Genomic DNA, 55,424 nt, shown 5'->3' with positions numbered 1-55,424 from the left:
CCGGCCGCCTTCAGCCCGGCCACGGCAGACAGGCGTTCGGCCTCGCTGTCGCGGCGCTGCTGGTCCAGGCGTGCCTCGGCCGCGCGCTGGTCGGCATTGGCGGCGCGGATGCCACCGCGGTTGCGGTCGAACAGCGGGATGCTGAGGCTGACCCCGAGGTTGTAGGCACGCTCGCCGCCTTCGCGGAAGCGGGTCTGCGCGGCAGTGACGCTCAGATCGGGCAGGGCGCGCTTGCGCTCCACGTCGACCAGCTTGCCGGCCGCATCGGCTTCGGCTTCAGCGATGCGCACCGCCAGCGCCACGTCGGTGGCGCCACGCGGCAGCGGCGGGGCACGGTCGAGCAGGCTGTTGTCGATCGACTGCACCGGCGCATCCAGCAGCGCGGCACCGGCCAGGCGGGCCAGCGCGGCGTCGCGGAACGCCTGCGCCTCATCCAGCGCAGCGCTGGCATTGGCCACTTCGCTCTGCGCCTGCACCGCGCGCAGCTGCGGTTCGCGGCCCTGCTTGACCATCGCGTTGACCGCATTGGCGTCATCGCGGGTGAGGTTCAGCGCCTCTTCGGCCAGGGCGTAGCGGCGCAGTGCACTTTCCGCCTGTGCGTAGACCACCGCCAGCTGGCTGGCCACGTCGCTGCGGCTTTGGGCACCACGCAGGTTGGCGGCCTGTGCCTCGGCACGGGCGGCACGGACACGCGCGCCACGCTGGCCCCAGACCTCCAGCGGCTGGGACAGGGTGAGCACGGTATCGGCCTTGCCCATGCCGCCATAGGAGCCGGTGCCCCAGGCGTTCTCGGCGGAGTAGGAAAGGGAAGGGTTGGGCAACGCACGGGCCTGGTCGGCGCGCGCGTCGGCGGCCTCGGCCAGCGCCGTACCGACGCGGGTACCGGGCAGCTGGTCCAGGCGTTCAAGCAGGGTGTCGTAGGAAGGGGCGGCTTGCGCCATCACCGATGCCGCCGGGGCCAGGCCCAGCAGCACAGCGACGACCAGCCCGGCCGCACGCGGCGACCGAGGTGTCAGGATCGACATAGGGGGATTCCGGTTGTGAGTGAAACGGGAGCCCGCAATCGCGGGACGCGCTCAACTCACGCCCGGGGAGGACGCGTCAATTCATCCTGGGCGACCGCATAGGTCGCCGCGTCGCCGGCATTCATCCAGCGCGCCGGCAGTGGCGCACCGAAGGCGGCGAGGGTGCTGGCCGGCAGGCTCAGATTGGAGTGGTGGCAGTGGTTGTGGCCACAGGCACCGACGTGCTTGCCGTCGGCATCGCCATCGGAATCCGGTGCGGACTCCACGTGCACCGTGCTGGCGTGCGGTTCCACCGTGCAGGCCAGCGCGTCGGCCACCGGCACGACCACGAATGCGGCCATCAGCAGCATCAGCAGGTACGAGCGAAGGTGGCGGGAGATCCGGCGCATGAAGGGGAGGCTAGCAAGCGGTTTTCGCCGGATACAATATCAATGGCCACCTCGAGAATCCGTCGGAGCCTCCCGTTCAGGTGGGTCGGGCTGGGGTCGGATCCCTTTCCTCCGGAAAGGGCTCTGACCCCGACACCTTGCTGCCGGCCAGCGGCCGGCACTACCGTTCTGCAGGCAGCTTCGCGATCACCTTGATCTCGAACTGGAACCCATACAGCCAGGTCACGCCGATTCCGGTCAGGGTCGGGTGCGGTGCTTCGCCCCAATACTCGGGCACGATCGCCCACGCCTTCTCGAAGTTCTTCTCGGGATCGACCAGGAACACGGTCACGTCGACCACGTCATCGAAGGTGCAGCCGGCGGCAGCCAGCACCGCGTTGAGATTCTCGAAGGCGCGGCGTACCTGGGTTTCAAAATCCGGCTCGGGTGAGCCGTCCTCGCGGCTGCCGACCTGGCCGGAGACGAACAGGAAGCCATCGGACCGGATCGCCGGCGAGTAGCGGTTGCGCTCGTACAAGGCCTGGCGGCCGGCGGGGAAAACGACATCACGCTGTGACATGGGGAAGATCCCGTGGGAGAGAACGCCCATCCTCCGCGCCAGCGCTGTCTGGATAAACCGCGATGATCGGCCTAGATTGATTGCCGATCCCAAACAATCATGGCCCGCCATGGACCGTTTCGAGGCGATGCGGGCCTTTGCCCGGGTGGTGGAAACCGGCAGCTTCACCCGCGCCGCGCAGACCCTGCAGATCAGCCGCACCACGGCCACCCAGCTGGTGCAGCAACTGGAGGCGCACCTGCGGCTGCGCCTGCTCAACCGCACCACGCGCCGGGTCAGCGTCACCGCCGATGGCGCGGCCTATTACCCGCGCATCGCCCGCCTGCTGGCCGAGCTGGAAGAGGTGGAGGGCGGGCTGGGCGACGCGGCCACCCAACCGCGCGGACGCCTGCGCGTGGATGTGCCCGGGCCGTACGCGCGCTTGCGGCTGGTGCCGGCGCTGCCGGATTTCCAGGCGCGCTACCCGGAGATCCAGCTGGACATCGGCGTCAGCGACCGCGAGGTCGATGTCATCGCCGACAACGTCGACTGCGTGATCCGCGGCGGCACCCCGGCCGACCCGGCACTGGTGGCGCGGCCGCTCGGCGCGCTGCCGATCGGTTTCCACGCCAGCCCGGGCTATGTGCAGCGTTTCGGCCTGCCGACCGACCCGCGCGCGCTGGAAGGGCCCGATCACCACATGGTCGGCTTCCTCAGCCCGCGCAGTGGCCGGGCGCGGGTGTTCAGCGCACAGCGCGGCGATGAGCGCGTCGAGGTGCAGGGCCGCTACACGGTCGGTTTCGACGACGGCAACGCCTATCTGGCGGCGGCGTTGGCGGGGCTGGGCGTGGTGGCGTTGCCCAGCTACATGGCCGAACCGCACGTGGCGCGCGGCGAGCTGCTGCCAGTGCTGCAGGACTGGCAGCTGCCGCCGATGCCGATGCATGTGATGTTCCCGCCGAACCGGCACATGAGCCAGCGGCTGCGGGTGTTCATCGATTGGGTGGTGGAAGCGTTGGGGTAAGTGCATCGGTCGCGTGCGAAAATCCGGCTGCACGTACTGGAGAACGCACACCCTGATGAGTCGCATCGTCGCACTGGATACCGAAACCACCGGCATCTCCCACCGCCTGGGGCACCGGGTGATCGAAATCGGTGCCGTCGAACTGATCGATGGCCAGCTCACCGGCCGCCAGTTCCACACCTACCTGCAGCCGCAGCGCAAGGTCGATTGGGGCGCACAGCGCGTGCATGGCATCAGCGATGCGATGCTGGTGGGCAAGCCACTGTTCTCCAGCAAGGCCGCCGAACTGCTGGACTTCCTGCGCGGCAGCGAAATGGTCGCGCACAACGCCACCTTCGACGTGGGTTTCCTGGACAACGAGCTGCGCCTGGCGGGCATCCCCGGCACGCTGGCCCAGCACTGCCGCATCACCTGCAGCCTGAAGCTGGCGCGCGGGCGCTGGCCGGGCCAGGGCAACAAGCTGGATGATGTGCTGCAGCGCCTGCGCATTCCCGGCAACCGCGGCCTGCACGGCGCGTTGAAGGATGCCCATCTGCTGGCCCAGGTGATCCCGCATCTGCGTTGAGCCGGCCCGGCACTACCGGCGGCCGTCGCGTTCAGCCCCAGCCTGTGGGTAACTTGCGCAAGTGCTTGAACCCGTGCATAATGCGCGGCTCGCTGTGTCCGGTTTTCTACCGGGCGGCGCCCCCGGGAACACGTCCCCGGCCGCCCAACGCCAGCGTAACCCTTTGATTCTCTTGACGTGTGGTGGGCAACCATCGAGGCCGCCGTCTCCCGGGCTACGGGCTGACAACTACTACTATCGAGGTGCGCAATGTCCCGCGTATGCCAGGTTTCCGGCAAGCGAGTGCAGACGGGTAACAACGTCTCGCACGCCAACAACAAGACCCGTCGTCGTTTCCTGCCGAATCTGCACGAGCGCCGTTTCTGGGTGGCCAGCGAGAACCGCTGGGTCAAGCTTCGTGTTTCCGCGCATGCACTGCGCACCATCGACAAGAACGGCATTGATTCCGTTCTGGCTGAGCTGCGTGCGCGCGGCGAAAAGGTCTGAGGAGTAAAGCATCATGGCAGGCAAGCGCGATAAGGTCCGTATGATTTCCTCGGCCGGTACCGGCCACTTCTACACGACCGACAAGAACAAGAAGAACACCCCGGGGAAGATGGAATTCCTGAAGTACGATCCGGTCGTGCGCAAGCACGTCCTGTACAAGGAAGGCAAGATCAAGTAATCCGCAAGGATTGCTGGTCCCCGCGAAGAAACCCGCCCTTGTGGCGGGTTTTTTCATGTCTGGCATCCAGATGTGGATGCCGACCGTTGGTCGGCACACTCTCTCCACCCCCGGTAGGTGCCAACCCTGGTTGGCACACTTGTCCCACCCCCGGTAGGTGTCGACCTTGGTCGACACGCTGGTTCAAGGCAGTCGAGCGCGGCTCGACTCTACAAGGGCCGGTGGGCAGAATGGCCCATCACCTCCCGACGGGCGACGCGATGCTGTTCGAGTGGTTGCTGGGTTCCTACCTGCTGCTGATCGACTGGCTGATCCGGCTGGTCGCGCTGTGCTGGATCCCCACCCGCACCACGCCGGGGGCGGCGCGCAGCTGGCTGCTGCTGGTCGGCTTCGTGCCGCTGCTGGGCCTGCCGCTGTACCTGCTGTTCGGCCACCCGTGGCTGTCGCGCGAGCGCATCCGCCGCCAGGCCGAGGCCTCGCAGGTCATCCGCGAGGAACAGGCGCTGCAGCATCGCCTGCGCTGGGCTCCGCAACCGGACACCGCCAGCGCCGAGATCGTGCCGCTGGTGCAGCGCCAGGGCGACTTCATGCCGGTGCACGGCAACGCGGTGGACCTGCTGACCGACTACGACGAATCGCTGCACACGCTGATCGCCGACATCGACCAGGCCGAAGACCGCGTGCACCTGCTGTACTACCTGATGTTCGACGACGCGGTGGGCGAGGCGGTGGTCGAGGCGCTGCAGCGCGCAGCGGCGCGTGGCGTGCAATGCCGCGTGCTGCTCGACGCGGTGGGTGCCAAGCGCGGCCTGCGCGCCTATCGCAAGCGCCTGGAAGCGCGCGACATCGAAGTGCGCGCGATGCTGCCCGGTGGCCTGCGCTGGCGCCGCAGCGGGCGCATGGACCTGCGCAACCATCGCAAGATCGCGGTGATCGACAACGAAGTGGCCTATGTCGGTTCGCAGAACCTGGCGGGCCCGCAGTTCGTGCCCGGCCACCCGAACCGCGAACTGGTGGCGCGCGTGCGTGGCCCGGCGGTGGCACATCTGGAAGCGGTGTTCGCCAGCGACTGGTACATGGAAACCGGCCAGCGCCTGGACGTGATTGCCGACGTGCCCGAGTGCAGCGACGACATCGCCACCCAGCTGCTGCCCAGCGGCCCGGCCTATCCCTACAGCAACGCACGTGATGCGGTGGCGGCACTGATCCACCTGGCGCGGCGCCGGCTGGTGATGGTCACCCCGTACTTCGTGCCCGACGAAGCCACGCTGAGCGCGCTGCGTATCGCGGCGTTGTCCGGCGTGGACGTGCAGCTGATCCTGTCGGCCAGCAACAACCAGCGGCTGACCTCGTGGGCACAGGAGGCCTACTACGACGAGCTGCTGCGCTGTGGCGTGCGCATCGCCCTGTACGAACCGCAGTTCCTGCACGCCAAGCACATGAGCGTGGACGAGGACATCGCCGTGCTCGGCTCGATCAACATGGATATCCGTTCGTTCGCGCTGAATGCCGAAATCGGCCTGATCTGCTACGACCGCGCGCTGGTGCAGCAGCTGTGCGCGATCGAGGACGGCTACCTGCGCGAGTCGCGGCAGCTGGACCTGCAGCAGTGGCGCAGCCGCCCCACGTGGCGGCGCAGCCGCGAAGGCATCGCACGCTTGGCCGATGCGTTGATGTGAGGCAAGGCCGGCCGCCCATTTCGGCAATCCGGCCTGTCATCGCCGATGGCCTACAATCGGCACATGACTGATTCACCGCGTAATGGCGAACTGGACCTGGCAATCATCGGTGGTGGTGCGGCCGGCGTGCTGGTGGCGATCCAGGTACTGCGCCAGGCCCACGCGCCGCTGGCGCTGGCCATTTTCGAACCCGCCTCGCAGCTGGCGCAGGGCATCGCCTATGCCACGCCGTGGCCGGAGCATCTGCTGAACGTGCCGGCGGCGAAGATGAGTGCGTTTGCCGACCAGCCCGGCGATTTCCTCGACTACCTGATGGCGGCCAATGCCTACCCGGGCGAGGCGCGCGAGGTGCTCGGCGAGCGTTACGTGTGCCGCCACTACTTCGCGGCCTACCTGCAGCAGCGCCTGCAGGACGCTGCCGCAGCCAGCCCGGCGCAGCTGCAGGTGATCGCGCAGCCGGTGCTGGGCCTGCAGCCGGATGACCACGGTTACCGGCTGCAGCTGGGCGATGGCCAGACGCTGCACGCCGCACAGGCGGTGCTGGCCACTGGCAACAGCATGCGCCCGCTGCCGGTGGCCGGTGCTGATGCGCTGCCCGCCGATGACGTGATCGAGGCCTGGGACTACGACGGCGTACGCACCCTGGCCGGTGAACAGGCCGTGGCCATTGTCGGCTCCGGCCTGAGCATGGCCGACACCGTGCTGGCGCTGGTCGCCGCCGGCCACACCGGCCCGTTGCACGTGATCTCGCGCCATGGCCTGCTGCCGTTGCCGCATGCGCATGGTGGCCTGCCCACGTTCGACCCGGCCACGCTGCTGCCGATGAACCTGCGCCAGCGCCTGCACGCATTGCGCGGGTTCGCACGCCAGGCGCAGGCCGACGGCCTGCCGTGGCAGGGCGTGATGGACCGCATCCGCCCGCACGGGCAGGCGCTGTGGTGCAGCCTCGATGAGGCCGACCAGCGCCGCTTCCTGCGCCATGTGGTGCGCTATTGGGACGTGCATCGCCACCGCATCGCCGAAGAGGTGGATGCGCAGCTGCAGACACTGCAGGACAGCGGCCAGCTGCGTATCCACCGGTCCCGCCTGCAGCGCGTCTGGCGCGACGGCGATGCGCTGCAGCTGTCCGGCCGCGATGCCTCGGGCAATGAACAGCAGTGGACGATCAGCGGGGTGATCAACGCCACCGGCGTGGAAACCCGTGCCAGCGCGCTGCGCAATCCGTTGCTGCAGCAGCTGCAGGCCGATGGGCTGGCCCGCCCCGGCCCGCACGGGCTGGGCCTGGACAGCACGGTGCCGGGCGACCGCCTGTGTGCGGCCGGTGGCCAGCCGCAGGCACGGCTGGGCGTGCTCGGCAGCCTGCGCATCGGCAGCCTGTGGGAAAGCCTGGCGGTGCCTGAACTGCGTCAGCAGGCGCACGCACTGGCAACCCAGGTGGTCGCAGGAGCCGCGACGGCGATGCCGTAAAATGGGGGCATGGATGTCTCCCACCTGCTTGATGGCCTGAACCCGGCCCAGCGCGAAGCCGTCTCCGCTCCCCCCGGCCACCACCTGGTGCTGGCCGGTGCCGGTTCCGGCAAGACCCGCGTACTCACCCACCGCATCGCCTGGCTGCATGAAGTCGATGGCGTGCCGACCCACGGCATTTTCGCGGTGACCTTCACCAACAAGGCGGCCGGCGAAATGCGCCACCGCATCGACGCACAGCTGCCCAATGGTAGCCGTGGCATGTGGATCGGCACCTTCCACGGCCTGGCCAACCGCCTGCTGCGCCTGCACTGGCAGGACGCGAAGCTGCCGGAAGGCTTCCAGGTGATGGATTCGGACGACCAGCTGCGGCTGGTCAAGCGCGTGGTGCAGGCGCTGGAACTGGACGACGGCAAGTACCCGGCCAAGCAGATCGCGTGGTGGATCAACGCGCAGAAGGACGAAGGTCGCCGCCCGCAGCACATCCAGCCCGAGCCGCACGACGCCTGGCTGGAAACCATGCGCCAGGCCTACATCGAGTACCAGGCACGCTGCGACCGCGCCGGCCTGGTCGACTTCGCCGAGCTGCTGCTGCGCGCGCACGAACTGCTGCGCGACAACCCGGCCCTGTTGGCGCACTACCGCGCCCGTTTCCGCGAAATCCTGGTGGACGAGTTCCAGGACACCAATGCCATCCAGTACGCCTTCGTGCGCGTGCTGGCCGGCGATTCCGGCCACGTGTTCGTGGTCGGCGACGATGACCAGGCCATCTACGGCTGGCGCGGCGCCAAGGTCGAGAACGTGCAGGGCTTCTTGCGCGACTTCCCGGGCGCGCAGACCATCCGCCTGGAACAGAACTACCGCTCCACCGCCAACATCCTCGGCGCCGCCAATGCGGTAATCGCGCACAACCCCGACCGCATCGGCAAGCAGCTGTGGACCGACAGCGGCGACGGTGAGCCGATCGACCTGTACGCGGCGTACAACGAGATGGACGAGGCACGCTACATCGTCGAGCGCGCGCGCCAGTGGGTGCGTGACGGTGGCAGCTACACCGAAGTGGCCGTGCTCTACCGCAGCAATGCGCAGTCGCGCGCGCTGGAAGAAGCGCTGCTGAGCGAACAGGTGCCGTACCGCGTATACGGCGGCATGCGCTTCTTCGAACGTGCCGAAATCAAGGACGCGCTGGCCTACCTGCGCCTGCTGTCCAACCGCAACGACGACGCGGCGTTCGAGCGCGCGGTCAACACGCCGACGCGTGGCATCGGCGACCGCACGCTGGACGAAGTGCGCCGGGAGGCGCGCGCGCAGGGCATTTCGCTGTGGGAAGCGACCATGCTGGTCACCCAGAGCAGCGCGCTGGCCGCACGTGCACGCAACGCGCTGGCCGGCTTCCTGGTGCTGGTCAACGAGCTGCAGGCGCAGACCCTGCACATGACCCTGGCCGAGCGCGTGGACCACGTGCTGGCCCGCTCGCAGCTGCGCGAGCACTGGAGCAAGGAAAGCCGCAACGCGCTGGACTCCGAATCGCGCACTGACAACCTCGACGAACTGGTCTCGGTGGCCTCGCGCTTCGTGCGCCGCGCCGATGACATCGAGGAAGTGGGCGAGGACATGGACGAGCTGGTCGCGTTCCTGGCCTATGCCGCGCTGGAGGCCGGCGAGGGCCAGGCGCAGGCGGGCGAAGAGGGCGTGCAGCTGATGACCCTGCACTCGGCCAAGGGCCTGGAGTTCCCGCTGGTGTTCCTGGCCGGCCTGGAAGAAGGCCTGTTCCCCAGCGCACGCTCGCTGGAGGAAAGCGGGCGGCTGGAAGAAGAGCGCCGCCTGGCCTACGTGGGCATCACCCGCGCGCGCCAGAAACTGGTACTGAGCTACGCCGAATCGCGCCGCATCCATGGCCAGGACAACTACAGCCTGCCGTCGCGCTTCCTGCGAGAGATCCCGCGCGAGCTGCTGCATGAAGTCCGCCCCAAGGTGCAGGTCTCGCGGCCGGCCTCGATGGGCGCCAGCCGGGTGATGGGCCATGCCTCGATCGAGGCACCGCCGATCAAGCTCGGCGCGCTGGTTACCCATCCCAAGTTCGGCGAAGGCATGGTGACCGACTACGAAGGCAACGGTGCTCACGCCCGCGTGCAGGTCGAGTTCGCCGACGCCGGCAGCAAGTGGCTGGTGATGGCGTATGCCAACCTGACGGTGATCTGATCGCCGTCGAGGGGTCGGATCCCTCCCGCAGGGAGGGCTCTGACCCCGGTGTGGGCAATCGCCGCCGAGCATGGCTCTGCTTGGAAAAAAGCTGTGGAGCGTCACTCGGTGGCGAATTTCTCCACCGCCGCAATCACGCTCGCGCGGTCCATCAGCTCTTCATCCTGACGGTTACGGATCAGCGCGTAGCGCCCTTCCTCCGGCGACAACATCTCGATCACCTCGTTGCGATAGTTGGTGATCTCGATGAAACCATTGCTCACTCCGCCAAGGTTGTTGATCTCGGCTATTAGTGTCTCCAGGCTCACGATGGCGCCGTCCTTCTCCGTTCCGCCGCCAGTGCGGGGATTGTCGAAGTACACGCTTATCTTCGGCTGCCTGGTCCTTTGCCAGTTGTTGACGTCAACGATGTGATGTGTGGACCACTTGAAATCCTCTGCTGATTCGTTGCCGTTGAACTCACACTGGAAGATCGGCAGGCACAGGAACAGACCCGTGCGCTTCTCGATCCGATTCAGAAGCCCGTGATAGGTGCTGGGAACCGCCATCGCATGAGTGAACCCATAGGCGTTGGAAGGAATTTTGAAGATCGTCGGCCCATCATGTGAAAGACGGGGTGGCGCGTTCAGCACAACGCTGGCAGCGAATTCCGGATCATCGAGATTCCTGGACGCAATCGCGAGGTCATGCCCCTTGGCGTTCCTTATGCAGCAATAGAGCACGTACGTCGCGACTACATACTTGCTGAAGTAGCAGCCGTGGACTTCGGCCACCTCTCCGAACGTCGTTAACAGGTCATCCTTGGTGATCATGGGAATCTGGATGTTGGAAAAGTCCATGATGGCCTGGCGAAGATCTTTCGACCATGCAACTCGTCTGAAAGCACCCGGGTGGGATCAGAGCCCTTTTACGATGGATGAGGGACTCGATCCCGATTAGGCTGAAGGCATGGTCAGAAGCAGCTCTATGCGCTGTTTCTGCAATGATTCTTATGGTTTCTGATGATCTGCAGCGATAGCTTTGAGGGTCCACCAGCCACTCTGAGCGAGTATTCGCCATGACTTTGAATAACCATAGGCATCTGGATACTCGCCTTCTTACTGAATGCGATGCATGGAATGGGGGTGAGGGTGAGTACATGGGTGCACCGCTTCTCATTCGCTATAGATCGCAGCTCACCCGTAATGTAGATCTATCCAATCATCCGCATCTCATCATCGCCCAATGGAGCTACTCCGAGCACCCGAGCGGCATGCCATCACCGGATGAATTGATAGCCATGAACAACTTCGAGGCCGCCTTGGTCGATGAGGTGGAGCGCGACGTCCTCGGCGTGCTTGTTGCAGTCATCACAAACGCCGGTGTTCGGAAGTGGGTCTTCTATGCGAAGAATGCCGAACAGTTTGACCAGCGCTTCAACACTATTGCCATCAAGCATCCAAGTGAGACATCCGCACCGGAGATCTGGTTCGATCCTGGGTGGAGCCACTTCTTTCAGGACATCGTTCCGGAGGATGGCCTCTAAAAGACGGGGTAGCAAGCGAGAGAGTTATGCCGATTCGCCGAAGTACTCCGTGGGGTCTCCGTGGGGTCAGAGCCCCTTTCCCGTTGGAAAAGGGATCCGACCCCGATTAGGCTGCGGGCATGACCCGCAACGTGCTCTTCCTCTGCAGCCAGAACCGCCTGCGCAGCCCCACCGCCGAGCAGGTGTTCGCCGATTGGCCAGGCATCGAGACCGCCTCGGCCGGGCTGCTGGCCGACGCCGAGGAGGTGCTCAGCCCCGAGCTGCTGCAGTGGGCCGATATCGTGTTCGTGATGGAGCGCACCCACCGCAACCGTCTGTCCAGCCGTTACAAGGCATGGCTGAACGGCAAGCGGGTGATCTGCCTGGATATTCCGGACGACTACGACTACATGGACCCGGTGCTGGTGGAGTTGCTGAAGCGCAAGGTCACGCCGTTCCTGCGTTGAACGTTGGTGGTGTGGAGCCGGGCATGGCCCGGCTCTACAAGCAGGAAGGACAGTGCCTCAGTCCTGCGCCTTGGAGGCGGCTGCCGCATCCTGCGCGGACATGTTCTGCTTGAAGCTCGCCGTGAAATCAGTGACGGCACGCTCCAGCGCTTTCTCCCAGTTCTCCGGCGAAACCACCTGGAACACGTTGGTGCCATGGCCCTTGGCGGTGAACGAGCGGGTGCGGTCTCCGTCGTGGGTGGTCACCTCGACGGACAGATCCGCGACCATCTGCTGCGCCCACCCTGCGGCGCGCCAGAAGTTGAAGGGTGCCCGGACCGCAAACTCGTTCATCGATGCTTCCAGGCGAAGGCATTGCGCATCGCACTGGTCGGCGGTGCGATAGCCCATGTTGCGCAGCGCCTGGATGATGATCTCGCGGGTCTTTTCAGACGCCGTGGTGGATTCCAGTACGAGGTTGAAGCCATTGCCCTGGCGGATCTCTCCGCCCACATTCCTGGCCCTTTCCGATGCGGGGACAAGCGAAAGGAATTCCGACCGACGATTGTCGCGTACGGGGGCGACCACGACCGTGGTGCCCTGCTCGGGATTGACCCGGATGTCGGGCACGTTTACTCGGACCACTTCCGTGCGGATGCCGCAGCCGGTGAGGAGCAGCAGCAACGAAAGGCCAATGATCGACTTCATGTATTCCCCCTGTTGGAATGGTGTCCTTGCGGCGCGCATTATCGCGCGAGCCACCCCACCGCGGGCGGGTTTCCGGCCGGAAAGGCGGTCGAGCATGGCTATGCCGGTCGTCCTGGCCGGCACCCTTCGGGCCGTCGCAAGCGACGTTGGCAGCGGCTCCTGCCGCCACCTTCGACTCTACAATGGGGCCTGACATCTTCCAGGAACGCCCCCATGACCGACCCCACGCTGCACGTGACCGTGAAGTTGAACGCCCGGCTGCAGCCCGAGCATCGCCACGAACTGTTCGAGGATCCGCTCGATGCGCTGCTGCAGGCGGCGCAGGTGGGCGAGCTGACCGGCGGCGGCACCGCGATGTCCGACCTGGGCGAGGTCGAGTACGGCGATATCGAAGTGGCGCTGGTCGATGCCGATGGCGTGCCGAAGCTGATCGATCTGCTGGAGCAGCTGGGCGCGCCGAAGGGTTCGCAGCTGCAGGGCGCAGGCGAGGCTGACCGCAGCTTCGGCGTGACCGAAGGCCTGGGCATCTACCTGGATGGCCTGAACCTGCCGGACGACGTCTACGAACAGTGCGATTCCAACCACGTGTTCGAGCAGCTGTCCGAGAACATCGACGGCCTGGGCGAGATCTGCAGCTGGTGGCAGGGCCCGACCGAGACCGCGCTGTACATGTACGGCGAATCGTTCGAAGCGATGCGTGATGCGATTGCCGAATTCGTGGGCAGCTATCCGCTGTGCCAGAACGCACGCGTGGTGCAGATCGCCTGAGACGTTCAACTGTGGAGCCGAGCATGGGCTCGGCTCTACAGAAGCAGGTTATCGGCCGGCTGACTGCCGGGCGTTGTCGCGCTGGGCAAGATCCTTGCCCAGGTAATAGCCGCCACAGAACAGGGCGAAGGTGGCGGCGAGGCTCCACAGGATGATCCTGAGGGTGCTTTGTGATGTCGGCTTGCTTTCCTGCATCAACGTTCTCCCGGGGCGGCCCGATACCGCTTGGTCAGCATGCGCCGCGGTCAGTGGGTACGCAAGCTGGCGGTGCGCACAGGCCGCTGCGCGGCGCCGGATTGATCCTGCTCAAGGCGCGCCCTGCACATCCGGTGTGCAATGGTGTTGTTCCCATCTGGCAGACCGCCACGGAGCCCCACCATGTACAAGCGCATCCTGATTGCCACTGACGGATCCGAGCTGGCCGACAAGGGCCTGGCCAAGGGCCTGGAGCTGGCCAAGGACCTCAATGCCGAGGTCGATATCGTCACTGTTTCCGAGCCGTGGGCCGTCGGGATGTACGACGCCATGGGCTGGAGCGTGGGCTACATGAACAGCCCCGAGTACAAGGCCGACCGCGAGGAAGGCGCACAGAAGGTGCTGCAGCCGGCGCTGGCCAAGGCGGCCGAGCAGGGCATCACCGCCAACCCTGTGCATGTGCTGGACCGCTACGCCGCCGACGGCATCATCGAGACAGCAGGGGAGCGCAACAGCGACCTGATCGTGATGACCTCGCACGGCCGCCGTGGCGTGACCCGTGTGCTGCTGGGCAGCCAGACCGCCGAAGTGCTGGCGCGCAGCACCCTGCCGGTGCTGGTCATCCGCTGATCCACACCCACTGATTCAAGCGTTCCCGGGGAGGGGACCCGACGCCGGCCGCAGGATGCGCGCCGGCGTTGTTTTTTGGGGCCGGGGGGCCATCCACGTGTGACGTGGATCCACGTCCGTTGTCCCGGTAGATCCACGCCATGCGTGGATGGGCCGTGCCGATCGCCTTGATGGGGTCAGAGCCCTTTCCTGTGGAAAGGGATCCGACCCCCGGTCACATCACCAGCTGTACAGCTTCCAGTACACCGGCGACACGCCGTCCTTGTCGTTGTCCATGCGGCCGTCGCCGTTCTTGTCGTACATGTAGAACGGGGCACCGCGCGACGGGGTCACCTTGACCATGCGCAGCTGGCCGGACACGCGGTATTCCTCGATGGTGTCACCGTTGTCCATGGTGCGCTTGGACACATCCGCGCCCTTGACGTCCACCGGGGGAGCGCCCGCGCCACCCATGCTGGCGCAGCCAGCGAGCAGGAGCAGGGAAGCCAGCATCAGGGTCTTCATCGGCGGGGGCCTTTGCCTGGAAAGAGCCCTGATTATGCCCCATCGCGGTGTACGGGCCGTGTCGCCGCGATGCAGGCACGGGCGCGTAGAATCGACGCATGAGCAGATTAGTCCTGATCGACGGGTCCAGTTACCTGTACCGCGCGTTCCACGCGCTGCCGCCCCTGTCCAATGCACAGGGTGAACCCACCGGCGCGCTGTTCGGCGTGGTCAACATGCTGCGCTCGACGCTGAAGGAGCGCCCGGCCTACGTGGCGTTCGTGGTCGACGCACCGGGCAAGACCTTCCGTGACGACCTGTACGAGCAGTACAAGGCCAACCGCCCGCCGATGCCCGATGAGCTGCGCAGCCAGGTCGAGCCGATGTGCCGCATCGTCGAGGCGCTGGGCATCAGCATCCTGCGCATCCCCGGCGTGGAAGCCGACGATGTGATCGGCACGCTGGCCCTGCAGGGCGTGGCGCAGGACCTGAAGGTGACCATTTCCACCGGCGACAAGGACTTCGCCCAGCTGGTGCGCCCGGGCATCGAGCTGGTCAACACCATGACCGGCAGCCGCATGGATTCGGACGCGGCGGTGATGGAGAAGTTCGGCGTGCGCGCCGACCAGATCATCGACCTGCTGGCGCTGATGGGCGACACCGTCGACAACGTGCCGGGCGTGGAGAAGTGCGGGCCGAAGACCGCTGCCAAGTGGCTGGCCGAGTACCAGCACCTGGACGGGGTGATGGCGGCCGCGCCGACCATGAAGGGCAAGATCGGCGAGAACCTGCGCGCCGCGCTGGAGCGCCTGCCGCTGAACCGCGAGCTGGTGACCATCCACACCGACGTGGAGCTGGACGCCAGCCCGACCACGCTGGCCCTGCGCGAGCAGGACGTGCCGGCGCTGACCGAGCTGTATACGCGCTACGGCTTCACCCAGGCGCTGAAGGAACTGGGTGCGCCGCTGCCGGCGCCGGCAGCCGCCAGCGAGGCCACCCCGAGCCTGCGCGGTACCGCCGCCGGCTTCGCCCGTGGCAGTGCCGAGGCACCGGCCGCCGGCACGCTGGATCCGGCGCTGGCCGCACCGGGTGAATACGAGACCGTGCTGACCAGCGCGCAGCTGCAGGCCTGGGTCGAGCGCCTGCAGCAGGCCGATCTGATCAGCTTCGATACCGAAACCGATGCGCTGGACGCGATGCGCGCGCGCCTGGTCGGTGTCAGCCTGGCGGTCGAGCCGGGCAAGGCCGCCTACATTCCGGTCGGCCACGATTACCCGGGTGCGCCGGCCCAGCTGCCGATGCAGGAGGTGCTGGATGCGCTGCGCCCGGTGCTGCAGGACCCGGCGAAGAAGAAGCTGGGCCAGCATGGCAAGTACGACCTGCATGTGCTGCGCCGCCACGGCGTGGACGTGCAGGGCTACCACGACGACACCATGCTCGAGAGCTTCGTGCTCAATTCCACCGCCACCCGCCACGACATGGATTCGCTGGCCCTGCGTTACCTGGGCTACAGCACCATCAAGTTCGAGGATGTGGCCGGCAAGGGTGCCAAGCAGATTCCGTTCTCGCAGGTGGGCATCGACGAAGCCAGCCGCTATGCGGCCGAGGACGCCGACGTCACCCTGCGCCTGCACCACGCGTTGCAGCCGCAGCTGCTGGCCGAGCCGGCGCTGGACAGCGTGTACCGCGACATCGAGATGCCGCTGGTGCCGGTGCTGACCACGATCGAAGCCAACGGCGTGCGGATCGACACCGACGAACTGCGCCGGCAGAGCCAGGACCTGTCCTCGCGCATGCTGGCCGCACAGCAGAAGGCCACCGAGCTGGCCGGCCGCAGCTTCAACCTGGATTCGCCCAAGCAGCTGCAGGCGGTGCTGTTCGACGAGCTGAAGCTGCCGGCGGTGGTGAAGACCCCGAAGGGCCAGCCCAGCACCAATGAAGAGGCGCTGGAGGCGATTGCCGACCAGCACGAGCTGCCGCGGGTGATCCTGGACTACCGGGGCCTGGCCAAGCTGCGCAGCACCTACACCGACAAGCTGCCGGAGATGGTCAACCCGGACACCGGCCGGGTGCATACCAGCTACCACCAGTCCGGTGCCGCTACCGGCCGCCTGTCCTCGTCGGACCCGAACCTGCAGAACATCCCGATCCGCACCGATGACGGCCGCCGCATCCGCCGCGCGTTCATCGCCCCGGAGGGCTTCCAGCTGCTGGCGGCTGACTATTCGCAGATCGAGCTGCGGATCATGGCCCACCTGTCCGAGGACCCGGGCCTGGTGCGTGCCTTCGAGCAGGGCGCCGACGTGCACCGCGCCACCGCCGCCGAGGTGTTCGGGCGCACGCTGGAGGAGGTGACCCCGAACGAGCGCCGTGCCGCCAAGGCCATCAACTTCGGCCTGATGTACGGCATGAGCGCCTTCGGCCTGGCCCGCAACCTGGGCATCGACCGTGGCCAGGCGCAGGACTACGTGGCGCTGTACTTCAGTCGCTACCCGGGCGTGCGCGACTTCATGGAGCGGATGCGCCAGCAGGCCCGTGACCAGGGCTACGTGGAAACCCTGTTCGGCCGTCGCCTGTACCTGAACGACATCCACGCCCGCAACCAGGGCCTGCGTGCCGGTGCTGAACGTGCGGCGATCAACGCGCCGATGCAGGGCACCGCCGCCGACATTATCAAGCGCGCGATGGTGGATGTGGACCAGTGGCTGCGTGACAGTGGGGCACCCGCGCGGATGATCCTGCAGGTGCACGATGAACTGGTCTTCGAAACCGAAAGCAGTTTCGTTGAAGACTTGCGTTTGCAGGTGGTGGAGCGCATGTCGCAAGCGGCCAAACTGCGGGTGCCGCTGGTGGTCGATACCGGCGTCGGCAACAACTGGGACGAAGCGCATTGACCACGTTTCAAGCCGAAAACGACGTGAACCTATTCATTCATCAGATGTTTCTGACTCGATCATGAATGTTGCCCTGATTGAAGCTCATTAAATTGGGCCCCTTCACGAACCGTTAGTGTTCGGAGTGCTTCTATAACTCTCGACAGGCGCAATGCCTGTTGTGGATCTCTCCCATCCCCTGGAGCAGATCTCGGAACGGGGACTCCTCCCCAAGTGCCCGTTCCCCGGCCCCGTTGACCTCCCCCTGGTCAGCGGGGCTTTTTATTTGTGCCGCCGGAACCTCTCGGATGGGGTCAGATCCCTTTGCCCGGTGGGCAAAGGGATCTGACCCCAGGTGCTAGGCTGGGCCACTATCCAGCAGGGGAACCCGCAATGCCCGATCTGTTCGCACTGGCAATGCCGTGGTGGGAGTTCATCCTGCGCGCGGTGGTGGTGTATGTCGTGGTGCTGGGCATGGTCCGGTTGAGCGGCAAGCGCCCGCTGGGGCAGATCACCCCGTTCGACGTGCTGCTGGTGGTGCTGCTGGGCAATGCGGTGCAGAACGCGCTGCTGGGCACCGACACCTCGCTGGGCGGCGGCCTGCTGCTGGCCGCGACCCTGATCCTGCTCAACTACGGGGTGGGCTGGGTCAGTACCCGCAGCCGGAGGGTCGAGCGCCTGGTGGAGGGAGAACCAGTGGTGATCGCACGCGATGGGCGCCTGTTCGACGCCGTGCTGCGTCGCGAACAGGTCACCCGCTCGGATTTCGACGCCGCCCTGCGCCAGCAGGGATGCCTGGGCGTGGAGGAGGTCGAGCTGGCCCTGCTGGAGATCAACGGGCACATCACCATCATTCCCAGGAAGAGCGCCTGACCTTGTAGCGCCGAGCCCATGCCTGGCTGCCTTGCGCCCGGCGCTTCAGGTGCCGGGCGTCAGGGAGCGGCTTCAGCCTTCAGCGCCGGCCAGTTGCGCGTCGCGTCCACATCGCAGGCGACGTGGGTGCCCTTGCCGTCCTTCGCGCAGATCGCCGCCATGGCCTGCGGCACCTTCGGGTCCGCCGTGTGCGCATACACCGCGGCCAGTGCCAGGCAACCTTCGCGTACGCCCGCACTGCACAGCGTCTGGAAGTAGGGCAGCGATGCGGCCCATTGCTCGTCGTTGAACAGTGCCTCGCCGGCAACCTTGCAGCCCAGCAGCTTGCCATCGGTGCAGCAGGCCTTGGCGCCGTCCTTGCGGCCCAGACTCGGGCAGTCCAGCGGCAGCGGGATCTCCACGAAGGCCACCGGCGGTGCGCAGCTGGCATTGCCTGAGCCCGGCTTGCGCTGGTAGTAGGCGAAGCGGTTGCCGCTGTCGATTCCGATCAGGTTGCCGTTCTGCAGCGCCTGCAGCACAAAGTCGCTGCCGACGTCGCGGCGGATCAGGATGCGTCCGCCTTCCAGGCTGGCGCGCAGGCGCTGGCTGCGTCCCTCGACATCGACCACGCCGCCGTCGAGGAAGTTCAGCTGCGAGAGCACGCTGTGCTCGGCTTCGTAGCGGCCGCAGGGCAGGGTGATGGCCGGCACCGGTGCCAGCGCCGTGGCCGGCACCGTGTCCAGCACCGCGAGACGTCTGGCGGTCTCGCACTCGGACGCCTCCGCGCGCTGTGCGCAGGCCAGCTGCACCGCGTCGCGGGCCTGCAGCGTGCGCCCGGCGCTCCACAGTACATCGGCTACCTTGCTGCAGAACGTCTCACCGTGCTGCTGCCGGCACAGCGCAGACAATTCATCGAGCTGCGCGGCCGGCAGCAGTGGCGCCATCGCGTGTTCCAGCCCGAACACCAGCTTGCCCATCTGCTCCCAGGCCACCACTGAGGCCATCGCTTCGCATCCTTCTGCGTCGAACGATGGGGAATCTTCCTTGCAGAGCTCAGGCATCGGTGGCTCTGCCCGCGTGGCCTTCGGGGCCGCGTCCTTGGCCTGCTGCTGGTAGGTTTCCAGCAACTGCACGCAGGCCGCGCCCACGCCTTCGGCGCACCAGGCGTGCAGCTTCGGCGGCGCGGCCTCGGGCAACGCCTCCAGGCAGTCGGAGGTATTCATCACGCAGCCGCCCTCGATTGGTTCCGGCATCGCCTTGCAGGCCGCGGAGCGCTGGCGGGTGAACTCGCCATAGGGCGTGACGATGTTGCGATCGTCGTTCTCGAAGAACCAGTTTTCCAGGCGGCCGGTGCTCAGGTTGCCGGTGCCGAGCACCTCCTGCTCGCGGGCCACGCGCAGTTCTTCGGTGGCCTGGTAGGGACCGGACAGGTATCCGTGGCCCTCGCTCTCGAGGGTCAGCGTGGTGGTGCCGCTGCTGTTGGTGTAAGTACCACAGGCCATTGACTGCGCCGCTGCCGGCAGCGCGGCCGAGGCCAGTGCAAACAACAGCAGGGAGCGCCAGCCCGCAGCGCGGGGACGGAAGGAAACAGCGACAGGCATTGGGGGATCATCCTTGAAGGAGGCAGAGCAGGACCTGTCCGGTGCTGGACGCACCACAGGCGGGGAAGGCACCACGCGTCAGGCGTGGCGTCGGAAGATCAGAGCCAGTCGCGCGGCACCAGGTAGTCGGCCAGGCGCGCCTCGGCGCTGCCGGCCTCCGGGCTGAAGCCGTACTCCCAACGCACCCGTGGCGGCAGGCTCATCAGGATGCTTTCGCTGCGGCCACCGCTCTGCAGACCGAACAGCGTGCCGCGGTCATAGACCAGGTTGAACTCCACATAGCGGCCACGACGGTACAGCTGGAACTCGCGTTCGCGCTCGCCATGGGCGGTGTCCTTGCGCTGCTGCACGATCGGCAGGTAGGCGTCGAGGAAGCCATCGCCAACCGCGCGCAGGTATTCGAAATCGCGCTCGAAGTCGCCATGCAGGTCGTCGAAGAACAGGCCGCCTACGCCGCGCGTTTCATTGCGATGGCGCAGGAAGAAATACTCATCGCACCAGCGCTTGTGCGCGGCATAGCGTTCGTCGCCAAACGGTGTGCACAGGTCGCGTGCGACCCGGTGCCAGTGCTGCACGTCTTCGTCGAACGGATAGAACGGGGTCAGGTCGAAGCCACCACCGAACCAGCTGGCCACCACTTCGCCGTCGCGCTGCGCCTGGAAGAAGCGCACGTTGGCATGGGTGGTCGGCACATAGGGGTTGAGTGGGTGGAACACCAGCGACACGCCGGTAGCACGCCAGGAGGCGCCGGCCAGTTCCGGGCGGTTGGCCGAGGCCGACGGCGGCAGGCGGCTGCCGGCCACGTCGGAGAAGCCGATGCCGGCCTGCTCGAACACTGCGCCATCGCGCAGCACGCGGGTACGCCCGCCACCGCCCTCGGCACGCTGCCACAGGTCTTCCTGGAAGCGGGCCTGGCCATCGACGGCCTCGATCGCCGCACAGATGCGGTCCTGCAGGTCGGTGAGGTAGGCGCGCACGCGCTCGAATTCGTTCATGGCGCGTACTTTACCGCAGGGCCCGCCCGACGCAGCGGACAGGCCCTGGCGGGCTCAGCGCTTGCGGTTGGAATTGCGCGGCGCCGGAGCGTCGTCCACGGCCGCCTCGTCAACCGCCTTCTGCAGGGCACCACCCAGCGTGATCAGCTCCCAGTTCTGGGTTCCGAGCACGTCGCAGGCCACATGCAGGCCGCTGCGGTCGGCCTTGCACAGCTGCTCCAGGGTTGCCCGTGCGTCAACATCCGCACCGTTGCCCTGAGCGGTGACCAGGTTCTCGCAGCCCTCGCGGACGCCAGCGCGGCAGACCGTGGTGTAGTGCTCGGCGGCCTGCAGCCAGTTCCCGGACAGCGCAAGGCGGTTGCCGAGAATGTTGCAGCCCTGCAGCTTGCCCTGGGCACAGCAGGCTTCGGCACCGCCCTCGTTGGCCAGTGCCAGCGGGCAATCCTGCGGCAGTGGCAGCACCTTGAACTGCTTCGGTGCACTGCAGCGGGTCGGGCCCTCGCCGGTGGGACGGAACACCTGGAAGCGGGTCCAGTTATCCAGCCCCAGCAACTGCCCGCCCGGCAGCGGGCGCAGCACGAAGTCACCGTCCCTGTCGTGATGGATGCGGATGTCGCCATCTTCGACACGCGCGCGAAGATGGCTGCTCCAGCCAACGCCAACCAGGCCGGCATCGCCGAAGTCCAGCGTGTCCATCAGGCCGCCGTCTGCCCGGTAGTTGCCGCAGGGCAAGGCCGTTGCCGGTTGCGGCTGCAACGATGCGCCCACCGCCTGCAACGCCGGCAGGCGTTCGCAGGTGGCGGTGTCATTGCCAGGTGTGCAGGCCGCAGCCAGCGCTTGCACTGCCTGCAGGGGATCTCCCGCCTCCCAGGACAGCTCAGCTACGCGGGTGCAGAAGCCGCCATGCGGTACCTCGCGGCACAGCCGCAACAACTGTTGCCGCCGCTCGACCGGAATGATCACCGGCACGGTCGGCGCCGTCATCGTCACCATGGCTTCGGTCATGGCTGCCGTCATCGCGGCCTTGACCAGCTGCTCCTGCACTGCCGGGTCGGCCTCGAGTGCGGCGGCACACGCCGGGGTTCCCTGTTCGAAGCCGCCGTTGTTGCAGGCGGCGGGGAGTTTGATGCCGGACAGGGCGGCGTCGAGCGCTGCCTTTGCCAGAGACGGATCGGCCTCGACCGTGGGTTTGGCCTCCTCATGCCAACGATCAGCCAGTTGCAGGCACATGCCAGGCACGCCTTCCCGGCACCCTGCTTCCAACGCGGTCGGGGTCGCTTCGCGACGGTTGTCCAGGCACGCCGCCGCATCAGCCAGGCAGCTGCCTTCAGCCGGTATGGCCGCTGCGGCGCACTGTGCGGGGGTCTGCAGGAGGTAGACCGTGCCATCCACCTCGACCGTGCGGCCACGATCGCGCACCTGCAGGGCACTGGGCAGGCCGTACTCCAGGTTCACCAGTTGCAGCGTTCCATCGATCTGCTGGAACACGACCGGAGACGGCGCACTGCCGAAGTGCTTCTGCTCGCCGCGGTTGGGTGAGCTGATGCGCAGCGTGCCGCTGCCTTCGTCGGCCTTGAACAGGCCGCATTGCGGTGACTGTGCGACGGCCGTCGGCGCGGCCAGCAGCAAGGCCCAGGCCAGCCAGCGGCGGCGCGGTGCGGGTGAATGCATGTCGTCTCCTTGACGATCGAACGGGAAACTCCCGGCGCTACGGCGAACCATGGCCCTCGCGCGGGGGCGTGCAGTGTGCCGTGCCTGGCACGGGCTGGTAACGCTGGTAGGCGGTCTGGATGTCCATGCCGAGCAGGTCGCCGTTGCCGAGCTGGCGCAGTACGAACGTTTCGCCGTTCTGCTGCAGCTGGACGGCGCCTTCGTGCAGGCGGGCCTGCGTGCCATCGCCGAAGTCGAACCTGTCGAACTGGCCGCCGTCGGCCTGGTAGCGGCCACACGGCACCTGCTGCAGCGGCACCAGGCGCAGATCGGCGCCGAGTTCACGCAGCGGCGCGGTACGTTCGCAGGCACTGACGCGGCCGCCATCGCAGGTGACCTGCAGGGCCTGCACCGCCAATGCGGGCTGCAGCGCGATCAGCTGCTGCGCGGCCACTTCGACGCAGAAGCGGCCACCACGGTGTTGCAGGCAAAGCTGCTGCAGCTGTTGCAGTGCCGCCAGGGGCAACGGCGGTCCCTCCGGTGCCTTCTCGGTCCGTTCCAGGCGCTGATCAACCCGTCGCATGGCGGCAGCCAGATCATCGTCGGTCAGCGCTTCGCAGGCCTGAGGATCGTGGGTGGGGGCGTGCTCGCGGCAGGCTGGCGGGCGCTCGAAGCGCGCACTGCCGGCGCCATTGGTCGCTGCCGCGGTGTTGCTTTCGATCCTCTGCTGCAGCAGCGCCGAGCAACCGGCGCCCACACCCTCGTCGCAGGCGCGCCGGGCCTGGCCGGGCGAGGCCGTTGGCAGCTGCACCATGCAGTAGCTGCCAGCAGCGCGGCAGCTGCCGGCCACAGCGCTGGGTTCGGCAGCGCAGGCCCTTGGCTGGCGCAGGGTATAGACCACGAGCGCGTCGTCCTCGATGCGCCGCCCATCGGCGCTGATCCGGATCGGCTCCGCCACGCCATCGTCGAGCATGACCAGGCGGGTCTGCGCCGCACTGCGATCAACCCACAGCGGCTCCGGCTCACCGATGCCGTTGTGGCGGTAGCCGCTGCTGTGGGTGGTGAACACGAGGGCCATGCCGTCGTCGACACTGCGGTATTCGCCGCATTGCAGGGCATCGGCGCTGGCAGGCAGCGCGGCGAACAGCAACAGGGCAGGGAAAAGAGTCAGCAAGCGCATGCGACGGTCCTTGTCGAGCGGGAATCGGATAGGGCTCACTGGAAGCGGGAGCGGATGTCCGGCCGCAGCAGGCGCCAGGCCAGCCAGCCCTGCAGGCCGAGGAACAGGATGGAGGTGCCGACCACGATGAAGGTGACCATCCAGCGCCGTGGCTGCAGCTCCTGCTGCAGGGCCGGGTCATCGGCCAGCAGCGCGATGAGATCGCGCATGCAGGCATCCAGCCACCAGGCGATCGCGAAGTTGGCCAGGGCACCCAGCAACAACAGCGCCACGAAGCTCCACAGGCCCCAGCGGCGTTCGCGCAGCAGGCCCCAGCTGGCTGCGGTCGAGACCAGGCAGACCAGTGCGGTGATCATCGAGGCGGCCACCGGGTGGGCCAGCAGCCAGGTGACGCTGTGCATCCGGTGGGCCTGCGCCATTCCGGCCAGTGACTGCCACAGCGCGGTGCCGTGCAGTGGCCACAACAGCAGTGCCTGCAGCACGAAGTAGAGCGTCAGCAGCAGGCACAGCCAGAACGAAGCCTGCGCCATCGGCCGCACCCAGGCATGAGTGGCGGGAGCGGCGGGCGTGGGAAGCGGCGGGAGCGGCACTGACATCCGATGTCCTTGCAGTCGGCGCCCGCCTGCTCAGCGGGCCGTCACCCGGGTGGCGACCGCCGGCAGGATATGGTGTTCGCTCAAGGGTGCCAAGGGCAGGCCATGCGGCGGTTGCAGTGGAACCCAGGCCAGTTCGGCGATCTCGGCGCGTGCCTGTGGCCTGCCGTCCACCTGCACCCACCAGGCCTGCGCCTGCACGCGGTGGCCGGGCTCATTCACTGCCCAGTCCTCGAATGTACCCAGCGCGATGGCCGAAGCGATGCGCAGCTGCACGCCCAGTTCCTCGTCCAGCTCACGGGCCAGTGCCTGCAGCGGTGCTTCGCCGGGTTCGGGCTTGCCACCGGGCTGGATGAAGCGGCGGGCGCCGTGCTTGCGCACCAGCAGCGCCCGGCCGCGGTCATCCAGGATGACCGCGGCCACGATCCGTATCGTGGCCGCGGCGTTGCTCACTTCAGGTTCTGCTCGAACAGCTTGAGGATGCGCTTGTACTGGTCCAGCCAGGAATCAGCGCGGACGTAGCCGTGGCGCTCCAGCGGGTACGGTGCGATCGACCAGTTGTCCTTGTGCAGTTCGATCAGGCGCTGGGTGAGGTGCACCGAGTCCTGGAAGAACACGTTGTCATCCATCATGCCGTGGGCGATCAGCAGGTTGTCCTGCAGGTTCTGCGCGTACTCGATCGGCGAGGACACGCGGTACGCCTCCGGATCGATGTCCGGGGTGTTGAGGATGTTGCTGGTGTAGCCGTGGTTGTAGTTGTGCCAGTCGACCACCGGGCGCAGCGCGGCGCCGGCCTTGAACGTGCCCGGTGCACGGAACAGCGCCATGAAGGTCATGAAGCCGCCGTAGGAACCGCCGTAGATGCCGGCGTGGTCACGGTCGCCCTGCTGGGTGTCGACCAGCCAGTCCAGGCCATCCTTGTAGTCTTCCAGTTCCGGGTGGCCCATGTTGCGGTAGATGGCCGTGCGCCAGTCGCGGCCGTAGCCCTCGCTGCCGCGGTAGTCCATGTCCAGCACGATGTAGCCCTTCTCCACCAGCAGGTTGTGGAACATCTGCTCGCGGAAATAGGCCGGGTAGCGCTGGTGCACGTTCTGCAGGTAGCCGGCGCCGTGCACGAACATCACGATCGGGTACTTCCTGCCCGGTTCCTTGTTTTCCGGTTCGTAGTACTTGGCCCAGACCACGCCGGCGCCATGCTTGGACGGCACTGCCACCAGCTTCGGCTGGATCCACTCACGCGCCTTGTAATCGGCGGTGCGGGTATCGGTCAGCACGCGTGCCTGGCCACCGGTGCTGGGCAGCACCGCCAGCTGCGGCGGCAGGTAGGCACCGGAGTAGCGCACCAGCAGCTGCTGGCCGTCCGGCGACAGCGAGAAGTCTTCCACGCCGTTGAGGCTGGTCAGCTCGCGCACCTGGCGGTTGCCGGTGTCGACCGCGCAGACTTCGTAGTCATGCGGCGCCTGCTGGTTGCACAGGAAGTAGAAGCCCTTGCCATCGGCCGACGGCACCGGCGCCGAGGTTTCCCATTTGCCGCTGGTCAGCGCCTGCGGCTTGGCGGTGCCGGCCTGGGTGTACAGGTGCGAGAAGCCCGATTCCTCGGACAGCAGCCACAGCGTGCGGCCATCGGCCATCCAGCCGAAATCGTTGAAGCCCCAGTTGATCCAGGCGTTGTCGGTCAGGCGGTGGCGGTTCTGCACGCGGCCGTCGGCGGCGTTGACGCTGATGATCCAGCGGTCCTTGTTGTCGTTGGCACGCAGCATCACCGCGGCCTGCTGGCCGTCGGCGCTCCAGCGGATGCCGCCGCCCATGAAGTCGCTCATCACCTGCACGCTGCGCTCGCCCTTCAGCGCATCCTTGCCGGCCTTGCGGCGCAGCTCGGCCAGCGGGTCGGTGCTGATGCCCGGCAAGCCGGACAGCGAGATCTTCTCGGCCTTGCCGGTGCGCACGTCCACGTACCACAGGGTGTGCGGTTCGAAGCCGTTGCGGCCGACGCGGGTGCGGGTGTCCTCGGTTTCCTCGTAACCCGATTCGGTCACGTACAGCGGCATCTTGCTGGTGCGGCCGTCGTCGAAGTCCTTCGGCTTGGTCACCACGATCAGGTGGGTCAGGTCCGGCGACAGCACGCTGTCACCGATCTCGACGTCGGCGCCCAGGTACACCGGGCCCGGTGCGCGGGTCGGGTCGGCCTGGCGCCAGCGCTGGTCCTGGTCCTTCAGTGCCTCGCGCTGGTCGCGGTCGCGGCGCAGGGTTTCCAGCGTGCGCAGCTGCTGGTCGCGCAGCACGTCGGCCTTCGGCGCCGTGCGCGGATCCTTCTCGGCCTTCAGGCTGGCCACCTGCTGCACGCCGCTGGCGGCGGTCCAGTGGAACCAGTTCTGGCCGACGCGCCAGATCACGCCGTTGTCGGCGGCGAAGTTCACGTTGCCCGCGCGCTCGTTGCTGCGGGTCAGCTGGGTCAGCGCGCCGCTGCGCAGGTCGCGCACGAACACGTCGCCATTGCGGACGAAGGCGCTGCGGCTGCGGCTGCGGTCGTAGACCGGCTCGGCCACGTCCAGGGTGCCGCGCTGGTCATCGGCCACCTGTGCGGCCACGCCACCGGCAACCGGCTGGCGGAAGGTATCGCGCACCGGGCTGCCGTTGCGCTTGAGCTGGTATTCCACCTGCTGGCTGTTCCACGACCACCAGGCCTTCTCGACCGGCGGACCGATCCAGTCCGGGTCGGCCATGGCCTGTTCGATGGTGATCGGCGTCGGCGCGGCATGCGCAGCCGGTGCGGCCAGCACGGCCGACAGCAGGAGGGACAGGGGCAGCACTCGGGACATGGGCGGACGGCACCAGAAGAGGAAACCGGGCAAGCGTAGCAGCCGCAAGGACCCGGGGCAGGGGCCACAGGTCATGGCAGCGGAATCGGCAAAATGCTGCAACCGGTTGCCGTGGTCGCGCATCCATTCTCCTGAACCCGCATCATCCACCGAACAGGAGCCCGACCATGCAGGAACTGATCCCGATCACCCTCTTCATCTGCATCGCCTACGCGATCCACGCCATTGCCGATGCGCGCGCGCGCAGCAAGCTGGTGGCCCCGCACGTGCCGGAGGAAGTGATCCGCTCGCTGGCGGTGCTGGAAGAAGAGCGCCGCCGCCAGGGCGCGCTGCGCTGGGGCATCAGCCTGGTCTGCCTGGCCCTGGCCATGGCCCTGCTGGAAGCCATCGGTGCCCGTGACCTGACCTTCGGCGCCGCCGCCGCGCTGGTCGGCAGTGCTGGCCTGGGCCAGCTGCTGGCCTGGCACTTCACCCGCCCCGCCGCACGCAAGGGCTGAGCCGGCGCATGCCACGGGCACAGGGGGCGCCCCGCAGATGAGCCTGCTCGGCGAAGCATTGTCGGCACTGCGGGGCCGTCGCCGCCACGATGCATCAGCGGCGGCACCGCCCGCCGAGCCGCTGGACGCGGACCAGGCCCTGGTGCGGGCCATCATCGATGGTTCGCAGGCGGCGTTTTCGCGGCTAGTGGAGACCCACCAGCGCACCTGCGCGCATGTGATCGGACGCATGGTCGGCGACCGCGACCAGGTCGCCGACCTGCTGCAGGAGACCTTCCTGGCCGTGTTCCGCCAGCTGCACCGGTTCCGCTTCGAATCCTCGCTGCGCACCTGGGTTTCCCGGGTGGCCTACACCACCGCGCTGCAGCACCTGCGCCGGCGGCGGCTGGAGGCGCAATGGATGGTGGCGGTGGAGGTGCCGGAGGAGCTGGGGATCGGCGATGAAGGCCCCGGGCCCGCCGAGTTGAGCGAGGCGCTGCAGGCCGGGCGCCAGCTCGGCGCGGCGCTGGAGCGACTGAGCGCACCGCAGCGCCTGATCGTCGGCCTGCATTACCTGGAGGATTTCGACCTGGCCGAGATCGAACAGGTGACCGGGCTGGCACGCGGTACCATCAAGAGCCACCTGCACCGCGCGCGCCAGGTCCTGAAGCAGGAACTGACGCGGCATGCCACCGCCGGAGAGCTGCTGTGAACCCACCGACCGACCCTCGCGATGCGGAAAAGCGCGCGCTGGCACAGGCGCTGCGTGAACAGGCACGGCACGAAGACACGCTGGATGTAAGCGAGGCGCTGCAGAAGCGCATTGCCGCTGAGTCGCGCGACGGTGGCGTGGGCTATGTGGTGGTGCAGGTGCTGTTGTTTGGCGCGCTGCTGGCTGCCGCGGCCTGGTATTTCTGGCACTGAGGCGCCCTCCGGGGGGGGGGCCTGGTCGATGCTGACCTTGGTCGGCGTCTGGGCGTGTGTGCCAACCCAGGTTGGCAGCTACCAGAACGGCTGACCCCTGCGACAAAGTGAAGCAGCGCGTCACCCGGTCGCATCCCATCTTAACGAAATCCTCCTAAAGTGGTCCGGTATCCCACCGGTCGCAGGCAGGAGGCGTCCCTTGGACGCGTTGTTGTTGTCCCGGATCCAGTTCGGATTCGTCATCAGTTTCCACGTGCTGTTCCCCGCCTTCACCATTGGCACGGCCAGCTGGCTGGCCTTCATCGAATGGCGCTGGCTGCGCACGAAGTTGCCCGTGTGGCGCGAGCTGTATTTCTTCTGGCAGAAGATCTTCGCCGTGTCGTTCGGTATGGGCGTGGTCAGCGGCATCGTCATGGCCTTCCAGTTCGGCACCAACTGGCCGCGGCTGAGCGAGGTGGCCGGCACGGTCATCGGCCCGCTGCTGACCTATGAAGTGCTGACCGCGTTCTTCCTCGAAGCCAGCTTCCTCGGCGTGATGATGTTCGGCTGGGGCCGGGTTTCGCCGCGCCTGCATTTCCTGTCCACCTGCATGGTGGCGCTGGGCACGCTGTTCTCCACGTTCTGGATCCTGTCGTCGAACAGCTGGCTGCATACGCCGGCCGGCTACGAGATGGTCAACGGCATCGTGCATCCGGTGGACTGGTGGCAGGTGGTGTTCAATCCCTCGTTCCCGTACCGCCTGGCGCACATGGCGCTGGGCTCGTTCATCACCACCTGTTTCGTGATTGGTGGCGTGGGCGCGTGGTACCTGCGCAAGGGTACGCATGTGGAAGCGGGCCGACGCATGTTGGTCGCGGCGGTGGCGTTCGCCGCACTGACCGTGCCGGTGCAGATCTTCGTCGGCGACATGCATGGCCTGAACACGCTCAAGCACCAGCCGATGAAGATCGCGGCGATGGAAGCGCACTGGCATGCAACCAGGGAAGGCGAGGGCGTGCCGCTGGTGGTGTTCGCACTGCCCAATGAAAAGGAAGAGCGCAACGATTTCGAAGTGGCCATCCCGAAGCTGGGCAGCGTGATCCTCACCCACTCGCTGGATGGCACCTTCGATCCGCTCACCTCGGTACCGGCCAGCGAACGGCCGCCGGTGACGCCGGTGTTCTTCGCCTTCCGCATCATGGTCGGGCTGGGCACGCTGATGCTGTTGCTGGCCTGGGTCTCGGCCTTCCAGCTGTGGCGCAGGAGGCTGCTGGATTCACCGTGGCTGCTGCGGGGCTGGAACTGGATGCTGCCGAGTGGCTTCATCGCGCTGCTGTCGGGGTGGTTCGTCACCGAGATGGGGCGCCAGCCGTGGGTGGTGTACGGCGTGCTGCGCACCGCCGATGCGGTCGGCCCGCAGAGCGCGTGGATGACCGCACTGTCGCTGGGCGTCTACGTGGTCGGCTACGCCTTCGTGTTCGGCTGGGGCATCTGGTACCTGGTGAAGATCCTGCGCCACGGGCCGCAGCCGTATGCCGAGGGGCCGTCGCTGGACCATGGCAGCCACACTCCGGCACGCCCGCTGTCGGCGGCCGACGAACCGCTGGAGGACCGCTGACATGGACCTGATGACCTGGCTGCCGGTGGCGTGGTTCGCGGTGATCGGCTTCGGCGTGCTGATGTACGTGGTGCTGGACGGCTTCGTGCTCGGCATCGGCATCCTTGCCCCGTTCGCCGAGGACGAGCAACAGCTGGACTTGATGATGAACACCGCCGCGCCGATCTGGGACGGCAACGAGACCTGGCTGGTGCTCGGTGGCGCCGGCCTGCTGGCGGCCTTCCCCAAGGCCTATGCGGTGCTGCTGTCGGCGCTGTACCTGCCGGTGCTGCTGCTGGTGGTGGCGCTGGTGTTCCGCGGCGTGGCGTTCGAGTTCCGCTTCAAGGCACATCGGTCGCGCCGGCTGTGGAGCGTGGCGTTCGGGCTCGGTTCGTTGCTGGCGACTTTCGCCCAGGGCGTGATCCTGGGCACGCTGGTGCAAGGCATCCCGCTGGTGGACGGTACCTACCAGGGCGGTGCGTTCGCCTGGTTCAGCCCGTTCGCGATGCTGACCGGTGCCGCGCTGGTGGCCGGCTATGCGCTGCTGGGCAGCACCTGGCTGATCCTGAAGACGGAAGGGCGCGTGCAGGCGCTGGCGCGGCAGATGACGCGGCCGCTGGTGGTGGCGGTGATCGCGGCGATGGGCCTTGTGAGCAGCTGGCTGCCGTTCCTCGATTCGCGGTTGATGGACCGCTGGTTCAGCGACGGCAACTTCTGGTGGCTGTCGCCGGTGCCGCTGCTGACTTTGGCGGTGGCTGCCGCGCTGTGGCGCAGCGCGACCCATCCGCGCCGCGACCTGCCGCCGTTCCTGCTCAGCCTGGCCCTGTTCGTGCTCGGCTTCCTCGGCCTGGTGCTGGGCATGTGGCCGTACCTGCTGCCGCCGTCGATGACGCTGTGGCAGGCCGCCGCGCCGGCCTCCTCGCTGGGCTTCACCCTGGTCGGGCTGGTCGTTCTGCTGCCGGTCATCCTCGGCTACACGGCATGGTCGTACCGGGTGTTCCGCGGCAAGGTGCACGCCGACACCGGTTACCACTGATCGATTGAATGCGGGGCCTGCCGGTACCGGGTCCCGCGTTGGGGAATGTGAAACCTGCACACCCCGTGCAGGACGTGCTAGCGTGCGCTCCTTTCCGGCGGCCAGGGGGGCAGCCGGCGACGTCCTGGACGGACGCACGGCTGCAGGAATGGGGGGCCGCCGCGCGTCGCCGTAATGGCTCGTGCCTATCGTTCTCCCGTTGAAGCACCATCGCTAAATGATCGAATTCTCCATCGTCGACTGGGCTGCCTGGGCGCCCGGCCTGAGCGAGCGTAGCCAGTGGCTGGGCTGGGCCGATGCGCCGTATCCGCCACAGGGCGAAGACACGCCGGCGCTGGCCGAGATACCGGCCATGCAGCGCCGCCGCATCGAGCGGCTGGGCCGGATGGCGATCCAGGCTGCCTGCTGGTGCGAGGATGGGCAGGGCGCTGACAGCCAGGTGCCGCTGGTGTTCGCCAGCCGCCATGGCGACGTGGCCCGATCGATGGATCTGCTGGGGGCGCTGGTCGGCGAGCAGCCCCTGTCGCCGACCGGATTCGGCCTGTCGGTGCACAACGCGATCGCGGCGCTGTACTCGATCGCCCGCGGCCACCGCGGCAACTACCTGGCGCTGGCGGCCGGCCAGGCCACGGTCGAGACCGCCTGCCTGGAGGCGGCCGGGCTGTTGGTCGATGGTGCCCGCGAAGTGCGGGTGGTGGTCTATGAATCGCCACTTCCTGAAATTTACGCGACGTTCGCCGACGAACCGGACCCGTTCTTTGCCTGGTGCTGGCGCTTGACCGCGCCGACGCCGGGCCGGCCGACCCTCTCGCTGCAGTGGGAGGCGGCGCCGCATGCCGCGGCCACAGCACCGGGTACGCTGCCGCACGCGCTGGACCTGCACCGCTTCCTGCTGTCCGGCGCGCCGGCGCTGGAGCACGTGGCTCAGGGCCAGCGCTGGCGCTGGGGGCGCCGTGGCTGAGGCGCTGCGCCGCCTCGATCATGCCTGGCGGGTGTTCGGCACCGGCCTGAGCTTTGCCGCATTTGGCGTGGGTGGCCTGCTGCTGGGCGTGCTGGTGATGCCGGTGCTGCTGATGATGCGCGACCCGGTGGTCCGCCGTCGACGGGCCCGCCGCGTGGTCCAGGTCGCCTTTGCCAGCCACCTGCGCCTGATGCGTGCGCTGGGGGTGATGACCTACCAGATCGAAGGCGGGGAACGCCTGCAGCGCGACGGTTTGCTGGTTCTGGCCAATCACCCGACCCTGATCGACGTGGTCTGCCTGATCTCGCTGCTGCCCAACGCCGATTGCGTGGTGAAGCGGGCGGTGGCCTGCAACCCGTTCATGCGCGGCCCGGTGCGGGCGGCCGGCTACATCGCCAACGATGACGGGGCGGGCCTGGTCGACGACTGCGTGGCGGCGGTGCATGCCGGCGGTACCCTGGTGATCTTCCCGGAGGGCACCCGCAGCGTGCCGGGCCAGCCGCCGCGGCTGCAGCGCGGGGCTGCCAACATTGCCGTCCGCGGCCGGCTGGACATCACCCCGGTGCGGATCACCTGCACCCCGCCCACGTTGACCAAGGGACAGAAGTGGTATCGTGTCCCCTCACGTCGCTTTCACGTTCGGCTGCAGATCGGCGAAGATATCCCGATCGCGCCCTTCCTGGCCGATGACGACTCGCCAAGGGGGGATGCCTTGGCAGCACGCCGCGTCACCGAGCACCTTTCTCGTTATTTCGACCTGTCTGGAGATCCGCCCCGTGCAAGCACTTGAGCACGAGATCAAGGAATTGATCATTTCCTCCCTTTCGCTGGAGGACATCACGCCGGAGGACATCGATCCGACCGCGCCGCTGTTCGTCGAGGGCCTCGGCCTGGATTCGATCGACGCGCTGGAGCTGGGCCTGGCGCTGCAGAAGAAGTACGGTGTCAGCCTCTCGGCCGATTCGGAAGAAACCCGTCGCCATTTCTCCAGCGTGCGCGCGCTCGGCGAGTTCGTCGCCGCCCGCCAGTCGTAACGGCGCCAGGAATTGCCATGACCAAGAATGAACTGTTCGAACGCATCGTCAGCATCCTGACCGACAGCTTCGAGATCGAAACCGCCCGGATCACCCCCGAGGCCCGCCTGTACGACGACCTGGACATCGACAGCATCGATGCGGTCGACCTGATCGTGCAGCTCAAGCCGCTGCTCGGCCGCAATCTGCAGCCGGAAGCGTTCAAGGCCGTGCGCACCGTGCAGGACATCGTCGATGTCGTGCATGGACTGCTGCCGGACCAGGCAGCCGCCTGACCGCAGCGCCGGCGGCTTCGCCATGGCTCGCGCACGTACCGTCGTGGTGGCAGCGATTTCGCTTGCCTACCCGCTGCTGGTGTACCTGGCAATGGGCCGTTTCGAGCCGCGCTGGCTGTCGCTGCTGCTGTTCACCCTGGCCCTGCTGCGTGCGCTGAGCACGCGACAGCCACTGTGGTGGGCCGCCGCCGCTGGCACCGGCCTGCTGGCGGTGCTGGCCACCGTGCTCAACCAGGCCCTGCCGCTGAAGCTGTACCCGGCGTTGGTCAACGCGGTGATGCTGGCGGTGTTCGGCACCAGCCTGCGCTTCGGGCCGCCGCTGGTGGAGCGCCTGGCGCGGCTGCAGGAGCCGGACCTGCCCCCGTTCGCGGTGGCCTATACCCGCCGCGTCACCCAGGTGTGGTGCGGCTTTTTCGTTCTCAACGGCAGCCTGGCCCTGCTGACCGCGCTGTACGCGTCGGACCGGGTCTGGATGCTCTACAACGGATTGTTGGCGTACGTAATGATGGGCGTGTTGTTCGCAGGTGAGTGGCTGGTGCGGCGGCGGGTGAAGGCGGCACACGCGCATGGCTGAGTGGATTGCCCTGGACCGGCTGCTGCTGGAGGCACGGCCGCAGCGCGGCGTCGGCCTCTGCGACGGCGAGGTGATCGACCACGCCGGCTTCCGCCAGCGCGTGCTGGGTTGGCGCGCCGCCTTTGCGGCGGCCGAAGGCCGCGACTGGGCCCTGTACTTCGATGATGCCGTGGCCTTCGCCGCGGCGCTGTTCGGTGCCTGGCATGCCGGCAAGCGGGTGTTCCTGGCCGCCGACAACCTGCCGGCCACGCTGCTGGCACTGCAGCCGCAGGTGAGCGGTTTCGCGGGTGATGTCAGCGCCGATTACCGCCCGCTGGTGGCACAGGACGCCGCGATGGGCGATGAACTGCAGGCGCTGGACGAGCGCGCCTGCGAACTGTGCGTGTTCACCTCCGGCAGCACCGGCGAGCCCAGTGCGATCAGCAAGCGCCTGGACCAGCTGGCGCGCGAGGTGGAGGCGCTGCAGGCCGCATTCGGTGCGCAGATGGAGGGTGTGCAGGTTCATGGCACGGTGTCCCACCAGCACATCTACGGGCTGCTGTTCCGCGTGCTGTGGCCGCTGGCCGCCGGTCGCCTGATCCATCCGCGCCGGTTCTTCCACGAAGACCTGGTGGGGGCGCTGGCCGGTACCGATACAGTGCTGGTGGCGACGCCGGCCCACCTCAAGCGCCTGCCCGGGCAGCTCGACTGGGCCAGCCTGCATGGCCGCCTGCGCGCGGTGTTCTCCTCCGGTGGCCCGCTGCCGGAAGACGCGGCGCGGCAGGTGCGGCAGTGGCTGGGCGTGGCCCCGACCGAGGTCTACGGCAGCAGCGAAACCGGCGGCATCGCCTGGCGCCGCTGGGACACCGACCTGCCACCGTGGCAGCCGTTGCCGGGCGTGCAGTGGCGGATCGACGATGGCTGCCTGGCGGTGGCCTCGGCGCATCTGGAAACCACCGACTGGTGGCGTACCCAGGACCGCGTTGAAGCCCTGGCCGATGGCCGCTTCCGCCTGCTGGGCCGCGCCGACCGCATCGTCAAGATCGAAGAACGCCGCGTGTCGCTGGACGCGCTGGAACGCGCGCTGCGCGAAGACGCCGAAGTGGATGACGCGCGCGTGCTGGTGCTGCCCGGGCAGCGCGAGCAGCTGGCTGCCGTGGTGGTGCCGGCCGATCCGGCGCTGCTGGACGCGGGCGACGCCGCGCGTCGTGCGCTGGGCCAACGCCTCGGCGCACGCCTGGCGCATGCGCATGACGCCGTGACCCGGCCGCGTCGTTGGCGCCTGGTGCAGGCGTTGCCGATCAACGCGCAGGGCAAGGTGACCCAGGCCGCCCTGGCAGCGCTGTTCCAACCGCTGATGCCGGTGCCGGCATGGGACCGCCGCGATGCCGTCAGCGCCACGCTGCGCATGACCCTGGACCCGGCGCTGCGGCCGTTCCAGGGCCACTTCCCGCAGGCGGCGATCCTGCCCGGCGTGGCGCAGCTGGACTGGGCGGTGCGTTTCGGCCGCCAGGCGTTTGCGATGCCGGCAGCGTTCCTGCGCATGGACGCAGTGAAGTTCCAGCACGTGGCCCGCCCGGGCGATGAGCTGACCCTGCAGCTGGACTGGGATGCCGCACGCAACGTGCTGGCTTTCCGCTACACCTCCAGCCATGGCGTGCATGCCAGCGGCAAGGTGGTTTTCGCTGATGCGGACTGACCCGGCCGTTGCCGGTGCCGCGTTCGCGCCACTGGTGGTGATTCCCGTCTACGACCACGAGCATGCCATCGCGGCGGTGGTCGACGGCGTGCAGGCCGCCGGCCTGCCGTGCCTGCTGGTCGACGATGGTTCGCGGGTCTCCTGCGCGGCGGTGCTGCGTTCGCTGGCACAGCGCCAGGGCGTCGACCTGCTGCGCCTGGATATCAACCAGGGCAAGGGCGGGGCGATGCTGGCCGGTTTCGCCGAGGCGGCCGCGCGTGGTTACAGCCACGTGCTGCAGATCGATGCCGATGGCCAGCACGACACCCGCGATCTGCCACGCTTCATCGAAGCGGCGCGCGTGCATCCGGATGCGGTGATCTGCGGTATCCCGGCCTACGACGCCAGCGTGCCGAAGGCGCGTCTGTACGGCCGCTACGCCACCCACATCTGGGTCTGGATCAACACGCTGTCGCTGCACCTGCGCGACACCATGTGCGGCTTCCGCGTGTATCCGCTGCCGCCGGTACTGCGCCTGATCGGCGAGGAAACCATCGGCCGGCGCATGGATTTCGATACCGAAGTGATGGTGCGCCTGTACTGGCGGCAGCTGCCGGTCGAGCACCTGGCCACGCGCGTGACCTATCCATCCGATGGCGTGTCGCACTTCGATGTGTGGCGCGACAACGTGCGCATCAGCCGCATGCATACCCGCCTGTTCTTCGGCATGCTCTGGCGCGCACCGCGCCTGTTGTGGCGCCGCCTGCGGGGGCAGCGCTGAGATGGCGGCCGCGCAGGGTGCCCCGCACTGGGCCGACATCGGCGAATCGACGTCGGTGGCCGGCGTGCTGTTCCTGTGCTGGGTGCACCGCTGGTTCGGGCGCTGGCCGTTCCGCCTGTGCGTGTGGCCGGTGGTGGCCTGCCATTGGCTGGGCAACCGCGTCGGCCGCCAGGCCTCGATGCAGTACCTGCAGCGGCTGCAGGCATACAGCGGCGTGCTCGGCCGCACGCCGACCCGGCGTGACAGCCTGCGCCACTTCTTCGCCTTCGCCGACACGATGCTGGACAAGATCCTCGGCCTGGGCGGGCGCTATCCGGCCGAACGCATCCACCTGCATCGCGACCTGGTGCTGGAGAAGATCGCGCGCCGCGAAGGCGGGCTGATCCTCACTGCGCACATCGGCTGCCTGGAGCTGTGCCAGGTACTGGCCGAACAGGTGCCGGGCTTCCGCATCACCGTGCTGGTGCATACCGCGCACGCGCAGCGCTTCAACCGCCTGCTGCAGCGGCTGGACCCGCTGGCGGCGGTGGAGCTGGTGCAGGTGACCGAAATGGGGCCGGCCACCGCGGTGATGCTGGCCGAGCGCGTGGCGGCGGGTGGCTTCGTCGCCATCGTCGGCGACCGTACACCGGTGCAGGGCGGCCGCAGCGTCACCGCCGATTTCCTTGGCCACCGCGCCCCGTTCCCGATCGGCGCCTATGTGCTCGCCGCCGCGCTCGGTTGCCCGGTCTACACCATGGCCTGCCTGCACCAGGGCGAGGGCTACCGCGTGGCATTCGAACAGTTTGCCGAACGCATCGTGCTGCCGCGTGGCTCGCGCGACGCCGCGCTGGCCGAACAGGCTCAGCGCTTCGCGCGTTGGCTGGAACTCCAGGTCATCCAGTCCCCGTTGGACTGGTTCAATTTCTTCCCCTTCTGGGATCAGGCTCCGCATGACGACTGACGCCGTACCCGTGTGCCGCTTTGGCGATGCACCGTTGACCATTGAAGACGTGGTTGCCCTGGCCCAGCGCCAGTGCGAGGCCGCACTGAGCGACGCGCCGGCGTTCCGCGCACACATCCAGCGCGGTGCCGACTTCCTCGACCGCCTGCTGCGCGAGGACGGCGTGATCTACGGTGTGACCACCGGCTACGGCGACTCGTGCACGGTGAACATCCCGCCGGCGCTGGTGGCGGAACTGCCGCACCACCTGTACACCTACCACGGCTGCGGCCTGGGCCGTTACCTGGACCCGGTCGAGACCCGCGCGGTGCTGGCCGCGCGCCTGGCGTCGCTGGTGCGCGGCATGTCCGGTGTCAGCGTGCCGCTGCTGGAGGGCCTGGCCACGCTGCTGCAGCACGACGTGCTGCCGATGATTCCGGCCGAAGGCTCGGTCGGTGCCAGTGGTGACCTGACGCCGCTGTCGTACGTGGCGGCGGTGCTGTGCGGCGAGCGCGAGGTGCTGCACGACGGTCGCGTGCAGCCGGCGGCGGAGGTGCTGGCGAAGATCGGCATGACCCCGCTGAAGCTGCGGCCGAAGGAAGGCCTGGCGATCATGAACGGCACCGCGGTGATGACCGGCCTGGCCTGCCTGGCCTGGCAGCGCGCCGATTACCTGGCGCGCATGGCCACGCGCCTGACCGCGTTCAACGTGCTGGCCAGCGACGGCAACGCGCACCACTTCGACGAAACTCTGTTCGCGGCCAAGCCGCACCCGGGCCAGGGCCGCATCGCCGCGCGCCTGCGCAGCGACCTGCACAGCGAGCGTCCGCCGCGCAATGAACAGCGCCTGCAGGACCGCTATTCGCTGCGCTGCGCGCCGCATGTGATCGGCGTGCTGGAGGACAGCCTGCCGTTCCTGCGCCAGCTGATCGAAACCGAACTGAACAGCGCCAACGACAACCCGCTGATCGATGCCGACGGCGAGCGCATCCTGCATGGCGGCCACTTCTACGGTGGCCACATCGCGCTGGCGATGGACACCCTGAAGAACACCGTGGCCAACGTTGCCGACCTGCTTGACCGGCAGCTGGCGCTGGTGGTCGATGCCCGCTACAACCATGGCCTGCCGGCCAACCTGTCGGCGGCCACCGGCCCGCGCGCGGCCATCAACCATGGCCTGAAGGCGCTGCAGATCAGTGTGTCTGCCTGGACCGCCGAAGCGCTGAAGCAGACCATGCCGGCCAGCGTGTTCTCGCGTTCCACCGAGTGCCACAACCAGGACAAGGTCAGCATGGGCACCATCGCCGCGCGCGACTGCCTGCGCGTGATCGAGCTGACTGAACAGGTGGTGGCCGCGATGCTGATCGCTGCCCGCCAGGGCCTGGCCCTGCGCGAACGGGTTGGCCTGAACGCGCAGCTGCATGGCAGTCTGGCCGACATGTACGCCGACCTGGGGCAGCGCATCGCCCTGGTTGAAGAAGACCGCGCGCTGGATCGCGAACTGCGGGAATTGCTGGTGGAGATCCGCGCGCAACGTTGGGAGCTGTATGCCGGTGAATGAGGCCATCGAACGGGTCGGCGAGATTGCGCTGACCCCCGCCTTCCATGACTGCGATCCGATGAACGTGGTCTGGCATGGCAACTACTTCAAGTACTTCGAGATCGCGCGCTGCGCGCTGCTCGGGCGCTACGACTACGACTACCCGCAGATGCTCGAATCGGGCTACCTGTGGCCGGTGGTCGATGCCCGGGTGAAGTACGTGCGCCCGCTGCTGTTCAACCAGGCGCTGCGCGTGATCGCGCGCATCGTGGAATGGGAGAACCGGCTGAAGATCGAGTACGAAATCGTCGATGCGCAGAGCGGCCAGGTGCTGACCCGCGCGATGACCATCCAGGTCGCGGTGGACGCGGCCAGCAAGGAAATGCTGTACCAGTGCCCGCCGGTACTGTGGGAACGCCTGGGAGTGCCTGCGCCGTGAACATGCTTGCCCGTCTTCCGAGCGTGCTGCTGTGCGCGCTGATGCTCGTTGCCGCACCGCAGGTGCAGGCGGCCGACCCCGCCATCGATGCGATCACCCAGGCGGTGGCGCGGCCGGACGTGCTGCGCGGCCAGTTCAGCCAGGAAAAGCAGGTCAGCGGCTTCAAGAACCCGCTGCGCTCGCAGGGCCAGTTCGTGGTCGCGCGCCAGCACGGCGTGATCTGGACCACGCTCAAGCCGTTCCCCTCCGAAGTGGTGGTCACCGCCGACCGCATCCTCAGCCGCCAGCGCGATGGCAGCACCCGTGTCGAGCTGGATGCACGGCAGCAGCCGGCGATGCGTTCGGTGAACGCGATCATGTTCGCGCTGATGAGTGGCGACGTGCAGGCGCTGTCCAGCCAGTTCAACGTGGCGGCCAGCCGTGAAGGGCAGGGCTGGCGGCTGCGGCTGACGCCGAAGTCGGCGATGCTGGCCAAGGCCTTCCAGTCGCTGACCCTGCAGGGTGACCGCTACGTGCGCCAGGTCGAGATCGTCGAGGCCAACAAGGACCGCACGCAGATCCAGTTCAGCGCGTTGAGCGAGGCGCCGGCCACGCTCAATGCCGACGAGGCCCGCCGCTTTGAGTGAGGTCGTGGCATCGAACGCACCGGACCGGTTGCGGCGCTGGTGGCACTGGCTGGGCATCGCCTGGCTGCTGGTGCTGCTGGTGATGGGCGCGCAGCAGTGGCGCTTGTGGAGCCAGGAATCGCGGATCGACACCGATATCCTCGCCCTGCTGCCGCAGGATGCGCATGACCGCCTGTTGAGTGATGTCACCCGGCGCATCGCCGACGGCAGTTCGCGCCAGGTGGTGGTGCTGCTGGGGAGCAAGGACGGCGCCGCCGCCAAGCGCGCGCAGGCAGCCTTCGCTGCGGCCATGGCTCAGGACGCCGACCATGCATTGCTGGTGCCCAGTGGTTCGATTGAAGGCTGGTTCGACGAGGCGCGGGCGTTCTACGCGCCGTACCGCGACCGCCTGCTGACGCCGGCCCAGCGCGAGCAGTTGCAGGGCAGCGAACCGGGCGCGTTGGCCGAGCAGGCGTTGGCCGCGCTGTACGGCCCGATGGGCGCGCCGCGCCTGACCGACTGGCGGCAAGACCCGCTGTCGCTGTGGCCGCAATGGTGGCAGCAGCAGGCGCAGGGGTCGGGGCTGCGGCTGGGCGATGATGGCCTGCTCGAAGCCGAGGGCAAGCATTGGGCGGCGCTGCAGTTCGATACGCCGGGGTCGGCGTTCCAGCTTGACGGTGAGCGCCATCTCGATGGCCTGCTGGAACGTGCCGGGCAGGCTGCCAGGGCGGCAGCACCGGAGATGGAAATCCTGCATGCCGGCGTGCCGCTGCACGCCGAGGCGGCCGCGGTGCAGGCCAACCAGGAGATCAACACCATCGGCTGGGGCTCGCTGGCCGCGGTGCTGCTGCTGGTGTGGCTGGCGTTCCGTTCGCTGCGGCCGATCCTGCTGGTTGCCGCGTCGTTGCTGATCGGCTGTGGCGTGGCGCTGGCGGTGACCGTGCTGGTGTTCGGCAAGGTGCACGTGCTGACCCTGGTGTTCGGTGCGTCGCTGGTGGGCGTGGCCGAGGATTACGGCATCCACTGGTTCGCTTCGCGCCAGGCCGAGCCGGCCGATCGCCGCTGGAAGCTGCTGCGGCACCTGCTGCCGGGCCTGTGGCTGGCCCTGCTGACCAGCGCGCTGGCCTATCTGGCGCTGGGCCTGGCCCCGTTCCCGGGCCTGCGCCAGATGGCATTGTTCTCGGTGGTCGGCCTGGCCGCTGCTTTCCTCACGGTGATCTTCTGGTTCCCGTGGCTGGATGGCGGTGAGATCCGCCAGACCCGTTTCTCGCAGTGGCTGGGCAACACGCTGGAACGCTTCCCGCGTCTGCATGGCCGTCGCCCGGTGACGGTGTTCGTGCTGATTGCCCTGGCGTTCTCCGCCATCGGCATCGCCCGCCTGCACAGCAACGACGACCTGCGCAGCCTGCAGTCCTCGCCGCCGGCGTTGATGGCGCAGCAGATCCGCCTGAGCCAGCTGCTGGGCATGCCCAGCCCGGCGCAGTTCTACCTGGTGCAGGGCAGTGACGCTGCCCAGCTGCTGCAGCGCGAAGAAGCGCTGACCGAACGCCTGCGTGCGCTCGCCCACGACCAGCGCATTGGTGGCTACCGCGCGATCAGCGACTGGCTGCCGTCGCCGGCACGCCAGCAGGCCGATGCCGCGCTGACCGCGAAGGTGGAACCGGGCGTGCTGGATGCGGTATCCGATGCGGTCGGCGAACCGCTGCCGCGCCCGGACTTCGCCGCTACGCCGCTGACCGCGGAGGCGTTCCTGGCCTCCCCGGCCTCGCAGCCGTTCCGCCACCTGTGGGTGGGCGAGGTCGGCGGGCAGATGATCAGCGTGGTGATGGTCGATGACCTGTCGCGCGCTGATGCGCTGGCCACCCTGCGCGGGGCGGCCGAAGGCCTGCCGGGTGTGCGCTGGGTGGACCGCACCGCCGACTTCTCGCAGCTGCTGGGCCACTACCGCAAGCTGATGGGTGGGTTGCTGCTGGTCGGCATCGTGCTGGTGTTCGGCGCGCTGTGGCTGCGCTACCGCCGCCAGGCCTGGCGCGTGTTCGCGCCGACGCTGATTGCCGGTGCGCTGACCCTGGGCCTGCTGGGCCTGTTCGGCCAGCCACTGCAGCTGTTCAACGTGCTGGCACTGATGCTGCTGCTGGGCATGGGCATCGACTACGGCATCTTCCTGATTGAGCACCGCGGCGATGCCAGTGCCTGGCTGGCGGTGTGCGTGGGCGCGGCCAGCACCTGGTTGTCGTTCGGCCTGCTGGGACTGTCGCAGACCCCGGCGCTGCGCGCGTTCGGCCTGACCCTGCTGTTCGGCATCGGCCTGGTCTGGCTGATCTCGCCGCTGTTCCGGCCGCCGCCGCACGATCTGCCGCCGGCCTGAGCCTGTTTTCCGACTTCCTTCTTTCCACTTGATCGAGCAACAAGGACGCACCGATGAATACTGCTGTGGATGCTGTCGAACGTACTGAAATCCTGATCATCGGTGCCGGCCCGGCCGGCTCCGTGGCTGCGGCGATGCTGCGCCAGCAGGGCCGCCAGGTGCTGATGCTGGAGCGCCAGCAGTTCCCGCGTTTCTCCATCGGTGAAAGCCTGCTGCCGCAGAGCATGGAGTACATCGAGGCTGCCGGCCTGTTGCAGGACGTGGTCGAAGCGGGCTTCCAGCACAAGAACGGCGCGGCCTTCGTGCATGGCGAGGCGCGCACCGCGTTCGACTTCAGGAAGAAGTTCTCGCCGGGTTGGGGCACGACCTACCAGGTGCAGCGCGCCGACTTCGACAATGTGCTGGCGCGCGGCGCCGAACGCATGGGCACCACGCTGCGCTTCGGTGATGAAGTGCTGTCGGTCGAAGCGGGCGAGCAGCCGGCGGTGACCGTGCGCCGCCCGGACGGCAGCGAGTACCGCATCGAGGCCGATTTCATCCTCGATGCATCCGGTTTCGCGCGCCTGCTGCCGCGCCTGCTGCAGCTGGAATCGCCGTCCAACTTCCCGGTGCGCGGGGCGATCTTCTGCCACGTGCGCGACAACATTCCGGCTGAAGCGGACTTCGACCGCAACAAGATCCTGATCACCACCCATCCCGAGCACATCGACGTCTGGTATTGGACGATCCCGTTCTCCAACGGCTGCTGCTCGCTGGGCGTGGTCGCCGAGCCGTCGTTCTTCGAACGCTACGAGGGCGACGACCTGCAGAAGCTGCAGGCCATCGTCGGCGAGGACCCCAACCTGACCCGCCTGCTGGCCAACGCCGAATGGGCGGTGCTGCCGGTGCGCCGGATCACCGGTTACTCGGCCAATGTCAGTTCGCTGTGGGGCCCGGGCTACGCCCTGCTGGGCAATGCCGGCGAGTTCCTCGACCCGGTGTTCTCCTCCGGCGTCACCATCGCCTTCAAGTCCGCGCAGCTGGCGAGCGAGTGCCTGGCGCGCCGCTATGCCGGCGAAACCGTCGACTGGGAAACCGAGTTCTCGATCCCGCTGCGCGCCGGCGTGAAGACCTTCCGCCGCTTCGTCGAAAGCTGGTACGAAGGCGGTTTCCAGAAGATCATCTACCACCCGCAGCAGCAGCCTGAAGTGCGCGACATGATCAGCTCCATCCTGGCCGGCTACGCCTGGGACACCAACAACCCGTACGTGGCCGATGAAAGCGGCCGCCGCATGCGCGTGCTGGAGCAGCTGTGCAGCGCGTGATCGCCCGTACTGCAGCGCTGTTGCTGTGCCTGCTGCTGGCCGCCTGTGCCGGCCGCATGCCGAAGCCGCAGGTGGAACTGCCGCCGCTGCGCCTGTCGCCGGCCAGCCTGCCGGCGCCGCTGGCACTGCAGCAGCAGCTGCATTTCCGCTTCGGCACGCATGAGCGCGACCTGGATGCTCTGCTGGAAGCCGATGCGCAGCAGGTGCAGCTGGCGGTGCAGGCGATGGGCCAGACCGGCGTGCGCCTGCAATGGGACGGCCAGCAGTTGACCCAGCAGCGCGCGCCGTGGCTGCCGCCGCAGGTGCGTGCCGAGCGCGTGCTGGATGACCTGCAGTTCGCGCTGTGGCCGACCGCGGCCATTGCCGCCGCGTTGCCGGCGGGTTGGCAGGTCAGCGATGACGGCCATCAGCGCAGCCTGTCGCGCGACGGCACGGTGTGGCTGCAGCTGCAGCGCCTGGACGACGGCAGCGTGCAGCTGGACAACCGCGCCGAAGGCTACGCCCTGCGCATCGAATCGATCGACATGGCCGGGCCGGACCGATGAGCGCACCGATCTACCTGAACGACCTGGGCGTGGTCTGTGCGCTCGGCGATGGCCGCGCCGCTGTGACGTCGGCCATGTTCGCCGACGCGCCGGGCGGGCTCAGTGACAACGACAGCCTGTTGCCGGGACGCACCCTGGCGCTGGGAGAAGTGCGCACGCCACTGCCGACGCTGGATGACCTGCCGGTGGCCCTGCGCGGGCGCAACAACGCGCTGCTGGACGTGGCACTGGCACAGATCGCACCGGCCGTGGCCGCCGCGATCGCCCGCCATGGCGCCGAGCGCGTGGCGGTGGTGCTGGGTACCAGTACCTCGGGCATCGGTGAATCCGAGCAGGCCCTGCGCAGCCACGCCGAACAGGGCCAGTGGCCGCAGGGCTTCGACTACGCCCAGCAGGAAATGGGCACTGCCGCGCAGTTCGTGCGCCAGCGCAGTGGCGCACAGGGGCCTGCATGGACGCTGTCCACCGCCTGCTCGTCCAGCGCCAAGGCGCTGATGTCGGCGGCGCGCATGCTGCGCGCCGGCATCGTCGATGCGGTGATCGCCGGTGGCGCCGATTCGCTGTGCCGCTTCACCGTGGCCGGCTTCAGCGCGCTGGAATCGGTCTCGGCGCTGCGCTGCAATCCGTTCTCGCAGCATCGCGCCGGCATCAACATCGGCGAGGGCGCCGCGTTGTTCCTGCTCACCCGCGAACCCGGTCCGGTGTGCCTGGCCGGGTGGGGCGAATCGGCCGACGCGCACCACATGTCCGCCCCCGACCCGCAGGGGCTGGGCGCCATCGATGCCCTGCAGCAAGCGCTGCTGCGTGCCGGCTGGGCCGCCGACGAAGTGGACTACGTGAACCTGCATGGCACTGCTACCGGCCACAACGATGCGATGGAAAGCCTGGCGGTCTCGCAGGTGCTGGGCAACGGCGTGCCGGCCAGTTCAACCAAGCCGTTGACCGGCCATACGCTGGGCGCCTCGGGTGCGATCGAGGCGGCGCTGTGCTGGATCCTGCTGGCCGAGAACCCGCAGCAGCAGCTGCCGCCGCACTGGTGGGACGGCGTGGCCGATCCCGCATTGCCGGTGCTGCCGCTGGTGGCCCCGGCCACCCGCCTGGCACAGCCGCCGCGACGGGTGCTGAGCAATTCGTTCGCCTTCGGCGGCAGCAATGCCGTGCTGGCGCTGGAGCGTCGATGAACACGCTGTACGCGATCGAGGACGTGGTGCCGCACCGCCAGGACATGTGCCTGCTGGAGCGCATCACGCAGTGGGACCAGGACGCCATCGAGGCCGAACTGGTGGTGCCCGGGGCCGGGCTGTTCGTCGAGGATGGCCAGGTGCCGGCCTGGGTCGGCATCGAATACATGGCACAGGCCATCGCGGCCTGGGCCGGCTGCCGTGCACGCGCCGCCGGCAGGCCGCCGCAGCTGGGCTTCCTGCTCGGCAGCCGCCGCTACAGCAGCCTGCGCAGCAGCTTCCCCAGCGGTTCGCGGCTGCGCGTACAGGCGCGCTGCGAGCTGTTGGGTGACAATGGATTGGGGATGTTCGCCTGCCGCATCCTGGCAGGCGAGGAAGAATGGGCGACAGCCAACGTGTCGGTGTTCGAACCGACCGACGCGATGGCCTATCTGGAGAGTGGACAGGCATGACAGGGAATCGAAGCGTGCTGGTGACCGGCGCCAGCCGGGGCATCGGCCGGGCCATCGCGCTGCGCATCGCGCGCGACGGCTTCGACGTGGTGGTGCATTGCCGCAGCCGCGTGGAAGAGGCGCAGGCGGTGGTGGCCGAGATCCAGGCACTGGGCCAGCAGGCCCGCGTGCTGGTGTTCGACGTGGCCGACCGCGAGGCCGCACGCGCCGCGCTGGAGGCCGATGTCGACGCGCATGGCGCGTACTACGGGGTGGTCTGCAATGCCGGCATCGCCCGTGATGGCGCCTTCCCGGCGCTGTCGGCGGAGGATTGGGACCAGGTCATCCACACCAACCTGGATGGCTTCTACAACGTACTGCATCCGCTGATCATGCCGATGGTGCGGCGGCGCAAGCCCGGCCGCATCGTCACCCTGTCGTCGGTGTCCGGGCTGGCCGGCAACCGCGGGCAGGTCAACTACAGCGCCGCCAAGGCCGGCATCATCGGTGCCACCAAGGCGCTGGCGCTGGAACTGGCCAGCCGCCAGATCACCGTGAACTGCGTGGCCCCGGGCCTGATCGAGACCGAAATGCTCAACGACGAAGTGGTTGAACACGCGCTCAAGCTGATTCCCGCCGGCCGCGTCGGTCGTCCCGACGAAGTGGCGGCCACGGTGGCGTTCCTGCTGTCCGAACCGGCCGGCTACATCACCCGCCAGGTGATCTCGGTGAACGGGGGCATGCTCTGATGGCCGCCGATCGTCGCGTGGTGGTCACCGGTGCCGCCGCCATCAGTCCGCTCGGCCACGACTGGCCGACCATCGAGGCGCACCTGCGCAGCTGCCGCAATGCGGTGCGCGCGATGCCCGAGTGGGATGTCTATGCCGGGTTGAACACCAAGCTGGCCGCGCCGGCGCAGGACTTCGAGCTGCCGCCGAACTACAACCGCAAGACCACCCGCTCGATGGGCAAGGTCGCGATCATGTCGGTGCGCGCCACCGAAGTGGCGCTGCGCGAAGCCGGCCTGCACGAGCACCCGGTGCTGCGCAGTGGCCGTACCGGCGTGGCCTACGGCTCGTCCTCGGGCAGCCACGAGGCCACCGGTGAATTCGGGCGCATGCTCAACGAGTTCACCACCGAAGGCATCAGTGCCACCACCTACCTGAAGATGATGAGCCACACCGCGCCGGTCAACATCGGCGTGTTCTTCGGCCTGTCCGGGCGCGTCTACACCACCTCCAGCGCCTGCACGTCGGGCAGCCAGGGCGTGGGCGCGGCCTATGAGGCCATCCGCAGCGGCAAGCAGACGGTGATGGTGGCCGGCGGTGCCGAGCAGCTCGATGCCACCGCCGCGGCGGTGTTCGACACCCTGTTCGCCACCAGCGTGCGCAACGATGCGCCGCAGACCACCCCGCGCCCGTTCGACGCCGGCCGTGATGGCCTGGTGCTGGGCGAGGGCGCCTGCACGCTGATCCTGGAGGACCTGGAGCACGCGCAGGCGCGTGGCGCCACCATCCTGGCCGAGGTGGTCGGCTACGGCACCAACAGCGATGGCCAGCACGTCACCCAGCCCAGCGCCGACACCATGGCCCAGGCGATGCGCCTGGCGCTGGAGGATGCCGGCCTGGACGCGGCGCAGATCGACTACGTCAACGCCCACGGCACCGCTACCGACCACGGTGACATCGCCGAGACCCAGGCGACCGCGCAGGTGTTCGGCAACCGCGTGCCGATCAGCTCGCTGAAGAGCTACGTCGGCCACATGCTGGGTGCCTGTGGTGCGTTCGAGGCCTGGCTGAGCATCCAGATGATGCGCGCCGGCTGGTTCGCGCCGACCCTGAACCTGGCCGAGGTCGATCCGCGCTGCGGCCAGCTCGACTTCATCACCGGACAGGGCCGCGAACTGCAGGCCGAGTACGTGATGAGCAACAACTTCGCCTTCGGCGGCATCAACACCTCGCTGGTGTTCCGCCGCTGGAGCGAGTGATCCACCGCCCCACCGCACCGTTTCCGCTATCCACCCGCACCCTCGACAAGGAGATGTTCCGATGCGCCGCACCCTGATGATCGCCACGGCCACCGCGCTGCTGGCCCTGACCTCCACCGCCTCCGCCCGCGATACCCGCGTCGAGCAGTCCCTGCAGGAGCTGATCAGCTCGCAGGCTGCCAAGGACGCCGGCATCGACGGCAGCGTGCGCTTTTACCTGGCCGGACAGCCGGTGAGCGTGCAGCAGCGCCTGGGCGAAGACGTGACCAACAAGAAGACCAACGCCGCCAACAAGAGCGACGCCGAGGCCTGCCGCTGGGTTGCGCTGTCGGCGCTGCGCGCGCTGCAGGACGGCGCCAGGTCGCGCGGCGCCAACGCCGTGGTCGACATCGTCAGCTACTACAAGAAGAACGAGTTCAAGAGCAGCACCAATTACGAGTGCTACGCCGGCACCATCCTCGCCGGTGTCGCGCTGAAGGGCACCTACGCCAAGGTCAAGTAAGCGCCCGTGTGGCGGCGGCGTTGGCTGAACGTCGCCGCCACATTGCTGAACCCCGCAGGGGAAACGCCGCCGATCGCGCCGCCATCGTCGGCTGACGGCTTTCCCCGGTGTCGGCTTTCCGACACAATCATGGCTCTTCCCGGGTTATCGTCCCGCGGACATGCACGCCTACGTCTATAAAAGCCAACTCAAGCCGGACACCTACGTCTACGTTCCCCGACGCGATGATTTCAGCGCGCTGCCTGCGCCGCTGCTCACCTCGCTGGGTACGCTTGCCTTCGTCCTGGAGGTTGCCCTGGATGCCCAGCGCCGCCTGGCCCAGGCCGATCCCGAAAAGGTCCGCAGCGAAATGAGCGAACGCGGGTTCTACCTGCAGGTGCCGCCGTCGGTGGCCAGCCTGATGCCGCGACACTATGACTGACACCTCCCGACCGCGCGCCCTGTCGATCGCCTTCGCCGTGGGTGCCGTGCTGGCGCTGGGCGCCGCCGTGGGCGGTGTGCCGGGTGCCATCCTTGCCGCACTGGCGCAGCCGGCGTTTGCGCTGGGTGTGTCGTGGTGGCGTCGCAGCCGTGCGCTGCTGCCGCTGAAGGTGGTCGCACGCCAGGACCTGCCCGCGCTGCTGGCATTGTGGGCGGCCGCGCCGCTGTTGCTGGCGCTGCTGCTGGCCTGGCCGCTGGCGGCACTGCGTGACAGCGGCAGCCTGGCGGCAGTGCTGGGCCTGAGCGTGCTGGTCAGCGCCGGCCTGCTGGCGGCCTGGCGCACCTGGCCGTTGTGGAACGATGTCGAGCGCCTCGATGGCAGCCTTGCCCAGCACTGGCAGGCGCTGGCCGGGCGCGACCTGACCGCCTGGCGTGGCCTCGGCGTGGCTGCGTTGGTGATCGCACTGGCCGCACTGGTGGTGCTGCCGGCCTGGCCGGGCCTGTTGCCGGAAAGTGCACGCTGGCCCGCCGCACTGGCGGTCGTGCTGCTGTCGCCGGTGTTGCACCTGCTGCTGCAGCGGGTGGCGCCCGCGCCGCTGGTGTCGCTGCGTCCCAGCCCGTTCGCAGCGGCCAGCAGCGAACAGGAACCGATGTTCCCCGCTGCGGCCGAAACCGCGCCGCTGGAGGCGATGGCGCCGCAGGAACTGACACCGGCGCTGTATGAAGCCGCGCGCCAGGGCCGCATCGACCGGGGCCTGCAGCTGCTGCAGGCCGGTGCCGATCCGTATGCGCTGCCGGACCCGAACTGGCGTGACCAGCGCAGCCTGGCGGTGCTGGCCGCGGTGCTGCCGGACCTGCGCCTGCTGCGCGAACTGATTGCCCGCGGCGTCGATGTGAATGCGCCGCACCGGGGCATGACCCCGCTGCTGGCCGCGACCCGCGACAGCTGGCATGGCCGCCCCGAAGCGGTGATGACCCTGCTCGCCAACGGCGCCGATTCGCGCGCCACCGACAGTGATGGCAACACCCCGCTGCACCATGCCGCACGCAGTTCCGACCCGGGCGTGGCCGCGCTGCTGCGCGATGCCGCCGCTGAAGTCGATGCGCTGAACCGCGAGGGCTGGTCGCCGCTGGCGGTGGCCTGCCAGGTCGGCAACTGGCGCCTGGCCCGCTTCCTGCTCGAACGCGGTGCACGCAGCGAACCGGCCGAAGGCACCCCAGTGCTGCTGGCCGCTGCCGCCACCGAGGACGACGATCCGGCTGGCGTGCAGCTGCTGCTCAAGCACAAGGCACGGGCCGATGCGCGTGATCGCCAGCGCCGCAGTGCGTTGCACGAGGCGGCCCTGGCCGGCCACGTGGAGATCATCGGCGTGCTGCTCGGCGCGGGTGCCAATCTGGAAGCGCGCGATGCACTGGGGCGCACGCCATGGCTGGAAGCGGCCCGTGCCGGTCGTGCCGCCGTGGTCGAGCACCTGCTGCCGCACAAGCCGGACCTGGTCGCGGTGGACGGCGAAGGCCGCAATGCGGTGCAGCTGGCAGCGATGGCCGAGGATGTCTCGCCGCTGCTGATCAAGCGCCTGGTCGAGCTGGGCATCGCCGCCGATGCGGCTGATCCGGTCGGCCGCCGCGCGGTGGACTACGCCGCTGAAGCCGGCCGCTGGGCGATCGTCGCCCTGCTGGACCCGTCCTATCCGTTGCCGGCCGCCGTCAGTGATGGCCTGGCCGAGCGCGGCGAAGCCGCCAGCGCCAGCGGCCTGCTGCCGGACCGTCCGCCGCTGACCCTGCTGCGCGAAGCACTGGGCTTCGGCAACACCGAAGGCATGACCGCGCTGGCCAGGTTGTGCCAGCCGGAAGAACTGGGCGGCCTGCTGCTCGATCCGGAGCTGGCACTGGAGCCGCGCGCGGTCGATTGGCTGCTGGGCCACGGCGCCGATCCCTATGTGCGTGACGCCTGCGCCGACACGCCGATGTTCGCGCTGCTGTCGCGCGGCATCGATGCGGTGCCAGCGCTGCAGGTGATGCTGCAGCGTGGCCTGTCGCCGGCGGGCCGTGGCGGCCTGGCGCGCTTCCTTGCCGCCTGTGCACAGCACGACCAGGCCGCCCGTGGCCTGGAGCAGCTGGCGCTGGAACTGCTGGAGCGTGGCGCCGATCCATTCGCCGCCTCGCCGGCGGGTGACCCGCCGTTGTCGCTGGCAGTGCGCCTGGGCTGGCTCCGCCTGCAGCAGGCCCTGCTGAAGGCCGGCGTCGATCGCGAAGCGCGCGACAGCCACGGCATGACCGCCTTGCATCTGGCCACCGCGCTGGCCCGCGAAGGTGCACTGAAGCTGCTGGTGCAGCACGGTGCCTCGCCGGAAGCCCGTGCCGCCGACGGCCAGACGCCGCTGGGCGTAGCGTTGTCGATCGGTCGCCGTGACCTGGCCGACTGGCTGGACTGGCGGGTGTGGCCGTTGCCGCGCCGTACCCTGCGCGAGGCCGATCTGCCGGCCGCCGCGATGGCCGGTGATGTGGACGCCGTGCGCCGCCTGATCGATCTGGGGTTCGCCGTCGACGCGGTCGATGCACAGGGCTGCACCGCGCTGCTGCGTGCGGCCGGTGGTGGCCATCTGGCGGTGACCGACCTGCTGCTGGCGCGTGGCGCCGATCCGCAGCACGCCGCGGCCAGTGGTGCGACGCCGCTGTCGGCGGCGGTCAGCATGCGCCAGGTGGATATCGTGTCGGCCCTGCTCGATGCCGGCGCCAAGCTGGAACACCGCCTGCCGGGTGGGGTGACCGTGCTGATGCTGGCCTCGGCGCTGGGCCTGCCGGACATCGTCGCGCGCCTGCTCACTGCGGGTGCCGACGTGCATGCCGGTGACGCGCAGCAGCTGGGGCCGCTGCATTGCGCTGCCCTGTACGGCTTCAGTGCGCGCGACCGCTCGCGCCTGCTGGCCCTGCTCGACACCCTGCTGCTGGCCGGTGCCGAACCGGACCAGGCCGCTGCCGGTTCGGTCACGCCGCTGCTGCTGCTGCTGGGCGCACGCGCCGAGCCGGGTACCGCCTGCGACGAGCAGGTGGTGATGGCGGCGGTAGAGCGCCTGCTGGATGAGGACGTCAGCATGGACGTGCGCGATCCGCGCGGCTTCGGCCCGCTGCATCTGGCCGCGCTGCATGGATTGCCGCTGCTGGTGCAGCGCCTGCTGCGCGCCGGTGCCGATCCGGAAGTGCGCGACAGCCTCAACCGCAGCCCGCGCGAGATCGCAGTGATGCGCGGCTTCATCGACGTCGCTGGCGAGTTCGAACCGCGCGTGCCAGGTGTTTCGTCGATGGCGCGGTTCCTGCGCGACAACGGCTGAGAGGCCGGGGTCGGATCCCTTTCCAACGGAAAGGGCTCTGACCCCAATATCGCGCCATCCACGCATGGCGTGGATCTACTGCCGGAATCCGCAGCGGGTGGGTGCCGACCGTTGGTCGGCACGCCTACTCGCCGTCGCTCTCCGCGTCGGCCTCGAACAGGTGCATCAGGTCGTTGCGTGCATCGCGCGAGGTCTGGATCACCGCGGCCTCGTCGTCGTACACCAGGTACTGGTCGCGCAGCAGTTGTTCGTCATGCTCGCGGAAGCGCTGCACATGGCGCTCGGCCACGTCCGGTGCCACGCCCAGCGCGGTCAGCACGCGCCCGCTCATCTCCAGGCTGGTGCCGAACACTTCGCGGAACGGCTCGGCCGACATGTCCATCAGGCGCCACGCATGCTGGCGGTTGCGTGCACGCGCCAGCACCTTCGCGTCCGGGTACAGCCGGCGTACCATGCGCACCGCGCGCAGGTTGGTCTCCGGGTCATCCACGGTGATCACGAACACATCGATGTGTTCACCGCCCGCAGCGCGCAGCATCTCCGGCCGGGTCGGGTCGCCGTAGTACAGCTGGTTGCCGAAGCGGCGCAGGTCGGCCACGGTGTCCGGGTTCGCCTCCAGCGCGACGAACGGCACCTTCTGCGCGGTCAGCAGGCGTGCAATTACCTGGCCGAAGCGTCCCATGCCGGCGATCAGCACCTTGGGCCGGTTGTCCGGCGCCACCTTGTCGGCCTCGGCCGCCTGGCGCGGTGCGGCCTTTTCCTGGCCGAGCAACCTGAGCAGCGCGATCATCAGCAGCGGCGTGATCGCCATCGACAGGCCGACGATCGCCACCAGCCGGTCGTGGTTGGCGTTGCCCAGCAGGTGCGCGCGCTGCGCTTCGTTGAACACCACGAAGGCGAATTCGCCGCCCAGCCAGAGCACGCTGCCCAGCAGCAGCGACTGCCGTGAACTGAGTTTGGCGATACGCCCGATTGCGTACAGCAGGCCGAACTTGACCACCAGCAGGATCGCCACGCCGGCCGCGATCAGCCACGGCTCGGCCGCGATGCGGTCGAGGTCGATGCCCATGCCGACCGCGATGAAGAACAGGCCCAGCAGCAGGCCCTTGAACGGCTCGATCTGCGCTTCCAGTTCGTGCCGGAACTCCGAATCGGACAGCAGCACGCCGGCCAGGAACGCGCCCAGGCTGGGGCTGAGGCCGGCTTCCTGCATGAACCAGGCGGTGCCGAGCACCACCAGCAGGGCGGTGGCGGTGAACACTTCCGGGCTGCGGGTGCGCGCGATGATGCTGAACACCTTGCGCAGCACCGGTCGCCCGCACAGGATCACCAGTGCCAGCGCGCCCAGCGCCACCATCGCATCCTCGATGCGCAGGGTCTCGTTCTTCACCCCGCCCAGCAGCGGGATGGCCGCCAACAGTGGGATCGCGATCAGGTCCTGGAACAGCAGGATGGCAAAGCCCAGCCGGCCATGGTCGCTGTTGATCGCCTTGTGCTCGGACAGCAGCTGCAGGCCGACCGCGGTGGACGACAGCGCCAGTGCAACGCCCACCACCAGTGCGCTCTTCCACTGGAAATGGTCGAGCAGCAGCAGGCCGCCCAGCACCAGCCCGGACAGCGCCACCTGCGCCGCACCGGCACCGAACACCGAGCGCCGCATCACCTTCAGGCGCGCCGGCGACAGTTCCAGGCCGATCACGAACAGCAGCATCACCACGCCGATCTCGGCGGCGCCGAGGATGCGGTCGGCGTCCTGCACGAAGCCCAGTCCGTCCGGGCCCAGCACCACGCCGGCCGCCAGGTAGCCCAGTACCGCGCCGAAGCCGAACTTCTTGAACACCGGCACGGCGATGACCGCCGCCAGCAGCAGCACCAGGGCCAGTTCCAGACCACCGCTATGCATGGGAATACCTGGTCATCGGGGGAGCCCGCTGCGCGTCCGTTCGGGTGGGGAAGGGCGTGGCGAGCGCCACCACGACATTATGCGCGCCGGTCTGTGTACGCACGAGAACAACCGGCCGGGCTTCGGCGCGGGGCGGCCGGGTTGACCTGCATGGCCCACGGGTCCAGACTGCCCGCCGCTGGCGGCGCGTCCGTCGGCATACGCATCCCGGAGTCCCCAACCCATGTCCAGCGACAGTAGAAGTCGACCTCGTTCGACGCCAGCGATGGCCACCGCCTGACATCGGGACGGTTTGCCTGCGTTGGCGTTGCGCGAGGTCGCACCCCCACAAGGCAAAACCGATGAACCAGAAGCAATTGCTGCGCCCGGTGGCCGATGCCGCCGCACTGGCCGCACCGCTGGCGAACTACAACACCGCTGACGCGGTGGAATTCCTCAACACGCTGGAACTGACCCGCGCCGCGGAAACGCTGGCTGCGCTGCCGTTGCCGCGTGCAGTGAAAATGCTCGAAGCGCCGGAGCTGCACCGCAGCGGTGAGCTGGTGGCCGCGCTGCCACCGGCGCGGGCTGCGGCTCTGCTGGGCCTGATGGCCGACGACCGCGCCACCGACATCGTCCACGAGCTGGACGAAGAAGAGCGCGCGCGGCTGATCCCACTGCTGGGCACCGACGCCCGCCAGGCCATCCAGAAGCTGCTCAGCTACCCGCCGAACACGGCCGGTGCGCTGATGACCACCGAGTACGTGGCGGTGCCTGCCAGCTGGACCGTGGCGCAGACCCTGCAGCACATCCGCCAGGTCGAGCGCACCCGCGAGACGGTGTACGCGATCTACGTGCTGGAGCCGGCCAGCCAGCAGCTGCAGCAGGTGGTGACCATGCGCCGGCTGATCACCGGCCTGCCCGAGGAATCGATCCTGGACGTGGCCCAGGTCAATCCGCCGGTGACGGTGGATGCGCTGATGGACCAGGAAGAAGTGGCACGGCTGATCCGCCGCCACGACCTGCTGGCGATCCCCGTGGTCGACGCGCAGCAGCAGATGCTCGGTATCGTCACCGTGGACGACGTGCTCGATGCGCTGATCGAGGAATCCACCGAGGACGCGCACAAGTTCGGCGGCATGGAAGCGCTGGACAAGCCGTACATGCAGATCGGCTTCTTCGAGATGCTGCGCAAGCGCGCCGGCTGGCTGAGCGTGCTGTTCCTGGGCGAGATGCTGACCGCCAGCGCGATGCAGCACTACGAAGACGAACTGGCACGCGCGGTGGTGCTGACCCTGTTCATCCCGCTGATCATGAGCTCGGGCGGCAACTCTGGCTCGCAGGCCACCTCGCTGCTGATCCGCAGCCTGGCGCTGCGCGAACTGCGCCTGCGCGACTGGTGGAAGGTGGCCCTGCGCGAGATCCCGACCGGCATGGTGCTGGGCGCGATCCTTGGCTGCCTGGCCATCGTGCGTATCGTGATCTGGCAGCTGGGCGGCCTGCACGACTACGGCGAGCACTGGATCCTGCTGGCGATCACCATCGGTGCGGCGCTGGTCGGCATCGTCACCTTCGGTTCGCTGTCCGGCTCGATGCTGCCCTTCATCCTGAAGCGGCTCGGCTTCGATCCAGCCAGCGCCTCGGCCCCGTTCGTAGCCACCCTGGTGGACGTGACCGGCCTGGTGATCTACTTCAGCATCGCCGCGATGATCCTGCACGGCACGCTGCTGTAAGCCGGAACCACCGTGCTCCGGTAGGTGCCGACCTTGGTCGGCACGCAGAACAAAAAGGGGACGGAGGGGATTAAGTCGTTTGTGCACAA

Annotated in this window: 55 protein-coding genes (1 of these 55 cut by a window edge); 40 read left to right on the top strand and 15 right to left on the bottom strand. The window is 68.2% G+C overall.

Features of this window, described 5'->3' with window-relative positions:
- The 3 genes from ACZK1G_RS21910 to ACZK1G_RS21900 form a co-directional block, all read right to left on the bottom strand.
- Positions 1 to 1,025, bottom strand: the 5' portion of a protein-coding gene (locus tag ACZK1G_RS21910) for a TolC family protein (RefSeq protein ID WP_101766321.1). Its footprint begins 229 nt before the window's first position; 1,025 of the gene's 1,254 nt are visible here — the first part of the coding sequence; it begins with the start codon at positions 1,023 to 1,025; the stop codon falls past the left edge of the window.
- Between the two features lie 56 nt (positions 1,026 to 1,081).
- The gene (locus ACZK1G_RS21905) at positions 1,082 to 1,414 is read right to left on the bottom strand and encodes a hypothetical protein (RefSeq protein WP_049446947.1); all 333 of its coding nucleotides are present in this window, start codon (positions 1,412 to 1,414) and stop codon (positions 1,082 to 1,084) included.
- Between the two features lie 160 nt (positions 1,415 to 1,574).
- Positions 1,575 to 1,973 (bottom strand): RidA family protein, encoded by a 399-nt coding sequence (locus tag ACZK1G_RS21900; RefSeq protein WP_101766320.1) that lies wholly within the window; start codon positions 1,971 to 1,973, stop codon positions 1,575 to 1,577.
- Positions 1,974 to 2,082: 109 nt separating this feature from the next.
- Between ACZK1G_RS21900 and ACZK1G_RS21895 the strand changes: the two genes are divergently transcribed.
- From ACZK1G_RS21895 to uvrD, 7 genes are all read left to right on the top strand, one after another.
- The gene (locus ACZK1G_RS21895) at positions 2,083 to 2,976 is read left to right on the top strand and encodes a LysR family transcriptional regulator (RefSeq protein WP_101766319.1); all 894 of its coding nucleotides are present in this window, start codon (positions 2,083 to 2,085) and stop codon (positions 2,974 to 2,976) included.
- 55 nt (positions 2,977 to 3,031) lie between these two features.
- Complete coding sequence (dnaQ, locus tag ACZK1G_RS21890) at positions 3,032 to 3,541, top strand: DNA polymerase III subunit epsilon (protein ID WP_006402525.1); 510 nt, start codon at positions 3,032 to 3,034, stop codon at positions 3,539 to 3,541.
- Between the two features lie 249 nt (positions 3,542 to 3,790).
- The gene (rpmB, locus tag ACZK1G_RS21885) at positions 3,791 to 4,027 is read left to right on the top strand and encodes a 50S ribosomal protein L28 (RefSeq protein WP_005411638.1); all 237 of its coding nucleotides are present in this window, start codon (positions 3,791 to 3,793) and stop codon (positions 4,025 to 4,027) included.
- Positions 4,028 to 4,037: 10 nt separating this feature from the next.
- On the top strand, positions 4,038 to 4,205 hold the full coding sequence (gene rpmG / locus ACZK1G_RS21880) for a 50S ribosomal protein L33 (protein WP_169411268.1): 168 nt from the start codon (positions 4,038 to 4,040) through the stop codon (positions 4,203 to 4,205).
- A 260-nt stretch (positions 4,206 to 4,465) separates the two neighbouring features.
- Positions 4,466 to 5,884: a cardiolipin synthase gene (cls, locus tag ACZK1G_RS21875; protein ID WP_014038958.1), complete on the top strand. Its 1,419-nt coding sequence runs from the start codon at positions 4,466 to 4,468 to the stop codon at positions 5,882 to 5,884.
- A 45-nt stretch (positions 5,885 to 5,929) separates the two neighbouring features.
- Positions 5,930 to 7,351, top strand: coding sequence for an FAD/NAD(P)-binding protein (locus tag ACZK1G_RS21870; RefSeq protein WP_101766318.1), 1,422 nt, complete (start codon positions 5,930 to 5,932; stop codon positions 7,349 to 7,351).
- Between the two features lie 9 nt (positions 7,352 to 7,360).
- The gene (gene uvrD, locus ACZK1G_RS21865) at positions 7,361 to 9,553 is read left to right on the top strand and encodes a DNA helicase II (protein WP_101766317.1); all 2,193 of its coding nucleotides are present in this window, start codon (positions 7,361 to 7,363) and stop codon (positions 9,551 to 9,553) included.
- 101 nt (positions 9,554 to 9,654) lie between these two features.
- On the opposite strand, the gene ACZK1G_RS21860 is transcribed toward uvrD, so the two are convergent.
- A complete protein-coding gene (locus tag ACZK1G_RS21860) occupies positions 9,655 to 10,365 on the bottom strand; it encodes a hypothetical protein (RefSeq protein WP_233490815.1) in 711 nt (236 codons plus the stop codon).
- 245 nt (positions 10,366 to 10,610) lie between these two features.
- On the opposite strand from ACZK1G_RS21860, the gene ACZK1G_RS21855 reads away from it, so the two are divergent.
- Both ACZK1G_RS21855 and ACZK1G_RS21850 read left to right on the top strand, forming a co-directional pair.
- Positions 10,611 to 11,078: a DUF695 domain-containing protein gene (locus tag ACZK1G_RS21855; RefSeq protein WP_101766315.1), complete on the top strand. Its 468-nt coding sequence runs from the start codon at positions 10,611 to 10,613 to the stop codon at positions 11,076 to 11,078.
- Between the two features lie 119 nt (positions 11,079 to 11,197).
- Positions 11,198 to 11,524 (top strand): low molecular weight protein tyrosine phosphatase family protein, encoded by a 327-nt coding sequence (locus tag ACZK1G_RS21850; protein ID WP_101766314.1) that lies wholly within the window; start codon positions 11,198 to 11,200, stop codon positions 11,522 to 11,524.
- Between the two features lie 57 nt (positions 11,525 to 11,581).
- Here ACZK1G_RS21850 and ACZK1G_RS21845 read toward each other — a convergent pair whose 3' ends face one another.
- Positions 11,582 to 12,211 carry a hypothetical protein gene (locus ACZK1G_RS21845; protein ID WP_101766313.1) on the bottom strand — a complete coding sequence of 210 codons (630 nt, stop codon included), beginning with the start codon at positions 12,209 to 12,211 and terminating at the stop codon, positions 11,582 to 11,584.
- A 213-nt stretch (positions 12,212 to 12,424) separates the two neighbouring features.
- Between ACZK1G_RS21845 and ACZK1G_RS21840 the strand changes: the two genes are divergently transcribed.
- Positions 12,425 to 12,979 carry a hypothetical protein gene (locus ACZK1G_RS21840; RefSeq protein ID WP_101766312.1) on the top strand — a complete coding sequence of 185 codons (555 nt, stop codon included), beginning with the start codon at positions 12,425 to 12,427 and terminating at the stop codon, positions 12,977 to 12,979.
- Between the two features lie 48 nt (positions 12,980 to 13,027).
- Here ACZK1G_RS21840 and ACZK1G_RS21835 read toward each other — a convergent pair whose 3' ends face one another.
- Positions 13,028 to 13,174, bottom strand: coding sequence for a hypothetical protein (locus ACZK1G_RS21835; RefSeq protein ID WP_168356070.1), 147 nt, complete (start codon positions 13,172 to 13,174; stop codon positions 13,028 to 13,030).
- A 183-nt stretch (positions 13,175 to 13,357) separates the two neighbouring features.
- Between ACZK1G_RS21835 and ACZK1G_RS21830 the strand changes: the two genes are divergently transcribed.
- Positions 13,358 to 13,804: a universal stress protein gene (locus tag ACZK1G_RS21830; RefSeq protein ID WP_005411629.1), complete on the top strand. Its 447-nt coding sequence runs from the start codon at positions 13,358 to 13,360 to the stop codon at positions 13,802 to 13,804.
- Between the two features lie 219 nt (positions 13,805 to 14,023).
- On the opposite strand, the gene ACZK1G_RS21825 is transcribed toward ACZK1G_RS21830, so the two are convergent.
- On the bottom strand, positions 14,024 to 14,308 hold the full coding sequence (locus ACZK1G_RS21825) for a DUF2782 domain-containing protein (RefSeq protein ID WP_014038952.1): 285 nt from the start codon (positions 14,306 to 14,308) through the stop codon (positions 14,024 to 14,026).
- 98 nt (positions 14,309 to 14,406) lie between these two features.
- Between ACZK1G_RS21825 and polA the strand changes: the two genes are divergently transcribed.
- Both polA and ACZK1G_RS21815 read left to right on the top strand, forming a co-directional pair.
- Positions 14,407 to 17,181 carry a DNA polymerase I gene (polA, locus tag ACZK1G_RS21820; RefSeq protein ID WP_478447889.1) on the top strand — a complete coding sequence of 925 codons (2,775 nt, stop codon included), beginning with the start codon at positions 14,407 to 14,409 and terminating at the stop codon, positions 17,179 to 17,181.
- 372 nt (positions 17,182 to 17,553) lie between these two features.
- The gene (locus ACZK1G_RS21815) at positions 17,554 to 18,033 is read left to right on the top strand and encodes a DUF421 domain-containing protein (protein WP_049446968.1); all 480 of its coding nucleotides are present in this window, start codon (positions 17,554 to 17,556) and stop codon (positions 18,031 to 18,033) included.
- A gap of 59 nt (positions 18,034 to 18,092) precedes the next feature.
- On the opposite strand, the gene ACZK1G_RS21810 is transcribed toward ACZK1G_RS21815, so the two are convergent.
- The 7 genes from ACZK1G_RS21810 to ACZK1G_RS21780 form a co-directional block, all read right to left on the bottom strand.
- Positions 18,093 to 19,613 carry a hypothetical protein gene (locus ACZK1G_RS21810; protein ID WP_101766310.1) on the bottom strand — a complete coding sequence of 507 codons (1,521 nt, stop codon included), beginning with the start codon at positions 19,611 to 19,613 and terminating at the stop codon, positions 18,093 to 18,095.
- Between the two features lie 98 nt (positions 19,614 to 19,711).
- The gene (gene hemF / locus ACZK1G_RS21805; RefSeq protein WP_101766309.1) at positions 19,712 to 20,608 is read right to left on the bottom strand and encodes an oxygen-dependent coproporphyrinogen oxidase; all 897 of its coding nucleotides are present in this window, start codon (positions 20,606 to 20,608) and stop codon (positions 19,712 to 19,714) included.
- 54 nt (positions 20,609 to 20,662) lie between these two features.
- The gene (locus ACZK1G_RS21800; protein ID WP_101766308.1) at positions 20,663 to 22,279 is read right to left on the bottom strand and encodes a hypothetical protein; all 1,617 of its coding nucleotides are present in this window, start codon (positions 22,277 to 22,279) and stop codon (positions 20,663 to 20,665) included.
- Between the two features lie 37 nt (positions 22,280 to 22,316).
- Complete coding sequence (locus ACZK1G_RS21795; RefSeq protein WP_101766307.1) at positions 22,317 to 23,438, bottom strand: hypothetical protein; 1,122 nt, start codon at positions 23,436 to 23,438, stop codon at positions 22,317 to 22,319.
- A 35-nt stretch (positions 23,439 to 23,473) separates the two neighbouring features.
- On the bottom strand, positions 23,474 to 24,034 hold the full coding sequence (locus ACZK1G_RS21790) for a hypothetical protein (protein ID WP_101766306.1): 561 nt from the start codon (positions 24,032 to 24,034) through the stop codon (positions 23,474 to 23,476).
- 30 nt (positions 24,035 to 24,064) lie between these two features.
- Positions 24,065 to 24,484: an NUDIX hydrolase gene (locus ACZK1G_RS21785; protein ID WP_049446981.1), complete on the bottom strand. Its 420-nt coding sequence runs from the start codon at positions 24,482 to 24,484 to the stop codon at positions 24,065 to 24,067.
- On the bottom strand, positions 24,481 to 26,850 hold the full coding sequence (locus ACZK1G_RS21780; protein WP_049446983.1) for a S9 family peptidase: 2,370 nt from the start codon (positions 26,848 to 26,850) through the stop codon (positions 24,481 to 24,483). Before ACZK1G_RS21780 ends, ACZK1G_RS21785 begins: the two co-directional genes overlap by 4 nt.
- Positions 26,851 to 27,017: 167 nt before the next feature.
- On the opposite strand from ACZK1G_RS21780, the gene ACZK1G_RS21775 reads away from it, so the two are divergent.
- The 26 genes from ACZK1G_RS21775 to ACZK1G_RS21650 all read left to right on the top strand — a co-directional run bounded on the left by ACZK1G_RS21775 (position 27,018) and on the right by ACZK1G_RS21650 (position 51,720).
- On the top strand, positions 27,018 to 27,347 hold the full coding sequence (locus tag ACZK1G_RS21775; protein WP_005414880.1) for a hypothetical protein: 330 nt from the start codon (positions 27,018 to 27,020) through the stop codon (positions 27,345 to 27,347).
- 37 nt (positions 27,348 to 27,384) lie between these two features.
- The gene (locus ACZK1G_RS21770; protein WP_049446986.1) at positions 27,385 to 28,038 is read left to right on the top strand and encodes an RNA polymerase sigma factor; all 654 of its coding nucleotides are present in this window, start codon (positions 27,385 to 27,387) and stop codon (positions 28,036 to 28,038) included.
- Positions 28,035 to 28,250: a hypothetical protein gene (locus tag ACZK1G_RS21765; protein ID WP_049446987.1), complete on the top strand. Its 216-nt coding sequence runs from the start codon at positions 28,035 to 28,037 to the stop codon at positions 28,248 to 28,250. Before ACZK1G_RS21770 ends, ACZK1G_RS21765 begins: the two co-directional genes overlap by 4 nt.
- Positions 28,251 to 28,449: 199 nt before the next feature.
- The gene (locus tag ACZK1G_RS21760; RefSeq protein ID WP_049446989.1) at positions 28,450 to 29,847 is read left to right on the top strand and encodes a cytochrome ubiquinol oxidase subunit I; all 1,398 of its coding nucleotides are present in this window, start codon (positions 28,450 to 28,452) and stop codon (positions 29,845 to 29,847) included.
- Between the two features lies 1 nt (position 29,848).
- Positions 29,849 to 30,862, top strand: coding sequence for a cytochrome d ubiquinol oxidase subunit II (cydB, locus tag ACZK1G_RS21755; RefSeq protein ID WP_014038939.1), 1,014 nt, complete (start codon positions 29,849 to 29,851; stop codon positions 30,860 to 30,862).
- Between the two features lie 217 nt (positions 30,863 to 31,079).
- Positions 31,080 to 31,823 (top strand): beta-ketoacyl synthase chain length factor, encoded by a 744-nt coding sequence (locus tag ACZK1G_RS21750; RefSeq protein ID WP_101766305.1) that lies wholly within the window; start codon positions 31,080 to 31,082, stop codon positions 31,821 to 31,823.
- The gene (locus tag ACZK1G_RS21745) at positions 31,816 to 32,613 is read left to right on the top strand and encodes a lysophospholipid acyltransferase family protein (RefSeq protein ID WP_101766304.1); all 798 of its coding nucleotides are present in this window, start codon (positions 31,816 to 31,818) and stop codon (positions 32,611 to 32,613) included. The genes ACZK1G_RS21750 and ACZK1G_RS21745 overlap by 8 nt, the downstream gene beginning before the upstream one ends.
- Complete coding sequence (locus ACZK1G_RS21740; RefSeq protein WP_005411610.1) at positions 32,600 to 32,857, top strand: phosphopantetheine-binding protein; 258 nt, start codon at positions 32,600 to 32,602, stop codon at positions 32,855 to 32,857. Before ACZK1G_RS21745 ends, ACZK1G_RS21740 begins: the two co-directional genes overlap by 14 nt.
- A 17-nt stretch (positions 32,858 to 32,874) precedes the next feature.
- On the top strand, positions 32,875 to 33,132 hold the full coding sequence (locus tag ACZK1G_RS21735; RefSeq protein WP_005411609.1) for an acyl carrier protein: 258 nt from the start codon (positions 32,875 to 32,877) through the stop codon (positions 33,130 to 33,132).
- Between the two features lie 22 nt (positions 33,133 to 33,154).
- Positions 33,155 to 33,706: a COG4648 family protein gene (locus ACZK1G_RS21730; RefSeq protein ID WP_032954654.1), complete on the top strand. Its 552-nt coding sequence runs from the start codon at positions 33,155 to 33,157 to the stop codon at positions 33,704 to 33,706.
- The gene (locus ACZK1G_RS21725) at positions 33,699 to 35,384 is read left to right on the top strand and encodes an ApeI family dehydratase (RefSeq protein WP_101766303.1); all 1,686 of its coding nucleotides are present in this window, start codon (positions 33,699 to 33,701) and stop codon (positions 35,382 to 35,384) included. Before ACZK1G_RS21730 ends, ACZK1G_RS21725 begins: the two co-directional genes overlap by 8 nt.
- Positions 35,374 to 36,144 (top strand): glycosyltransferase family 2 protein, encoded by a 771-nt coding sequence (locus tag ACZK1G_RS21720; RefSeq protein WP_049446995.1) that lies wholly within the window; start codon positions 35,374 to 35,376, stop codon positions 36,142 to 36,144. Before ACZK1G_RS21725 ends, ACZK1G_RS21720 begins: the two co-directional genes overlap by 11 nt.
- A 1-nt stretch (position 36,145) precedes the next feature.
- Positions 36,146 to 37,087, top strand: coding sequence for an LpxL/LpxP family acyltransferase (locus ACZK1G_RS21715; protein ID WP_014038933.1), 942 nt, complete (start codon positions 36,146 to 36,148; stop codon positions 37,085 to 37,087).
- A complete protein-coding gene (locus ACZK1G_RS21710; RefSeq protein ID WP_032960620.1) occupies positions 37,077 to 38,627 on the top strand; it encodes an HAL/PAL/TAL family ammonia-lyase in 1,551 nt (516 codons plus the stop codon). The genes ACZK1G_RS21715 and ACZK1G_RS21710 overlap by 11 nt, the downstream gene beginning before the upstream one ends.
- On the top strand, positions 38,614 to 39,045 hold the full coding sequence (locus tag ACZK1G_RS21705; protein ID WP_014038931.1) for an acyl-CoA thioesterase: 432 nt from the start codon (positions 38,614 to 38,616) through the stop codon (positions 39,043 to 39,045). The genes ACZK1G_RS21710 and ACZK1G_RS21705 overlap by 14 nt, the downstream gene beginning before the upstream one ends.
- Positions 39,046 to 39,047: 2 nt before the next feature.
- Entirely contained in the window at positions 39,048 to 39,671 is a 624-nt protein-coding gene (locus ACZK1G_RS21700) for a LolA family protein (RefSeq protein WP_197621936.1), read from the top strand.
- On the top strand, positions 39,643 to 42,018 hold the full coding sequence (locus tag ACZK1G_RS21695; protein WP_101766301.1) for an MMPL family transporter: 2,376 nt from the start codon (positions 39,643 to 39,645) through the stop codon (positions 42,016 to 42,018). Before ACZK1G_RS21700 ends, ACZK1G_RS21695 begins: the two co-directional genes overlap by 29 nt.
- Positions 42,019 to 42,071: 53 nt before the next feature.
- Positions 42,072 to 43,322, top strand: coding sequence for an NAD(P)/FAD-dependent oxidoreductase (locus ACZK1G_RS21690; protein ID WP_014038928.1), 1,251 nt, complete (start codon positions 42,072 to 42,074; stop codon positions 43,320 to 43,322).
- Positions 43,310 to 43,867 carry a DUF3261 domain-containing protein gene (locus ACZK1G_RS21685; RefSeq protein ID WP_014038927.1) on the top strand — a complete coding sequence of 186 codons (558 nt, stop codon included), beginning with the start codon at positions 43,310 to 43,312 and terminating at the stop codon, positions 43,865 to 43,867. Before ACZK1G_RS21690 ends, ACZK1G_RS21685 begins: the two co-directional genes overlap by 13 nt.
- Entirely contained in the window at positions 43,864 to 45,048 is a 1,185-nt protein-coding gene (locus tag ACZK1G_RS21680) for a beta-ketoacyl-ACP synthase (RefSeq protein WP_101766300.1), read from the top strand. The genes ACZK1G_RS21685 and ACZK1G_RS21680 overlap by 4 nt, the downstream gene beginning before the upstream one ends.
- Complete coding sequence (locus tag ACZK1G_RS21675) at positions 45,045 to 45,500, top strand: hotdog family protein (RefSeq protein ID WP_101766299.1); 456 nt, start codon at positions 45,045 to 45,047, stop codon at positions 45,498 to 45,500. Before ACZK1G_RS21680 ends, ACZK1G_RS21675 begins: the two co-directional genes overlap by 4 nt.
- Entirely contained in the window at positions 45,497 to 46,228 is a 732-nt protein-coding gene (locus tag ACZK1G_RS21670) for a 3-ketoacyl-ACP reductase FabG2 (protein ID WP_014038924.1), read from the top strand. The genes ACZK1G_RS21675 and ACZK1G_RS21670 overlap by 4 nt, the downstream gene beginning before the upstream one ends.
- Positions 46,228 to 47,466 (top strand): beta-ketoacyl-ACP synthase, encoded by a 1,239-nt coding sequence (locus tag ACZK1G_RS21665; RefSeq protein WP_014038923.1) that lies wholly within the window; start codon positions 46,228 to 46,230, stop codon positions 47,464 to 47,466. The genes ACZK1G_RS21670 and ACZK1G_RS21665 overlap by 1 nt, the downstream gene beginning before the upstream one ends.
- A 61-nt stretch (positions 47,467 to 47,527) precedes the next feature.
- Positions 47,528 to 47,968: a hypothetical protein gene (locus ACZK1G_RS21660; protein ID WP_049447010.1), complete on the top strand. Its 441-nt coding sequence runs from the start codon at positions 47,528 to 47,530 to the stop codon at positions 47,966 to 47,968.
- A 160-nt stretch (positions 47,969 to 48,128) separates the two neighbouring features.
- Positions 48,129 to 48,389, top strand: coding sequence for a YcgL domain-containing protein (locus ACZK1G_RS21655; RefSeq protein ID WP_014648833.1), 261 nt, complete (start codon positions 48,129 to 48,131; stop codon positions 48,387 to 48,389).
- Positions 48,382 to 51,720: an ankyrin repeat domain-containing protein gene (locus tag ACZK1G_RS21650; RefSeq protein ID WP_101766298.1), complete on the top strand. Its 3,339-nt coding sequence runs from the start codon at positions 48,382 to 48,384 to the stop codon at positions 51,718 to 51,720. Before ACZK1G_RS21655 ends, ACZK1G_RS21650 begins: the two co-directional genes overlap by 8 nt.
- A gap of 124 nt (positions 51,721 to 51,844) precedes the next feature.
- Here the strand turns inward: ACZK1G_RS21650 and ACZK1G_RS21645 are convergent, their stop codons facing one another.
- Complete coding sequence (locus ACZK1G_RS21645) at positions 51,845 to 53,623, bottom strand: monovalent cation:proton antiporter-2 (CPA2) family protein (protein WP_101766297.1); 1,779 nt, start codon at positions 53,621 to 53,623, stop codon at positions 51,845 to 51,847.
- A 341-nt stretch (positions 53,624 to 53,964) separates the two neighbouring features.
- Between ACZK1G_RS21645 and mgtE the strand changes: the two genes are divergently transcribed.
- On the top strand, positions 53,965 to 55,335 hold the full coding sequence (mgtE, locus tag ACZK1G_RS21640) for a magnesium transporter (protein ID WP_014038917.1): 1,371 nt from the start codon (positions 53,965 to 53,967) through the stop codon (positions 55,333 to 55,335).
- The last annotated feature ends 89 nt before the right edge of the window (positions 55,336 to 55,424 follow it).

This window comes from Stenotrophomonas sp. 109824_Sma, assembly GCF_056480025.1.
The sequence above is the reverse complement of the archived record's forward strand: the minus strand, read 5'-3'. Positions and strand labels throughout refer to the sequence as shown.

Coding starts and splice junctions, on each gene's coding strand:
- ACZK1G_RS21905 (WP_049446947.1), bottom strand. CDS start 1,414: ATGCGCCGGATCTCCCGCCACCTTCGCTCGTACCTGCTGATGCTGCTG.
- ACZK1G_RS21900 (WP_101766320.1), bottom strand. CDS start 1,973: ATGTCACAGCGTGATGTCGTTTTCCCCGCCGGCCGCCAGGCCTTGTAC.
- ACZK1G_RS21895 (WP_101766319.1), top strand. CDS start 2,083: ATGGACCGTTTCGAGGCGATGCGGGCCTTTGCCCGGGTGGTGGAAACC.
- dnaQ (WP_006402525.1), top strand. CDS start 3,032: ATGAGTCGCATCGTCGCACTGGATACCGAAACCACCGGCATCTCCCAC.
- rpmB (WP_005411638.1), top strand. CDS start 3,791: ATGTCCCGCGTATGCCAGGTTTCCGGCAAGCGAGTGCAGACGGGTAAC.
- cls (WP_014038958.1), top strand. CDS start 4,466: ATGCTGTTCGAGTGGTTGCTGGGTTCCTACCTGCTGCTGATCGACTGG.
- ACZK1G_RS21870 (WP_101766318.1), top strand. CDS start 5,930: ATGGCCTACAATCGGCACATGACTGATTCACCGCGTAATGGCGAACTG.
- uvrD (WP_101766317.1), top strand. CDS start 7,361: ATGGATGTCTCCCACCTGCTTGATGGCCTGAACCCGGCCCAGCGCGAA.
- ACZK1G_RS21860 (WP_233490815.1), bottom strand. CDS start 10,365: ATGATCACCAAGGATGACCTGTTAACGACGTTCGGAGAGGTGGCCGAA.
- ACZK1G_RS21855 (WP_101766315.1), top strand. CDS start 10,611: ATGACTTTGAATAACCATAGGCATCTGGATACTCGCCTTCTTACTGAA.
- ACZK1G_RS21850 (WP_101766314.1), top strand. CDS start 11,198: ATGACCCGCAACGTGCTCTTCCTCTGCAGCCAGAACCGCCTGCGCAGC.
- ACZK1G_RS21845 (WP_101766313.1), bottom strand. CDS start 12,211: ATGAAGTCGATCATTGGCCTTTCGTTGCTGCTGCTCCTCACCGGCTGC.
- ACZK1G_RS21840 (WP_101766312.1), top strand. CDS start 12,425: ATGACCGACCCCACGCTGCACGTGACCGTGAAGTTGAACGCCCGGCTG.
- ACZK1G_RS21835 (WP_168356070.1), bottom strand. CDS start 13,174: ATGCAGGAAAGCAAGCCGACATCACAAAGCACCCTCAGGATCATCCTG.
- ACZK1G_RS21830 (WP_005411629.1), top strand. CDS start 13,358: ATGTACAAGCGCATCCTGATTGCCACTGACGGATCCGAGCTGGCCGAC.
- ACZK1G_RS21825 (WP_014038952.1), bottom strand. CDS start 14,308: ATGAAGACCCTGATGCTGGCTTCCCTGCTCCTGCTCGCTGGCTGCGCC.
- polA (WP_478447889.1), top strand. CDS start 14,407: ATGAGCAGATTAGTCCTGATCGACGGGTCCAGTTACCTGTACCGCGCG.
- ACZK1G_RS21815 (WP_049446968.1), top strand. CDS start 17,554: ATGCCCGATCTGTTCGCACTGGCAATGCCGTGGTGGGAGTTCATCCTG.
- ACZK1G_RS21810 (WP_101766310.1), bottom strand. CDS start 19,613: ATGCCTGTCGCTGTTTCCTTCCGTCCCCGCGCTGCGGGCTGGCGCTCC.
- hemF (WP_101766309.1), bottom strand. CDS start 20,608: ATGAACGAATTCGAGCGCGTGCGCGCCTACCTCACCGACCTGCAGGAC.
- ACZK1G_RS21800 (WP_101766308.1), bottom strand. CDS start 22,279: ATGCATTCACCCGCACCGCGCCGCCGCTGGCTGGCCTGGGCCTTGCTG.
- ACZK1G_RS21795 (WP_101766307.1), bottom strand. CDS start 23,438: ATGCGCTTGCTGACTCTTTTCCCTGCCCTGTTGCTGTTCGCCGCGCTG.
- ACZK1G_RS21790 (WP_101766306.1), bottom strand. CDS start 24,034: ATGTCAGTGCCGCTCCCGCCGCTTCCCACGCCCGCCGCTCCCGCCACT.
- ACZK1G_RS21780 (WP_049446983.1), bottom strand. CDS start 26,850: ATGTCCCGAGTGCTGCCCCTGTCCCTCCTGCTGTCGGCCGTGCTGGCC.
- ACZK1G_RS21775 (WP_005414880.1), top strand. CDS start 27,018: ATGCAGGAACTGATCCCGATCACCCTCTTCATCTGCATCGCCTACGCG.
- ACZK1G_RS21770 (WP_049446986.1), top strand. CDS start 27,385: ATGAGCCTGCTCGGCGAAGCATTGTCGGCACTGCGGGGCCGTCGCCGC.
- cydB (WP_014038939.1), top strand. CDS start 29,849: ATGGACCTGATGACCTGGCTGCCGGTGGCGTGGTTCGCGGTGATCGGC.
- ACZK1G_RS21750 (WP_101766305.1), top strand. CDS start 31,080: ATGATCGAATTCTCCATCGTCGACTGGGCTGCCTGGGCGCCCGGCCTG.
- ACZK1G_RS21735 (WP_005411609.1), top strand. CDS start 32,875: ATGACCAAGAATGAACTGTTCGAACGCATCGTCAGCATCCTGACCGAC.
- ACZK1G_RS21730 (WP_032954654.1), top strand. CDS start 33,155: ATGGCTCGCGCACGTACCGTCGTGGTGGCAGCGATTTCGCTTGCCTAC.
- ACZK1G_RS21725 (WP_101766303.1), top strand. CDS start 33,699: ATGGCTGAGTGGATTGCCCTGGACCGGCTGCTGCTGGAGGCACGGCCG.
- ACZK1G_RS21720 (WP_049446995.1), top strand. CDS start 35,374: ATGCGGACTGACCCGGCCGTTGCCGGTGCCGCGTTCGCGCCACTGGTG.
- ACZK1G_RS21715 (WP_014038933.1), top strand. CDS start 36,146: ATGGCGGCCGCGCAGGGTGCCCCGCACTGGGCCGACATCGGCGAATCG.
- ACZK1G_RS21710 (WP_032960620.1), top strand. CDS start 37,077: ATGACGACTGACGCCGTACCCGTGTGCCGCTTTGGCGATGCACCGTTG.
- ACZK1G_RS21705 (WP_014038931.1), top strand. CDS start 38,614: ATGCCGGTGAATGAGGCCATCGAACGGGTCGGCGAGATTGCGCTGACC.
- ACZK1G_RS21700 (WP_197621936.1), top strand. CDS start 39,048: ATGCTTGCCCGTCTTCCGAGCGTGCTGCTGTGCGCGCTGATGCTCGTT.
- ACZK1G_RS21695 (WP_101766301.1), top strand. CDS start 39,643: ATGCCGACGAGGCCCGCCGCTTTGAGTGAGGTCGTGGCATCGAACGCA.
- ACZK1G_RS21690 (WP_014038928.1), top strand. CDS start 42,072: ATGAATACTGCTGTGGATGCTGTCGAACGTACTGAAATCCTGATCATC.
- ACZK1G_RS21680 (WP_101766300.1), top strand. CDS start 43,864: ATGAGCGCACCGATCTACCTGAACGACCTGGGCGTGGTCTGTGCGCTC.
- ACZK1G_RS21675 (WP_101766299.1), top strand. CDS start 45,045: ATGAACACGCTGTACGCGATCGAGGACGTGGTGCCGCACCGCCAGGAC.
- ACZK1G_RS21670 (WP_014038924.1), top strand. CDS start 45,497: ATGACAGGGAATCGAAGCGTGCTGGTGACCGGCGCCAGCCGGGGCATC.
- ACZK1G_RS21665 (WP_014038923.1), top strand. CDS start 46,228: ATGGCCGCCGATCGTCGCGTGGTGGTCACCGGTGCCGCCGCCATCAGT.
- ACZK1G_RS21660 (WP_049447010.1), top strand. CDS start 47,528: ATGCGCCGCACCCTGATGATCGCCACGGCCACCGCGCTGCTGGCCCTG.
- ACZK1G_RS21655 (WP_014648833.1), top strand. CDS start 48,129: ATGCACGCCTACGTCTATAAAAGCCAACTCAAGCCGGACACCTACGTC.
- ACZK1G_RS21650 (WP_101766298.1), top strand. CDS start 48,382: ATGACTGACACCTCCCGACCGCGCGCCCTGTCGATCGCCTTCGCCGTG.
- ACZK1G_RS21645 (WP_101766297.1), bottom strand. CDS start 53,623: ATGCATAGCGGTGGTCTGGAACTGGCCCTGGTGCTGCTGCTGGCGGCG.
- mgtE (WP_014038917.1), top strand. CDS start 53,965: ATGAACCAGAAGCAATTGCTGCGCCCGGTGGCCGATGCCGCCGCACTG.